Below are 57,671 nucleotides of genomic sequence, written 5' to 3'. Positions count from 1 at the left end.
CAACCAATACCCAAAGAACGGATTGAACGCGGTACGGGTTCAGGTTTCATTTTAAGCGAAAATGGGCAATTATTGACTAATGCTCACGTGGTGGCAGATACAGATACTGTGCAAGTCACTCTCAAAGATGGTCGAACTTTTCAAGGGCGAGTAGTGGGAGTTGATTCAGTTACAGATGTCGCAGTGGTGAAAATCCCTGAAACTAAATTGCCCACAGTTAAATTAGGCAATTCGCAAAATCTAGTCCCAGGACAGTGGGCGATCGCTATTGGCAATCCTTTGGGTTTGGATAATACTGTCACCATCGGCATTATTAGCGCTACTGGTCGTACCAGTGCCCAAGTTGGTGTCCCAGATAAGCGGGTCAGTTTTATTCAAACTGATGCAGCCATTAACCCTGGTAACTCCGGCGGCCCTTTGTTAAATGCCCAAGGTGAAGTTATTGGTATTAACACTGCTATTCGCGCTGATGCTCAAGGATTAGGTTTTGCTATTCCTATTGAAACTGCTATTCGTATTGCTAATGAACTATTTACTAAAGGGCGTGCAGAACATCCTTTTTTAGGGATTGAAATGACAGATTTATCTCCTACCACAACACAAAAGCTGAATCAACAAAAAAAACCCAACATTGAGCAAAGAACAGGTGTGGTGATCTCCGAAATTATAGAGAACTCACCAGCAGAGGAATCTGGGCTGCTTCCCGGAGACGTGATTCAAAAAATCAATGGTAAACCGGCCAAAACAGCCGCTCTAGTCCAGAAGCAGATTGAATCCAGCATCGTTGGCGATATCCTGGAAATTGAAGTTAACCGCAATGGTCAAATTAAAACTTTGAAAGTACGATCAACTTCCTATTCCAACCATGATCACTGAATTTTATGCAGTTGAGGAGAGGAACAACACATACCCGAGTTCTCAAAAAAGTCGGGTTACGAGCAGTACTTATGCCAAACCACAAAAACATATTTTATTATCAGTATTCATATGTAGGTTGCAATACAGCACAGTTATTGATGATGCTGGACAATGAGATAGCGTAGTTGCTGTTTATCCAGATCCTTCACCTTGAAAACTTGATGGTGACTTAACCCCTATTGAGCTAATTTAGCTAGATTTTGGGGTTAAGAATTGTCTTTCTCCCCACACTTGAGCAAATTCTAAGTGTGGGAGTGTTTATTAACTATTAGACAAATGTTCCAACTGCATCCTTTGCTCCATCTGGCGGAGGAAGTATCCTGTCATCATCGCCGATGCTAACAGCCCTGCTAAGTTATCCCTATCCGTCGTAATTTGCACGTTGAAGTTCTCTGCGGGGAGCATTCCCACTAGCCCTTGGACGTTTTGCGAAATTATGTGTTTAATTTCTGGGCTTACGGACTGAGCGACACGGGCTAGAACTTCAGGGGGCTGATGCTGTAAATATTTGAGTAACTGATTAGGATTTTCCTCAAAATGGTCGTTCAGAATCTGATTGGGGTTTTCCTCGGAGTTGTCATTTAAAAAGTCAGGGTCAAACACCATTGGCAAATTTTAGCTTAGTTGCTGATTCTACTCTAAACTATAGTGTCAGGGTAGTGCATTCTCTATTGTCATAGTCTTGGACTTTCATCAATGAAAGCCCTCACCACTACTACAATATAGCAATTCCGTATCAAAAACTTTTTTTAATGTGTTTTTTCAACACCAGGTTTTACCTCTTTTTTCAGTGTGAGGTCTAGTTCTAATTGTTCTTGCTGTTGCCTATCTTGTAATAGTTGGGGCAAATGTTCAATTTGGAAATACTGGTAAAATTTCGGTGTTACTTGTAGCACATACGAGCGAGAGTCATGATCTCGGCGTTTCCGTACAAAACCTAGTTCTACTAGTTCAGGGACATGTTGATATACTCCTGAACCGCGCAGATCAATTAAGTCGCTTTGAAGTATGGGGTTATTTAAAGCAATGGCCGCTAAAGTTCGCAATGCCCCTGTTCCTAGTTCTACAGGAATCAGCTCTTGTACCAAGTCATGAAAATCAGAGCGCAGTTGCAAACTGTAACCGTTGGAGGTTTCTACCACTTCTAAGGCGCTATCTCTGTGAGCATAGTTATCCATCAGTTCCATTATGCCTTCTTCAACTGTGGCACGATCGCACCGGGCATACTCAGCAATTTCACTGATGGACAAGGGCTTACCCTTTAAATAAAGAATCGCTTCTATCTTAGTTGCTGCACTCATTGGTCATTGGGTGAGGTGATTTGACACTCCTTCTCGGTTGCTGAGAATAAATTCAGCGATCGCTAAGTCTTGAGGAGTGGTAACTTTCAAATTTGTTTCTTCTCCGGGAACAATTCTGACTTGAATGCCGCATCTTTCAAATAAAGCAGCATCATCAGTCACTTCCCAACCCTGACGAACACCTTCAACGTGGCACTGTTTCAATAACTTAACATTAAATCCTTGAGGAGTTTGTGCTGCCCACAATTGCCGTCGGTCGGGTGTACTTTTAATGATGCCATGATCATCAACAACTTTGATCGTATCTTTCACGGGTACAGCCGCTATTAAACCAGAACATTGGCGGATAGCTGCGGCACAGGAGTTGAGTAAATCTGGTGTCACTAGACACCGAGCGCCATCGTGAATTAATACCTGCTCTGCCCCAGATGGTAGCGCTTGCAAGCCATTGTAAACCGATTCTTGACGTGTGGAACCACCGATAATAAATTCCACTGGTTTATTTACATTCAGGTTGGCAAGAATCGCCTTTAACTCTGGCCAATCAATGGGTTGAGAAATAATTCCTATCCACTCGATTGCACTAGCCGCGGCCCCAGCTTTAAGAGTCCAAGCAATAATGGGTTGCGATCGCACCTCCAGGAGGAGTTTATTCCGGGTTCCTCCCATTCTTTTGCCGGTTCCCGCCGATGGAATGAGTAAATGCACAAAAAACCTCAACAAATTAATAACTAAGGACCAATGACCAATAACTAATTTCTCATACCTATATTCCCCTAAAATAGGGAGCGAGTACGCGTTAATAAATATTATGCGAGTAGTAGCCCTTGTCCCTGGTGGAATTGGCGACCAAATTTTTTTGTTTCCGACTCTAGACGATTGGAAGCGTTATTACCCTAATGCTCAGTTAGATGTCGTTGTTGAACCCCGGTCAAAGGCTGCCTATCGGGTGAGTAAGTCAGTTAATGATGTACTGACCTTTGATTATAGAGACCGCAACAGTTTAGCAGATTGGATGAATTTCGTGGGCATGATTCGTGACCGCGAGTATGATGTCGTTATCAGTGTGGGACAAACCTGGTTAATGGGTCTTTTACTCTGGCTTACGGGGATTCCTATCCGCATTGGCTATCAAGGACCAGGAGCAGTTTTTCTCACCAATTCTGTGCCTTATCAACCAAATCAGTATGTCGCGGCAGTGTACCACGAGTTGTTGCAAGCCTTCGGCATTAAAACCCCTTGCCCGGAGTTAGCAGTCAATATACCAAAATCAGATATTGAGTGGTCACAAAATGAACAAAATCGCTTGGGGGTAAATGAAACAGGCTACATATTGGTTAATACTGGTTCTAGTGAGATATCTCAACCAGGTTCAGACCAACTTTACCCTGTAAACAATTGGCAGCAAATCATTCAGGAATGTCAAAACAAGCAGCCGGATTTGCCTGTAGTAGTCATTCAAGGATCTGAAAATCAGCAATTTGGGCGGTCGCTATTAGAGAGAATTCCCACTATCAAGGTGACTTTTCCTAATAACGTAGGCAAGTTAGCCGCCATGATTGGTGGAGCAAGTTTAATGTTGTCTCCCGATGATCCGCTACTTCACCTAAGTGTAGCAGTGCAAACCTATACCATTGCCCTATTTGGGCCCACAAGTCCAGCCCAATTGTTGCCAAGAAGCGATAAGTTTCTGGCTATTAAATCACCCACAGGTGTAATAGCTGATATTTCACCGGATTTAGTTTTGGAGAAAATTTGGGGAGGTTAAACCAGTGGTTCCTTCGGTGAGTGCTGAGTGCTGAGATCAAATAACATCTGTTCGATGAACCTCTCCATCTTTGTCTCCTCAAAAGCGAGAACAAGCAAGGGAAAAATGAAGGTTTGACTTCCCTTAGTCAAGAGAATATCTGGGGTGAGGTCAAAACATCATTTGTGGAACTCACGTTAAAATAGCACTTGAGTTGCTTAGTCAAAAACACTCAGCACTAACCACTAGTTAAAGTACTTACACCATCTCTGAGTAGATGACCATCTTCCATACAGATAACACGGTCAGCAATATCTAAAATCCGGTTGTCATGGGTCACAAGTAAAATTGTAGAGCTTTGCTCTTTCGCTAATTTCTGCATAATGTCCACAACGTCACGCCCCGATTGTTTATCGAGTGCAGCCGTGGGTTCATCAGCTAAGACAATTTTAGGCTGACTCACTAACGCACGCGCGATCGCTACCCGTTGTTTTTGTCCACCAGATAAATTATCTGGATAATAATGCAGGCGATGACCCAAACCCACCGCCTCTAGTATCTCTTGTGATTGCTTGAGCATTTGCTGAGAGGAAATTTTGGGTTGCACTTCCAAACCCATCCGTACATTCTGGAGTGCTGTTAAACTACCATGTAAATTATGAGCTTGAAAAATATAACCATTACTGCGTCGGCTTTGTATTAACTCTTCGGAAGTAGCACCACAGAGTTCTCGTCCTAAAACTTGCAAACTACCAGATTGCACAGAACGCAACCCTCCCACTAAAGTTAGGAGTGTAGTTTTACCAGAGCCAGAAGGGCCAGTCATAATCACAATCTCACCAGCATTAATTGTGAGATTGATATTGAATAAAACCTGCTTACTCAGTTGACCACCACCAAAGTAATGATCAAGATTCTGAATAGAAATCACTGGAACCATGGCAAAATTCATTAGTTATTGGTCATTGGTCAACATCCGCTAAAACATATCCGCCGGGTCAGCAGATTGTAATCTTTGAGTAGCTATTATTCCCGAAATACTACACATTACAATTGTCAGTAATAACACAAACACTGGCCTAGCCAAAGTCATATATATCGGTAAATTTGTAGCATTGCGAGCCAAGCGATAAAGTCCCAAAGACACAATAAATCCTGGAATAAAACCCAATAAAGCTAAGATAATTGCTTCTTCAAAAATTACACCTAACAAGTATGAATTGCGATAACCCATTGCTTTGAAGGTGGCATATTCTTTCAAGTGAGCATTCACGTCAGTAGAAAGCACTTGATAAACAATAATCACACCGACAATAAATCCCATAGCTACACCCAAAGTGAAAATAAAACCGATGGGACTTTCTGCTTTCCAGTAGTTTTCCTCAAATTTGATAAATTCCTCCCGTGTCAACACTTTGACATCTTGATTATTCTGCAAGTGCAATTTTAATACTGCCGCTACCTGCTGGGGATCATAACCTGGTTCAACATTAATCAAGCCCAAGCTGATACTTCCTGCTTGTCGTTGGGGAAGTAGCCGTAAAAAATTTTCATTACTGGAAATCAATGTGCCGTCAGCACCAAAGGATGCGCCTAATTTAAATGTGCCACTAATGGTAATAGTCTGTTTATCTATTTCTGTAGATACAGTTTGACCTGCGTCTATTTGCCGAAATACTTCTTGGTATTCACCTCTGGCTCCACGGTCAAAAATAAAGAAATTTGGTAGTTTAATCTGATCTAATTGAGCATTTAACTCTGGTAAATCCAAAACTGGCTCATCAGGAGTTACACCTATGGCTTGTACTGTGGTTTTGCGGCGTGTTTGGGGATTTTTCCAAGTAATTAAACCGATATACATGGCTGTAGCTGATTTTACCCCTGGCACATCAGCAGCTTGAAATAATCGCCGCCGTGAAAAAGTAGACATACTTTGCATGTTGCGGCTTTGAGGACTCATGAAGATAATATCTGCCAGCACAGCCCGATTTAAGGTGGTGTTACTGTCGTATAGAGCATTTTGAAAGCCAAGCTGCATAAACATCAGCACATCTGCAAAAGCAATACCTGCTAAAGCGACAAACAAACGACTTGTGTGATGGCTAAGTTGTAGCCATCCTAAAGGTGTTCGCCGTTGTAGTTCTTTGATTAATTCCATCACAGTTCAATTACCGCCTTAACTTGTAAATTGGTAAATTTAGCGGCTTTCTGGCTGGATGCTTCATCTAGCTGCACATGAGCTTCCACTACTCTGGAGTCAATATTCTCAGCAGGGTCGCTATTAATAATACTTTGCCGTTGCACTTTCCAGCCGACCCAATCTATTGTTCCCAGTAATTCACCTGGTACGGAATTACTTGATATTCGCACGCGTTGTTGAGGTTTTACTTTGTTAACATCGCTTTGATAAATTTCCACAACTGCATACATCTGCTTGGTTTGTCCAATCTCGACAATGCCTTGATTAGATACTATTTCACCTGCTCGCGTATGAATGTGGAATATCACACCATCTTGGGGGGATATGATGTAAGCTTGATCTAAGTTAGCCTTTGCCTGTTTCCCGGCTGCCATGGCGCGGTTCACTTCTGCTTTGGCCCCGGCCACATCTACAGGACGAACTTCGGTAATACGGTCTAAAGTAGCGGCTGCGCCATTAGCTTGTTGCTTTCCAGTTGCTTGAATTCGAGCTAGCACCGTCTTGGCTTCGCTGATTTGTTGGCGACCAGTACCATCAATGCGATTGAGTATGGCCCTAGCTTCACTCAACTGCTGGCTGGTAATATCTACATTCAGGCCTTTACTGTCAAATAATGACTGGGAAATTGCCCCTTGAGAGTACAGCCCCTCATAGCGTTGAAATTCTGCCTGGGCATTTTTGAGTTCTGCTTCTAGTTTTTTAACTGTGGCTTGTTGTGCTGTTTTCTCTGCTTGCCACTGTACCTCTAACCTGGTGACTGTTTCTCTTTGTTGCCTTTCCTCTCCCAGAGTCTGTGCTTGAATCCGCGATACTTCGGCTTTTTGCGCTTCTATTTCGCCCACTTTTGCACCAGCCTGGATTTTTTCTAGATTGATCTTTGCTACTTTTATGGCTGCTTCGGCTTCTTCCAATGCTGCTTGTAAACCATCGCGATTATCTAAAATAGCGATGGACTGCCCTGCTTTAACCTGATCTCCTTCCTTGACCAAGAGGTTTTCTACCCGAATACCTTGACCGGATGACGGTGCAGAAAGTTTAATCACTTTTCCTTTCGGTTCTAATCTCCCCAAAGCAGTGACGGTTTTAATTTCGGGTATGGTCACTTCGGCGGTTGGATCTGTCTGTGTTACTTGTGATTGCCAAAATTTGTAACTTTTTGCCCCGGCGATGGCCAAACTTGTAGCTACTGCCAACATAATCAATTGGCGAGAGCTAGGCTTAAATAATGCAGAAGCTTTAGCTGTGCTATCAGGTACCATAAGCCCCTTATTTACGTATGAGTAAACTATTTAGTTTAGTTGTTATGTAATAAAACTAAACTGTTCATTCTAATAATGTCAAGAGTTCACAAATCTAAATATGAAAAAAAAACACACAGAAAGTAATCAGGTGGAGCGTTCGCTTTCACCAGGAAAAGTTGATGCAATTCTCGCTGGTGCCATGCAAGAGTTTTTAGCACATGGCTATGCTGCGACAACAATGGATAAGGTGACAGCAGCAGCAGGAGTATCGAAAACAACGGTCTACAGCTACTTTCAAGATAAAGAAAGATTATTTATTGCCCTGATTTCGCGATTAGCCCAGGAAAATTATCAGGCAGTATTTAGTCCCCAAAACCCGCACTTCCTGGAAGGAGAGCCTCAAATTGTTTTACGGCGTTTAGCAACCAACTTGTTGGCACGGATGACTGAACAACAGGAAATTCTAAATTTAGTCAGAGTAATTATCGGTGAGTCTGGACGTTTTCCTTTACTGGCCCAAGAGTTTTTGCGTAACATACACAAACCAGGTTTGGAAGTTATCAAGCAATATTTTACGGACCACCCAGAACTACAACTACCTGACCCAGAAGTAGCTGCACGTGTTTTTATGGGAACATTAGTTCATTTCACCATTACTCAGTATATGCTACATGGTCACCAGTTGATACCGATAGAGCGCCATCGCCTCATTGATCAACTCATTAATTTACTCACCAGTAATCAGATTCTCAAAAATCGAACTGTCAATCAGTATTCAGGTACAAAGGAAAAATCTCCCAGGCGCAAGCGTACCGCGTCAGGTAAATTTAAAATGGACTATGGTCACGAGCCAAAACATCTCAGGTCTATCCGACTCACTGACACAGCTTGGCAAAACCTGGCAGAATTGGCAGCCCACAATAATTTGACCAGAAGTGAAGCCATTGAACTTTTTGCCCGTAATGGCACTCTAGATTGATTAGCAATTTAATAATGTATATACATGGGTGAGAATCACAAACACAACATTCTAGCCATGAAACAGGGAATTGATTCCCTGTTTCATTCAACCATGATAAATGTCAAGAAAATATTTCAAAAAAGCTATCTACTAAATCATAACCGAGTATTTGCGCCATAGACTTTAACCGCGATTGACTAGGTAGACCTTGTTGCTTCAGCCAATCACTTAATGTAAAAACTTTATGCATAAGAAATATTTCTAAAGCTTCAGGGTTATATTTGATACCTTGTTTTGCACTAAATTCGTGTGGTACAAGCATGGCTGCATAGCGAGATAATTCCCCAGATTTCCAATTGAGTAAAAATGGCAACCAGGGATATTTGGCATCCAAACGCACAAACCATAGCCTTAATTCAGGAATTTCTGACAATTCACGGGGATCGCCTAGTTCTAAACCATATTGGATATCAAAGTGCAACTGTTGTTCGTAAGATGCGATTGAGCCAAGGGAAGTACCAAAGGCAATCGCATTTTCTCGTAGGAGCGGATCAATCACCTTTAAGGCAGGTGAAATATCCAGATGATTAACGCAATCACTGTCGATTGTAATCGTAATTGTCATTGATTCAGGAACAAATTTCTTGATGGTTAACAGTGGGATCGAGAATCCACAGTACCAGCTTTCAGAGTTTGATGCCACATTTACAAGCTGTTAATTCTTTGTTGTATTTGTGTCAGCCTAATTTTGCAGACATCACACCTGCCTAAAGATGGACATTTGCCATACTTTTAAGTTAAAGTTGTAATGACTTTGTTTAAGATGATTGTGTAGTCAAGGAAATGCTAATCAGCAAAACACAATCATCCCTTTCAACTGTAAATTCTGCGGCAACACAGGTGAGGAGAAAATAACTCGTGTAATATTCTTGCATATCAAAAGAGCCAATTAATCCCCCTAATAGTTAACCAACTTAACTATGCAAAATCAATCCATATCTACAACAAAACCAATTCGTTCCCTAGAAGACGCTCTGGAGCGGTGTCAACTCCTGGGGATGCGCGTTAGCCGTCAGCGTCGCTTTATTCTAGAATTGCTGTGGCAAGCCAAGGAACATCTTTCAGCTAAAGAAATTTATGATCGCCTGATCCAGCAAGGTAAAGATATTGGTCACACTTCTGTATATCAAAATTTAGACGCCTTATCAAGTCAGGGGATCATTGAGTGTATTGAACGCTGTGACGGGCGTTTGTACGGTAATATCAGTGATTCCCATAGTCATGTCAACTGTATTGATACTAATCAACTGCTTGATATTCACATAGAACTACCTCAAGAATTCATTCGTCAGGTTGAAGAAAAGACAGGAGTGCGGATTACTGAATACAGTATCAACTTTTATGGTTATCGTAATCATCAAGAAAAACCCTAATGATGACATATGTCCCACCAAAAATGTCGAGATTTATTAGATGCAATTTAGAGAATTTGTATACAAAATCTCTGTAATATGATAAACCTTGTGAAGTGGGCAGCACATGGCTACGCCACCCAAGCTTTAGACTGAGCGCTCACGTCAATTCCTGCCCACCCAGTATGTACTCGGATGAAACGTGCTACCACTCGAATCTTAGCAAGGAAAAAACCCAAAGGTGATTTTGGAAACCTTCCGCTACGCCAGAAGTTTCCCAGGGGAAGATGTGACAATGAGGGGGGACTAAACTGAGCATTAAAACTGTTTTGTGACAGTGAAAAAACAGTCCTGATGTACTTGTTGAGACTATGAGTGACAGACCCCTAAAATTATTATTGATTGACCAAGACCCCATATTTCGCCTAGGATTAAGGGTGGGATTGTCAGCAATTCCTAACATCGAAGTAATAGCAGAAGCAGAAACAGATACGAAAGCCTTACAGATACTAGCAGAACTTGCTAAACAAGACCCCAACCAAGTAAATTTGGTGGTTTTAGAATTAGGTAATAGTCGCTCCATTGTCAGTCAACAACAAGGATTACAACTTTCTCAACAACTTAAAATCCAATATCCCCAACTACCAATTTTGCTACTCAGTTCTGTTCAAGATCCAGGACTACTGTTAGCTGTCCAAGCTGTTGGTGTTAATGGCTACTGTCCTAAAGGCACTCCCATTCCCCAATTAGTCGCTGCTATGCAACAAGTAGCAGACGGTGTTTCTTATTGGTTACCCACACAGACAAGCCGAGATACAAGTTCCCATCACCCCACTAGCCCATCACCTCGTCTTCCCCTGGCTAGGATGCGTAAAAATTGGTATTTCTCAGGTGTTGGCTACATTGACGAAACTTTAGCTTTAGTTACAGATCAATTACAAACCCCCGGATTACCACTAATAGACCGAGCCGTTCTCGCTGGACAACGACGAGAACTATTAGCAGCACGTTGGCTACTCGCTCGGTTATTAGTTTCACCACAGGAACGACAACAGGAACAGCCACAACCATTAGTTTCCTCTACTCAAAAACAGCTTCTCAGTCCGGATTTAAGTAGTGCCATCATGCCATTAGAATTACAAAAGCAGCCCATTTCCCCCCCTCTACTTAGTCCGCGATCGCTACAATCTGATTTATTCTCCATCTGTGTGAATAAGTTACAATTATCTTTACAAAATATTACAGAAATACCTTTAGAAATTGACATTTTTAGTGAAGATAAAAAACGAGAATTACTCTATTTAATTCTGCAAAAACTAGCTCAAAGACTTGATGAACTGAGTGTCCATAAAATCATAATTGCTCAACTAGAAACCTTAAAAGACACCATTTTATATGATTTATGGCAAGCAGCAATTACAGATTTCTTTGGTAAATTTTCTCAAGTGCAGGTAGATAAACAAAACATAGAAGTTGTTAAATTACTCCTGAAAAATTATCGGGGTGTACAAACAGAAATTATCAATAAAATTCCCCTAGTTGTAGAATTATTTTCTTATTTGGTATTCCAGACAGATTTGCAAATTGATAACAGATCCTATGCCGTCGGTACTGCTGAAGCTCAGTCCCAAGCATTAATAATTTTAGAAAATTTATTGATTCAGGTAGCTAATGCTGTAGTACAACCATTGCTTAACTCTTTAGCAGATGTGGAAGAAATTAAACACAAATATTATGACCGCCGATTAATTTCTACACGAGAAATAGAACGTTTTCGCAATGATTTGTCATGGAAATACCGTTTCAATAAGTACATCAATGAACCGAAAGAAATATTTGAAAGTAGCTATGAGCTATTTGTCTTAGCACCCCGTGGTATTGCCAAAACATCAATTTACGCTCCTCGTAACCAGGAATTAGCAGAACTTTCTGGCATTCCCCTATTAGTCACACTCATACTAGAATTTCGAGATGCCATCGCTCCGCGTTTACAATCCTTATTATCTATTGTCGGTAGCGGTATTGTTTTTCTACTCACCAAAATAGTTGGTCGGGGTTTAGGTTTAATCGGTCGCGGTATCCTCCAAGGAATTGGTAGCATATCGTTAACAGAAAAGAATTTAAAACGCAATAGTGAGCGCCCTAAGTAAACTTGTCTTTCGCTCTTTGGCAAGTTTCTGCAATCATTTATCCGTAGAGATAATATGTAAATCTATTTTTTTATGCCTGATTAAGTTCATTAATCGTTGCGTGAAAGAAACTTTGAGCCATCTTTTCCATGAGGGCTGCTGGCTTTCACCAACAATAATTTGAGTGATGTGATGATCTATGGCAACTTGAGCAATTGTGTTAGCCACGTTTTGACTTTTATAATGTAAAAATTCTCCTCCAAAATCTCGGCATAATTTTTCACATGTATCGATGTGTAAACTTTCTTCTTTAGTCAAGAATCGTTCAGGATTTCCCACAAACACAGCATACAGTCGCGCATTCATATAGTTAGCAATGCGTGCGCCCCGGCGTAATAATTGCACTGAATCAGGATAAGTAGATACACAGACTAAAACTTGTTCGTGAATAGTGCAATGCTGTCTAGCCAAGTTAGCACTGTTTGCTTCTTCCTCAATTGTATCTGCCACTTCTCTTAATGCTAGTTCCCTTAAAGCAATTAAATTACCACGCTGAAAAAAGTTTTTCAAAGATTGCTCAATTTTTTCAGGTGCGTAAATTTTGCCTTCTTGCAAACGCTCCTCTAAAGTTTCTGGGGTAACATCAATAACAATCACAGCATCAGCTTCATCTAGTAGATAATCAGGAATGCGCTCTCGCACTACAACACCTGTAATTCTTGCTACTAAGTCGTTTAAACTTTCCAGGTGTTGAATATTAACAGTGGAATAAACATCAATTCCGGCGGCTAAAATTGCTTCTACATCTTGATAGCGTTTTTCTCGTGGAGAACCGGGAACATTGGTATGAGCGAGTTCATCCACTAGCACCAGTTGCGGAGAACGTTGCAGAATTGCGTCCGTGTCCATTTCTTGTAAGGTTACATTGTGATGGATACACGCTTTTTGGGGAATTAGTTCTATTCCAGCAGCTTTCATAGCTGTCTCTTTGCGTCCATGAGTTTCTAATATACCGATAACTACGTCAATTCCATCTTGTTTGAGTTCATGGGCTTCTTCCAGCATTTTGTAAGTTTTACCGACACCGGGAGCCATACCGATAAAAATCTTATGTTTCCCGCGTCGGGAAGGGAGAATATAAATATTATCAGAGGAATAAAACATAAATTATTGACTTTCTCAATGAGTTAAGTTGCAGCCTCTAAAGCATCTAAAGTTAAATTGAGCCGGAGAATATTAACTCCAGGTTCACCGAGGATACCGAAAAATCTCCCCTCAGTGTTCTGAGATATTAAGGTTTGAATTCGTTGGGTATCTAAATTCTGAACAGCAGCAATGGGTGATATTTGTGCTTGGGCTGACTCCAGGCTAATATGTGGATCTAAACCAGAGGGAGATGTATAAACTAAGTCAGCACTAGGGTGAGTATTGGCTTGTTGCAGTCGTGTGATTTGCCCCTGAATACGTTCTAAAAGTAGAGGGTTACTGGGTGCTAGGTTACTGGATCCTGACTCACCTGTGGGATAAACTTCTAAAGGAGTGCTGTAGTCAATAACACTAGGGCGACTTTGAAAATAGCGATCGCTGGCAAAAGGTTGACCAATTAAGGCTGAACCGACCACCGTGCCTTGATTGTTGGTGATTAAGCTACCATTGGCATGAAAGGGAAAAAATATCTGTCCACAAATCAGGATAAATAATGGATAGGGAAAGGCCGTTAATATGCACAAAGCTAAGGTAGAACCAATGACTTTATTCAATTGGCTCATCAGAATTTCTCCGGTTGAAAAATGACAACGAATAAATACAGGCTTACGCCTATAGTGGCGAGTGCTAAAAGAGCGATGGGGTAAGATGCAGCCCGTGATATTTGGTCAGATGTGACTGCGTATACAGTTTGTAGTAAGAATAGGTTGAGGACAACTGTGAGAAAAAAGGCAAGAAGTAAGTTTTTCATCATAAAAGACAAAGGAGCGGGGAGTAGTCAAGCTAGTCCGACAGCTGTGATCAAAATGTCTATGAGTTTAATGGCAATAAAAGGAGCAATCACTCCGCCAAACCCGTAAATGAATATGTTACGTCGTAATAGTTGATTAGCGGTAAGCGGTCTGAACTTTACCCCAGTTAGTGCTAGGGGGATGAGTGCGGGAATAATTAAGGCGTTATAAATTAAGGCTGATAAAATGGCGGACTGTGTACTTGCTAAATTCATAATGTTAATTGCCCCAAGACCAATACCAGCGAAGATAGCAGGAAGGATGGCGAAGTATTTGGCGATATCGTTGGCAATAGAAAAGGTGGTGAGTGCGCCACGGGTAATCAGCAATTGTTTACCGATAGTAACAATATCAATTAACTTCGTGGGGTCGGAATCTAGGTCTACCATGTTAGCAGCTTCTTTAGCTGCTTGAGTACCTGTGTTCATGGCCACACCTACGTTTGCTTGAGCCAGGGCTGGGGCATCATTGGTGCCATCTCCTGTCATGGCCACAAGTTTTCCTTGGGCTTGTTCAGCTTGAATTACTGCTATTTTGTCTTCGGGTGTAGCTTCCGCAATAAAGTCATCAACTCCTGCTTCTGCAGCAATTACAGATGCAGTAACGCGGTTATCTCCTGTCAACATGATGGTTTTAATTCCCATGCGTCGCATTTGGTCAAACCGCACTCGAATACCCGGTTTAATAATGTCTTTGAGATAAATTACACCGTAAATTTGATTATTTTTGCATACTGCTAAGGGAGTACCACCTAATTGGGAAATTCGTTCAAAAGTATTATCAAGTTCAGGTGTTAAATGTCCATTCCGAGAACGCACAAATCCTTTAATGGCATTTACAGCGCCTTTACGAATTTCTACGCCATTAGATAAGTTAGTCCCGCTCATGCGAGTTTTTGCAGAAAATTCGATACCTTCAGCTTGTCCGGTGTCAAAATCTAATTTTGCCCCTAATCCCTCTGCCAGTTTGACAATGGATTTACCTTCTGGTGTTTCATCAAAAATACTAGATGCCAGGGCAACTTGTGCTACATCTGTAATGGAATGGCCGTTGACCGGGATAAATTCTTCTGCCAAACGATTTCCTAAGGTAATCGTACCTGTTTTGTCTAAAATCAGGGTGTTAATATCCCCGCAGGCTTCCACCGCCCGTCCTGAAGTAGCAATAACATTAAACTGAGCCACTCTATCCATCCCTGCAATGCCAATAGCACTTAATAATCCGCCGATGGTGGTGGGAATTAATGCTACTAGTAAGGCGATGAGTACAGCAATACTTATAGGTGATTTAACGTAGGAAGATATTGTGGGTAGTGTGGCAATTACAACTAAAAATATCTGCGTCATAACTGCCAGCAATACTGTCAAGGCAATTTCATTGGGTGCTTTAGTGCGGGAAGCACCTTCTACTAAACCAATCATCCGATCTAGAAAACCTTGTCCGGGGTCGGCAGTTACCCTAATGATCAGCTCATCGGAAGTGATGCGGGTTCCTCCTGTTACTGAACTAGCAATGTCTGTACCGGGTTCTTTTAATACTGGTGCTGATTCACCTGTAATTGCTGATTCATCAACCGAAGCCACACCTCTAATTACTTCGCCATCGGCAGGTATAACATCACCAGCAGTTACCTTAATTGTGTCACCACGACGTAAGGCTGTGGAACTTACTTGTTGCAGAGAACCATCGGGGAGAATTTTTTTGGCTGTGACATCAGATTTTGCGGATCTCAATGCATCTGCTTGAGCTTTACCTCTACCTTGGGCTACCGCTTCGGCAAAGTTGGCAAAGACAAGGGTTAAGAATAAAATCAGAGTGATTAGTCCGTTGAATAATCGCGGATTTTCCCCTGGTGTTGGGCCAAATAAGTTGGGCGCAATTGTCATCAGTGCCGTGATGATAGTGCCTAACCAAACTACAAACATGACTGGATTTTTAATCATGTTACGTGGGTGCAGTTTGACAAAGGCTTGTTTAAATGCGTTGGTATAAAGTCTGGTTAGTTGGACTTGGGGTTTACGTTTGCGTTTTCTTCGCGGTTTGGTAGTTGTTTCCATTTTGGGGTGGATGAATGAGATTTTTTGTCAGGCCAAGGCGCAAAGTCACACAGAAGAAAAAGTTTCTATCTTTTGGCGGCAAGTTGAAATGCTTCTGCTATGGGGCCCAATATTAGTACGGGGAAAAAGGTGAGAGCACCAAGAATTAAAATCACACTACCTGTAACTCCCGTGAACAGTTTGGTATCGGTTCTGAGGGTCCCGACGGTGATAGGTACTGCTTGTTTGCGTGACATACTATCTGCCAGCAGTAGCAATGCAATTATGGGGATGTAACGCCCTGCTAAAATGCTGGCTGCGGCGCTGAGGTTCCACCACAGGGTGTTATCATTTAAACCTTCCAAACCAGAACCGTTGTTAGCTGCGGCGGAAGCGTATTCGTAAACCACCTGGGAAACGCCATGAAAACCGGGATTACTAATACCTGAAAGAGCATCAGGAAAAGCAAAGACCACCGCCGAAGGAATGAGAATGGCAAAGGGATGAACTAATAAAATGACGCTGGCGAGGAGGATTTCTTTTTTCTCGATTTTGCGTCCCAAAAATTCTGGTGTTCGTCCTACCATTAAGCTGGTGAGGAATACTGCCAAAATTAAGTAAATGAAAAGAAAAGCTGTGCCCGTTCCCTGACCTCCCCAAATGATTTGCAAAAACATATTAAATAAAGTCGCAAAACCGCCTGGAGGCATTAAGGAATCCTGCATTCCGTTCACAGCACCACACATTGTCGCTGTGGTCATCACTGCCCAAAGTGCTGTTTGCCCCCACCCAAATCGGACTTCTTTTCCTTCTAGGTTAGGTTGCTGTTCTCCTAAGAGGCGATTAACTAGAGGGTTACCTTGAAACTCTCCTACTGCGGTAATAACTACTAAAAAGACAAAAATTATCAACACCATGGCAAATACTAGCCATGCTTGCTTACGGTTATTGGTGAACACACCGTAGGCGTAAATCAGTGCCGAGGGAATAGAAATCATCGCCCACGTTTCTAATAAGTTAGAGAAACCGCTGGGATTTTCAAAGGGATGCGCTGAATTACTACCAAAGAAGCCGCCACCATTTTCTCCTAGTTCTTTGATGATTTCGTAGTGAGCGACGGGTCCACGGGCAATTACTTGTGTTTCACCTTCTAAGGTGGTCACCTTTGCTGGCGGTGCTAAGGTTTCTGGTACACCCGCTAACAGCAATAACAGTCCCCCAATGATGCATATAGGTAATAACATTCGGGTAATTGACCTAATCAGGTCACTGTAAAAATTGCCTAACAGCCTGCCAGTTAAACCACGAATAAAGGCTATACTCACTGATAACCCCGTTGCTGCTGAGGTGAACATGACAAAACCCAAAGCAAAGATTTGACTGCCATAGCTTAAGGTGGTTTCACCAGAGTAATGCTGTTGGTTGGTGTTGGTGATAAAAGAAATGGCAGTATGCAGTCCTAAATCCCAACTAGGCGCATTTAATCCTGTAGGATTTAGTGGCAACCATCTTTGCAACATCAAAATTAAATAAACCAAAATTCCCATGACAAGATTGCTATATAGCAATGCCTTGGCATATTGCTTTCCTGTCATGTTCTCCTGGGGACTTACCCCACTAAAGATATAAATTACTCTTTCTAAAGGATTAATTATCGGATCAAGTAGCGTTTGTTCTCCCATGAAAACACGTGCTATGTACTTTCCCAATACGGGAGTTGTGGCAATAACTATTACTAAGGTTAAGGTAATTTGTATCGATCCTTGTAACATGAATTAAACAGCCTCCCGATAAAGTAAATACCACAATGAGAGCTATTGCTATATTCCGATCCACAAGCATTTATTTTAGACCTAGTGACTTTTCAGAAGGAGGTCACAAAAACTTATTTTTATGTGTCGTCACATTTTAACAAAAGAACAGGGTTTTCAGCAGGGGATCCCATGATCATGATTAGTCCTCAAACTTTTACAATTCTTAGAGTGGCAAGTTATACCCCTGAATAGCCAGTTGTATCCTTTGAAAAGTCGGGGATCTGCTTGTTACCTTTTTTTTAATTCAAATACTTATAAGTCATAAATTCCAATCACGACGGAAATGAAAGAAACCTTCTAGAAAATCTTGTAAAGCATTATTACTATCTAACTTGTGCTGACCCCACTCTTTCGCTGTGCTTTCAATAATCTGAGAAAAACTAGGATAAACAAAAGATAAATTTGCTAATTCTTTAACCCGAATTTTTTGAGCTATGGCCAAAGCAATGAAATTAATTAACTCAGCTGCTTCCGCCCCCAATATTGAGCTGCCCAAAATTTCCCCGTTGCGGAGGACAATTAACTTACATACACCTGTGATTTCGTCCTTCAGCTGTGCTGCTGCCACTGATTTATAATATTGCCGCAAAACTAACACTTCATTTCGTCTAAATTGACGTTTTGCCTGGGCTTCTGTCAAACCAACTTCTGCCAAACAGGGGTGAGAATTGAGCCCCCAAGGAATAGGGCGATAATTCACTGAGAATCTGGGAAAAAACAAAGCATTTTTCACCGCGATTCTAGCTTCATAATTAGCCACATTGGTAAAATCATAACCACCAATGACATCACCACAAGCATAAATACGGTGGTTAGTTGTTTGTAATTTATTATTCACAACTAAGCGACGCTGCCGCCATTTTACACCTACATCATGCAAGTTAAGGAATTCAACGTTTGGTTGCTGTCCAGTTGCTAGTAAAATTTCATCAGCTTCAATTGCTTTATCTCCCGCCTGAACCCATTTTTTATTCTCAATTAGTTTGATTTGAGTTACTGGTTTCTCGGTGAGGACACGGACACCATTAGCTTCTAACTGTGCTTGCAGCAGATAGGCTATCTCTGAGTCAGCTAAGGGCAGAATAGATGCAGACTTCATCGCCAAAGTCACACTACAACCCAACTGCGCCAGAGTTTGAGCTACTTCAATACCTTGGGGAACACCACCAATAATTACCCAATTTTTAGGTAAATTTGGTTGCTTGAGAGACTGCCAAATATTAGATAAAGTTAAATAGCCAATGGTTTGTAATCCTTCAATTTCAGGAATGGAGGGAACAGAACCACTGGCTAGTAAATAGCTACGCCCCCGTAAAAAGCGTTGATTTACAGCAAAAGCTAAATGGGGTAAAGATTGAAATTGTCCACTGCCAAAGATCACATCAACACCCAGCGCCGCTAAATTGGCGGGAGAATTTTGTTCTGCAATGTGGGAGACAACTTCCTGAGTGTACAGATGAGCTTGTGGCCACACCACGGATGGTTCACATTTGTCTAATGGCTGGGGAGGTTTAGCTGTAGTATTAGCTGGTATGGTGTGAATACCCAAACCAGCCACATCATTAATTTTATGGAAAATTCTGCCGATTTCGCTGACAGCCTGATGTTGAGCAAATCCATAATTTACTTCAGACTCCACCAAGGCAACAGTAGCTTTGAGTTGGGTTGCAACCAGGGCTGCATAGCGTCCGGCAAAACTGCCACCAATAATTACTAAGTCATAATCAATTGTCATTAGTCATGGGTCATTAGTCATGGGTCAACAGTTATTGAATATAACGCTTTTGACAAACGTTGATTATCAGACTGACAACGAACAGCAACCCGGAAAAAGCCATGGCCTAATTCTTTGAAACTCAGGCAGTCACGAATTAAGATTTGGTGATGCTGGAGTAGTTGTTGCTGTAACTGCAAACTTGACCGTTCTGATTTCACTAGTAAGAAGTTGGCAGCGCTTGCTAAAGGCTGTAAACCTGGAATGGAGGCTAAATCTTGAAAAAGTTGGTTTCTTGCCGGTGCTAGCCATTTCCAGGTCAGCTCTTGAAATTCCTGATCTTGGATAGCCGCAACCGCCGCCGCCGCCGCTAAGGTGTTCACTGGCCAAGGATCGCGCCATGTTTGCCACTGCAAAAGACGCTCAGGGTGTGCGATCGCATATCCTAATCTCAGTCCCGGGAGACTGTAAAATTTCGTTAGCGATCGCAATACTACTAAATTTGGATATTCTTGTACCACCCCAATCAGGCTTTGTTCTTCATCAGGAGGCAGAAAATCCATAAACGCCTCATCCACCACTACCAAGGCGTATTGCTCTAAACAAGGCAAAATGTCCTTTCGGGAGAATAACCTGCCCGTGGGATTGTGAGGGTTATTCAGCAATAATCCAGAATTTGCTCCTGGGGATAAGGAAATAAACTTGTCAATTCTACTTCCCAACCCCCAGTCCCCACTCCTCAAAGAAAGGGGAAACTCCAGAATTTTAGCGTTGTATGCCCTTAGTGTGCGGTAATAATCGCCAAAGGCTGGAGTAATTAACGCTGTTGCCGATAACTTTGCTAAGTCTCTACCTGCTAAAGTAAGTAATTCTGCTGAACCATTCCCCGGCAAAATCCATTCAGTTGGTACTTTATGAAAGCAACCTAGAGCAAGTCTCAGTTCATTGTAATCTGGTTCTGGATAGTGCCTAAGATTACTAAGCTGCGAATGAATAGCCGCGATCGCACTATTTGGTGGCCCCAATGGGCTGATGCTGGCAGAAAAATCCAGAATAGTTTCAGGTGGACAGCCAGCTGCTGCTGCCGCCCAGGCTAAATTTCCCCCGTGAACTGGTTGCCGCATCAATAAAAGGTCCTCTAAAAGGTTATTTATTCTTTTGGTTCTTTTGGGGGTGCAACCTTTTCTCTAAAGAGCTTACCAGCAGAAAAAGCTGGAACCCTGGTGGCAGGAATTTCCATCTTTTCGTTGGTTTTGGGGTTACGACCTTCACGAGCCTTGCGTTCACGTGATTCAAAAGACCCAAATCCCACTAGTGTTACTTTATCGCCAGAAGACACAGCTTCGATAATCGTTTCCAAAGCGGCAGTTAACACAGCATCGGCTTGTTTCTTAGTTACACTTGCCTTTTCAGATACGGCATCAACTAATTCACCTTTGTTCATATCAAACTCCTTGATGTTTACTTTAGATTCTCTACTGTTACACCCTGTGGCCTATTTATTTAATTCTCCAAACAGAGAATTAGAAAAGTCGTCCTTTGGGAGTATTCACACAAAAAAATCGCTGTACATCCCATCGGCTCGACTTTTCAATGAATCATTCTAAAGTGTTGTAGCCTGAAGTGGATAGATGAAACCATGAATTTATATAGATTTCAGGATTTTTTGTTTTTTTTCAGTATTTTTGTAAGATAAATTATACATAAAATTATAAAAATACGCGGAAAATCCCAAAATTCCAAATTCAGAATTCAAAAATCAAATCAGAATCTCAACAAAATTCACTGTTAAAAACTACCTTTCAACAAACAATTGCCGTCTATGCGGGTTTAATTGGTTAGTAATCAGTACAGGCGGTAAGACTAAGAGGGACAGATTTTTGAAGCTTTCCACCACAGCTATACCAGTTAGGGTGCTGAATGTAAAATTTACATCATACTAAAGAATTTTCTGATGACTAGGTAACTGATTTAGCCTATAATTTCCACATTTTCTATAACTTTGTCACCCCGATCAAGGGTAAAAATACTGTTAAGATGATACGATTGCGAAAATTAAAACAACTGGCTGCTTGGGTATTAATTGGCTTATTGACCAGTTGGATAATAAGTTGCAGCTCTGCAAATATTGTTACTAATACACAACAGTCTAGGTCAGGAGAAGCCACGGTTGAATTTTGGACAATGCAACTCCAACCTCAATTTAACGATTACTTCCAAAAGTTAATTGCCAATTTTGAAGCTCAAAATTCCGGTATCAAGGTTAAGTGGGTCGATATACCTTGGTCGGCAATGGAGAACAAAATATTAACAGCTGTTTCAGCAAATACACCACCTGATGTTGTTAACCTTAATCCAGTTTTTGCTTCCCAACTAGCGGGTAGAAATGCCTGGTTAGACTTAGACACAAAAATTTCTAATCAAGAACGTTCCTCCTATTTACCAAACATCTGGAAAGCCAGCACTCTCAATGGTAAGAGTTTTGGCATTCCCTGGTACCTGACTACACGGTTAACTATTTATAACATTGAGTTATTAAAACAGGCAGGTATCAGTCAAGCACCAACTACCTATGCAGAATTGGCAGATATGGCGCAGAAAATTAAAGATAACACGGGTAAATATGCGTTTTTCGTGACTTTCGTCCCGCAAGATTCTGGTGAAGTGTTGGAATCATTTGTGCAAATGGGAGTCACCTTAGTAAATACAGACGGTAAAGCAGCTTTTAATTCTCCCGAAGGTAAAGCAGCATTTCAATACTGGGTGGATTTATATGAAAAAGGGCTACTTCCCAAAGAAGTTTTAACCCAAGGACATCGCCACGCCATTGATTTATACCAATCTGGGCAAACAGCATTTTTAGCTTCGGGGCCAGAGTTTCTGAAAACAATTACTAATAATGCGCCGCAAATTGCGGAAAATTCAGCCATAGCACCCCAAGTTACTGGTGATACTGGCAAAAAAAATGTGGCTGTAATGAATGTAGTCATCCCCCGGGCCAGTAAACACCCGGATGCGGCTGTGAAATTTGCTTTATTTCTCAGCAATGACGAAAATCAGTTAGCCTTTGCCAAAGCTGCGAATGTCTTACCATCTACACTTAAAGCTCTTGGTGATAGTTACTTTCAAAATGTTCCTGATGCGGCCTCTACATTATTAGAAAAAGCCAGGGTTATCAGTGCTAACCAACTGAAACAAGCAGAAATTCTGACTCCAACTTTGAAAGATTCTAAAAGATTGCAAAAAGCAATTTATGAAAATTTACAAGCGGCAATGTTAGGGCAAAAAACCGTAGATAAAGCTTTAGAAGATGCAGCGCAAGAATGGAATATTCGGGTGTAATTAGTAACTCGTAATTCTTAATGCCTGTTTCAGAGGAGGCTCCCTGACGCAATTCCTGGGGCGGTTATCTTTCTGGCTCATGACAAACCATGATGGTATGAGGTGCAGAAGGAAATCAATAAAAAACTTTAGTTCTTGGTCTAAAGCCTAGTTCAAAAAAAAAGATGTGTTTCTACAGGCCCTGAAGGAGAAATACAGCCAAAAAAGGATTTGCATCTATCTTTAGATAGATGCAAATGTTTTTAAAATCAATGTTATTGCCAAAATTAAAATAGGTAAGTATCATGCAAGAGTTAAAATTATGACAAAAAATCTCAAGTTCTATGAAAATTACACACTCTTTGGGCGTAGCTATTTCTACAGTAGCTTTGGGTCTGTTGTCCGGTGCATCTGCCTATGCTGTAGTTAGTAATGTTTCACACGAGCAAGATTTTTTAGGTTCTTTTTCTCAAAACCTGACAACAAACCAAATCATTCTGAATAATTCTGATGGCAATAAAATTGCTAGAGCAAGAACAAAAAGAGTCGGTTCATATAGACGTCGTGGTCGCATTGTCAGAGGTTATTCTCGTAGTCGCCGCAACAGAAGAATAAGAAGATAGAGTAACTCTTGTTTTGTCTCTAGCTAAAACTGGTCAGCCAAAACTTACAATGGCGCAATACTCAAAAAATGTCCGATTAAATAAAGAGAACCACACAAAACAACTTGATTATTTGTGGAAGTGCAAGCTACATTTAAAGCTGATACTAAGTCTGGATAAGTTTGACATATAGATAAGTCTGGACAAATTTCCTTAGCTATTTTCGCTAATTCAATGGGAGCAGCTGAACTATGATCTGGTACTGGCACTAGATACAATTGGTCTTGCGATCGCAGTAAAGCTGAAAAAATCTCGGTATGCTCCTTAGTCGTAAGCATTCCCACAATCCAAGTTATTTTACCAGGAGCTAAACTATCTAAATAATCTCGCAGTGCGTGAGCTGCACCTGGATTATGAGCGCCATCAATTAATAATTTTTGGTTTTTCCACGTCACCCATTGCATTCGCCCAGCCCATTGAGTTTTACCCATACCATTGACAATAGCCTCTAAAGAAATCACCCAACCTAAATTTTGTAGAATTTCTAACGCAGCTAAAGCCAAAGCTGAATTGATTAATTGAATTTGTCCCGGTAGTGCCAAAGGATATTTAATGATTTTGGAATTTTCCCAACTTATATATTCAGCCCATCCAGCAGCGATTTCACGGGCAGGTTGAGGCTGAATATATAGGGATTCTAATTCTTCAGCCCGCCATCGCACAACTTTTTCTGCCTCTGCTGGCAATTGTCCCACCACAAGCGGACATCTATGTTTAATAATACCTGCTTTTTCCCGGGCAATATCCGCAACTGTGGGGCCGAGTTGCTGCCAGTGTTCCCGGCTAATTGATGTAATTACTGTTACTAATGGTTGATTACAAACATTAGTTGCATCCAGGCGCCCTCCCAAACCTACCTCTATCACTGCTATATCAACTTGAGCTTGAGCAAAATACAGCCAAGCAGCTGCCGTAATTACTTCAAACTGAGTGGGACACTCATCTTCAGGGTGAATAGCCTCTTGGACTTGTTGGATTAATTGGCTAAATTCCCCAGAGGAAATTGGCTGTTTATTGATGCAGATACGTTCTGTCCAATCAACTAAATGAGGAGAAGTATAACATCCCGTGCGATAACCAGCCTCAGCCAGTACAGAGTGAAGATAAGCACAAACCGAACCTTTGCCGTTAGTGCCAGTTACGTGAATTATTGGGACTTGGTGGTGAGGGTTACCAAGATTTGCCAATAGTTTGATGATCCGTGACAGTCCCAGATGAACGCCGAAATGCTGAAAGGGTTTGAGTAAAGAATTGATATCCACGAAGAAACGATGAAGATGATGGGGTCTAACCTGTGTGCTAATTAATAAAACCGACCGCCCTGAACAGGGAAACAGCCGGTTTTATGGATGATGTTAATTAAGTTTAAGCTTGTTTATTCAAAAAGTTTTGCACTTGTCTTAAAGCCGCAGCACCAATGTTAAACGCAGCCCAAGCACCAGCAATGGCAATGGGTGCAACAACGATGGCAATACGGTAATCGATATCCATATCTACAACCCCTCTTTTAAGTGAAAATTAAAGTTTTATCAACTGTACTCATTTTTATTTTCAGCTGAATTTGTCAATTTTTCCAATCTCGGCGGCAAAGAATGTGTGACAGTCTGCCAAACTGAGACCAAAATCATGCCACTATGCTGATTACGGCGAGGATTATCGGCTTCGGCTTAATTACCAATACATACTCATATTACAATGTTTTGAAATATTACTGCTGGTGAAACCCAATATCATTACTCTTGCCCGCATGAACCAAAGCTAACTTTTTGTAACGTTGAGCGTGTTCTATCAATTCTGCGGCCTCATTTTCTTCAACTTGCCGTAATACTTTACCCGGGATACCCACCACTAAAGACCGGGGGGGGATATTTTTAGTCACCACTGCGCCAGCACCAATAATGCTACCACGACCCACTCTGACCCCATCTAAAATAATTGCACCAATGCCAATCAAGCAGCCAGTTTCAATGTAGGCTGAATGTACCACAGCGCGATGTCCTACCGTGACATAATCTTCTAAAATAGTCGGTAAACCTGGGTCGCCATGTAAAATTGCCCCATCCTGAATGTTTGTACATTCGCCAATATCAATTTGTTCCACATCTCCCCTAAGGACAGCACCATACCAAATGCTCGCGCCAGGTTTAATTTTGACGGAACCTATGATGACGGCGTTGGCTGCGACGAAGGCTGCTTGAGAAAAATCAGGGGATGGCCAGTAAGAAGCTATAGACACGATAGAATATATATGGTACCCAGGAACACTGGAGAAACTCTAAACTTTGAGGCTGGTTGCACAACCAGGATATCACGGTGTCACGTCTCTAAACAGAGTCAGATGCTAGTGAAGATTGTTCACTTTGAAACTCCGTTTCTTTGCAGCAACGAGCAAGCCTCTAAAATAGAGGAGCCGAAGTGTAATATCCAACTCACTGGTGCTGATGAAGACGAAACTATGCTTGTACCCACTTCATGATGAATCCAGGCTTGCAGTACCCCATATTTGGCTCTGACATTCAGTGTCCTCACTGTCGTCAGACTATTCCAGCGCTGACACTCACAGATAGCTATTTGTGTCCGCGTCATGGTGCTTTTGAGGCTGATCCCAAAACAGGAGAATTAGTACATCTACAGTCGGGTCGTCATTGGCGACGCTGGAATAATGAATGGTATAGACAGCATACCCATCCCGATGGTATTCGCTTTGAAATCCACGAGGCTCTGGATAAGCTGTACACTCAGGGTTACCGGGCAACACGGGTAATTATTGCCAAACGTTATCAGGAATTGATGAGCGGCTATTTAGAACGTAGCACTGCTTGGCGTTCTGGACAGCCGGAAACTGCCTACGCGCGATTGTACGGCTTACCTGTGGATTTTAGTGCTGATGCTTCGGAAGACCCCTGTTGGGATGTAATTAATTTTGATTTGGAAAAAGAGCCTGGTGTCCCTGTACGCTATCCCTATTTCCGATTATTTGAGTAAATCACCAGTCGTTAAACATTGTCGAGCAAAATGTAGAGGCGTTCCATGGAACGTCTCTACAATGGTTCTCAAATGCTTTTTTGAGAATTTATTTAAATTCGCTCAAATCCATTGATGGACTTACTTATGCACCATGCTTCTATTCGCACCGCTAATATTCATCACGCGATCGCTTTTTATGAACAATTAGGGTTTGAGGTTTGTGAACGCTTCACCACAGGCTACACCCTGGCTTGCTGGATGGCAGGGTTGAATGGCAGAATTGAATTAATCCAAATTCCTCAACCAAAACCAGCGCCAGATGCTTTTGCAGATGAACATTATGTGGGCTACTATCATCTGTCTTTTGATTTAACTGAAATCACATCAGATTTACCTGGCTGGTTAATAAATTTACAATCACGTATAAACGCCACCGCAGATTTAGCACCCCTAAAGATACTTTTAGAACCAACACAGCAGCAAATAGGCGATGGCATCTGGGAAGTGGCTTTTATTGCTGATGCTGATGGCTTACCCCTGGAATTTATTCGCTCTTTGCCTAAACATTCGTAACTCGTAATTCCTCAGATTTTAACCCGATCACTTGGAATTTGAGTCTGGTAAACTTTATCCCACCATCTTCTATTTTTAACCCAGGAAACTAATGAGGTGGAGAAAAATCTCATCTCTAATCCCCGTCGGACTGTCAGGCAAAAATAAGTTAATTTAAATATAGATATTGTTTGTCAGTTAAAAAAATACTGCCACCGTAGCAGTACAGCACAAGTAATTATTAATTGCCCATGAACATTCTCAGTAACTTGCTTTCTCAAACAGCAGAGCCTAAACCTGCAAAAAAACAACGCCGAGGTATTGAAATTAAATCGTCGCGTGAAATTGAAATCATGCGCCGATCCGCACAAATTGTAGCCACCATCCTCAAAGAAATTTCTGAGATGGTAGAGCCAGGAATGACTACGGCAGATTTGGATACTTATGCAGAAAAACGGATCCGTGAAATGGATGCTACACCTAGCTTTAAAGGATATCACGGATTCACAGGTTCTATTTGCTCAAGTATTAATAATGAAGTTGTTCATGGCATCCCCAGTCCTAAGAAAGTAATTCGCACTGGGGATGTATTAAAAGTAGATACAGGTGCTTATTATCAAGGTTTTCACGGTGATTCTTGTATCACTATCGCTGTGGGTGAAGTTACCGCAGATGCAGCTAAACTGATTCGCGTAGCTGAAGAAGCTCTTTTTAAAGGTATTGAACAAGTCAAAGAAGGTGCTTATTTGCTTGACATTGCTGGAGCAATAGAAGACCATGTAAAAGCCAATGGTTTTAGTGTAGTAGAAGAATTTACCGGACATGGTGTTGGCCGTAATCTACACGAAGAACCTTCAGTTTTCAACTACCGCACCCGCGAGATGCCAAATGTGAAACTTCGTGCAGGAATGACCTTAGCCATTGAACCAATTTTGAATGCAGGTTCTAAGCACACCAGGATATTATCTGACAGATGGACAGCTGTCACCGTAGATAATTCACTATCAGCCCAGTTTGAGCATACAGTCTTGGTGACCGAAACAGGTTACGAGATTTTGACAGACCGGACAAAGGTGTAGCAAAATTTAACTATTAAACTCCAATCTCCCTCTATAGCCTCACTTAAGAGGGAGCAACTTGTGTTACCTAAATCAGATTTCATCGCCAATTTGTGTAACTGCTAATCTTAAGAGTTATTTGTAATTTTTGATCATCAACTTAACCTCGGCATAGTTAATTTGATAATCAGGCAGTATTTCTTGAGCTTGTTGATAAATAGATGTACTTTTAGGAATATTTTCTAATAAACTAATTGCTTGTTGCCATTTGTATTTTGCTTCCTTGAACTTGGAGCTTAATTGGCGTGAATTTTTAGCAAAAGAGGTAGCTTCTGCTGCCAATTTTCCAGCTAGTTGAAAATCTTCTTGTGCTTTCTTTTCTTTCATAGCTCTTTTATTAATAGCAATACCATTCAGACGGTAGCGAATTAATCTATTAGTTGCTGGAGTATAAACAGATGTTCCTTCAGGAATGCTAGATAGTAACTCTATTGCTTCTTCCCATTTAATTTCTGCCTTTTCCCAGACCATGAGAGAATGGGGCGGGTTTTTCACTAAAGAAGAAGCTTCTAAACCAAGTTTGAGAGCAGCTTTAAAGTTAGCAACTGCAATTTCTTCCTGATTGACACTAAATATTATTTCTTGAAAATATGGAACTTTGTTTTTAACTATCCATCCGCTAAAAATCAAGACTACTAAACTTGACATTATGATTACAGCAGGACGAAATAGTTTTTCTTTTGTTAGCCTTGCTATGATTGTTTCTTTATGATTAATGACTGTTTCTTGTGCCAGATTGACAAAACTTATCAGCGATTGTTCTCCTTGTTCCGTCAAGGTGTGGATTTTGGCAATTAAATGGTCAATGGTTTTCTGTAATTTTTCACATTCGTCGAGAATATCCGTTAATTCGTGAAATTTATTATCACTAGATATAATTAATTCTTGATCATCATCAAACCATTCCAAGCTGAAACCAGATTGACCACAAAAACATGATACACCCAGGAGAATTGTGAACAAATTAGGATTACTCTTAATAGTGTAAAAAATATAATTTAATTTTTCTTTTACCTGCAAAGCTTCTGCTTGAGTATTCCTGATATCCTGGAGTTGCTGCTGTAAAATTTCTGGCCCTGTCAAGGCTAGGTTAATATTTAAACTTTCACTAACTTTTTGCACTTGAGCAGGTAAGTTGGTATGGTTATGATCATAATTTAATTGACCCACTAATTTTGAGTTACCTAAAATATCTGCGGATATAACATGAAGGAGATCACCCCATTCAATCCAAGCATCAATTTTTAACTGTAAGTCATTAATTGATATTTCTGTGTCTGGATTGCTAAATTTCGCTGTGATATATTTTACTCTAGCATTACTATCTGTATTGACTCCATAAATATTAGTCACAAACAAGCTCCCTATTGTGCCAAGACGAGGAAGCGTATAAATTGAAGAATTTTTACCTTTAGTAAATCTAAATTCTTGATTAAGAATTTGTTGCACATTCCGTAATTGCTCCTGAATATGATTTATTGCCACAACTTGCTGCATAATTTCTTGGGAATTGCCAAGACTTAACTTCAAATCAAGAATAAGTTGCAACAGTTCATGAACAATTTTTTCTAGGTTAGACATAAATATCCCTTGGGTATTTGTTCAATGTTCATGGAAAACAATTAAGATAACTATGCAGTAGGTTAATGATTACAGTACCAGTTTAACCGTGCTTATTGAAATTATGTCTGGTGATTGATTGACAAATTTAAGAATATATACAATACAGTATTTACGGTAATCAGACGAAAGTAAACATCTTGGATAAAAATTTCTGCAAAAGACAAAATTGCTCATCAATTAATTTATGAATAAAACTGATTTAGCTTTTACCCCAGCAATAGAATTAGCAAGGTTAATTCGTCATCGGGAAGTGTCGCCGTTAGAGTTGGTGGAATTATATTTAGACCGAATTCAGCAATTGAACCCCCAACTAGGAAGTTACTTTACGGTTACAGCAGAATTAGCCATCGCGGATGCTAAAGCTAAAATGGAAGTAATGACAACCACCTCAGAACTACCACCATTGTTCGGTGTCCCCATTTCCATTAAAGACCTCAATTCTGTAGCAGGTATACCTTGTACCTACGGTAACTCCATGTTGTTACATAATATCCCCAACTATGATGATGGAGTAGTAACTTTAATTAAACAAGCTGGCTTGATCATCCTCGGTAAAACTGCTACTTCAGAATTAGGTTCATTTCCTTACACTGAACCTAGAGGATTCGCCCCAGCTAGAAATCCCTGGAACTTAGAATACACTTGCGGCGGTTCCAGTGGTGGCGCAGCATCGGCTCTAGCAGCCGGACTATGTGCCCTAGCTCAGGGTTCTGATGGGGGCGGTTCTATTCGGGGACCTGCAGCTTGCTGTCATTTAGTTGGAATCAAACCATCACGGGGTAGAGTGACTCATGCACCAGTGGGTAGTCCTGTGGGTGGAATTGCCACTAATGGGCCTATTGGGCGTACTGTGGCTGATGCAGCTGCCCTTTTAGATGTTATGTCTGGCTACTTCACTGGTGATCCTTACTGGTTACCCGACCCTGAACCTTCATTTCTGGCGGCGACCACAGCAAAACTTGGTAACTTGCGAATTGCCTTTAGTACCAATATTTTTCCTTTGGGAGCAGCCGACGCTAACTGTCACCAGGGGGTGATGGAAACAGTCAAATTATTAGCACAACTGGGTCACACAGTAGAAGAGAAATGCCCGGATTTCAGTGCCTTAGTAGCACCTTTTCAAACGGTATGACAAAGTGCGGTAGCCGCTGCCGGAATCCCCGCTGAAGCATTAGATCCAGTTAATCGTTTCCTGTTCTCACGTATAGGTTCCGTAGCTGAATATCTCTGCGCCCTTGCCCAAATGCAAATCGTATCCAGGCGGATTGTAGCCTTTTTCGACACCGTAGATGTGTTGGTATTACCAGTTTATCTGCACTCACCCATCCGCACCGGAGAATGGGCTAGTTTGAGTCCAGAAGAAACATTCCAAAAAATTGTCCGTTGGGTAGCACCTTGTCCTGTTGCTAACGCCACCGGACAACCAGCCATCGCACTTCCCGTAGGTTTTGATAGTAATGGTTTACCCATAAGTGTACAGCTAATTGGCAAACCTGGGGCAGAAAGCACTTTAATTTCCCTAGCCGCCCAACTAGAAGCTGCAAACCCGTGGATTCACCATCGTCCAGCCTTGGCAACATCAGGCCAATGAAGAATAGCCAGTGAGGCTGTGATCTGTCAGGAGTCACCGACGTTCTACGTCGGTGAGTATGTCAAGCCGAGGAAGTTCAGCTTAGTTGGAGTACTTCAGACTTTCTTTAACCAGCTAAACATGGCGCGTAAGTCTTTACCAACTTCCTCAATGGGATGCTCGGCTTCTTGACGACGCATAGCAGTAAATCCTGGTTTACCGGCTTGATTTTCTAATACAAATTCCCGCGCAAATTGCCCAGATTGAATTTCGCTGAGAATCTTTTTCATTTCTGCTTTAGTGTTCTCATTTACAACCCGGGGTCCACGGGTGTAATCACCATACTCAGCTGTGTTAGAAATACTGTCCCGCATTTGCGCTAGTCCACCTTCCACAACCAAGTCCACAATCAATTTTACTTCGTGGAGACACTCAAAATAAGCCAATTCTGGTTGATAACCAGCTTCTACTAAAGTTTCAAATCCAGCTTTAATTAAGGCACTTAAACCGCCGCACAATACTGCTTGTTCGCCAAACAAATCTGTTTCGGTTTCTTCCCGGAAAGTTGTTTCTAAAATACCGGCGCGAGTACCACCGATACCTCGAGCGTATGCCATGGCCCGATCGCGCGCCTGACCACTAGCATTTTGATAAACTGCAAACAGTGCAGGTACGCCTTGTCCTTGTTCATATGTCCGACGCACCAAATGTCCGGGGCCTTTGGGTGCTACCATCACCACATCTACATTAGCAGGTGGTACAACTTGCCCAAAATGAATATTAAACCCGTGAGCAAAGGCAAGAACATTACCTGCTTTTAAATTTGGTTCAATTTCGTTTTTGTAAACTGTCTTTTGGACTTCATCAGGTAATAAAATCATGATGAAATCAGCAGCCTTAGCAGCATCCGCCACAGGTTTCACGGTTAGACCAGCTGCTTCGGCCTTTGCTGCTGACTTACTACCCGGATATAGTCCCACAATCACATTTAAACCACTATCTTTTAAATTAAGAGCGTGGGCATGACCTTGGGAACCATAGCCAATAATGGCAATAGTTTTTCCGGCCAAAAAGTCTAAATTGGCATCTTCGTCATAATACATCCGGGCCATATGCATCTCCTGTCAGCAGCATTCTTATTAAATAGCAGGCTTTCGATTGTACCATAAACTACAGTTTCCCACCCCATGCCGCCGGGATAGCAACAAAGACAACTATCTAGTTCCTTGGTCAATTCCTTGCACTTCTTCAGGACTCTTGGATGTATGGGTAAAACACATGGCCACTGAAAACGCAACCATGCCAAAACAATACAGCACAATGATAAGCTTTTTCTTGAGCTAACAAACAGACCATAAAAAGAATTGCCCAATAACCCCTGTTACATAAATTGCAACCATCCCAACTTTCAGCTTTTCTCCAGCCATACTGAGACTAGTTTTATCGATTTAGGGTAGATTATGCATATTTCAATAAAATCACCACAAAAATCTGCTGTCTTAGTCACTGTCTTACTAGGAGGGGTGATATTTACCAGTTGCGCTTCCTCCGTGCAACCATCATTAAATCAGCCATTGCCTTCAAGGGATAACTTGGCAAATCAAGCACCAGCACCCATAATCAGCGAAATTTCAGCTCAACAACCCCAGCCTGCACCAGTTGAGCGCCCCCGTTCCCAACTGATTAAAAAAGCCGCAATGACGGTAATTGTGGATTCTGTAGGTGAGAGTATTGAATCTGTTTCCCGAATTATTAATCAACAGCAAGGCGATTTAATCGCCTTAAACGAACGTCAGCCCACAGGTGATAATAGGCGACACACTGCGTCCATCACACTGCGAGTTCCACAAAATTTCTTGGAAGTTACCCTCAAAAATTTAGCTAAATTAGGTACTGTTAGTCATCGTCATATTACCGCAGAAGATGTAGGCGATCGCCTAGTAGATTTTCAAGCCAGATTAAATAACCTCCGCAGGACAGAAGCTAATTTGCAAAAAATCATGGATCGGTCAGGTTCTATCAAAGATGTGTTAAATGTTTCTCAGGAACTCAGTAACATCCGACAATCCATAGAACAAATTGATGCCCAATTAAAGAATTTACAAAATCAAGTTGCGTACTCCACCATTACCCTCAACTTAGAAGCAGCAGTATCTAGTAGCAGTCCCCAGCCTGGTATAGCTTCCCAAATTCAAGGAACTTGGAACAACTCTACCAACTCATTGGCTACTTTAATGATGACAGTGTTGAAATTAGGTATTTGGTCTATGGTCTACAGTCCCATATTGTTGGTTATGGCTGCTGGGATCTATAGCTTCATGGGTTGGCGGCGAACTCGTGGGCCTCTGTTAGCAGAGACACTAAAATCAACTTCTGTCGATTAATTAACAAACTTAAAAATTGATATTGGTGGAATCGGTAGAGGCTGTTTAAGTCAGCCTAAGAAAGTTCGTTTATGGACTCTTCAGAAATCCTCGGTCTTCTAAACCGGGGAACCTTAATTAAAACTTTGTACTAATTAACACGAAATAATGAGGCTGATGAATGCCAAGATCAAAAATAGAAAGCTAACAGTATTTAAATTAATATGCCAGAAATACACGAATCCATCGCTCAACACTACCACGAACGCACTAAATACGATCCTGAGACTTTGGCCGCTAAATCTCAAGGTTTAGACTGGGCTAAACAACCAGTACCATTTAAAGAGTACAAAATAGGCTCAACTTTCGACCTCAAACCCCATATTCAACAAACATCAGAAAGATTTGCTAATAATCCTGAGGCTCAATGGTGGCAAAGACTATCTCGCCTACTATTTCGCAGTTATGGACTCACAGCCAGAATGCCATCCATGGGGAGCACTATATATTTACGAGCTGCCCCCAGTGCCGGGGGGTTATATCCAGCAGAAGTTTATGTAGTATCCCGTGGTACGCCATTATTACCACCCGGACTGTATAATTACCAATGTCGCACTCACTCACTGATGCATTATTGGGAAAGTGATGTTTGGCCAGCTTTACAGTCAGCTTGTTTTTGGCATCCAGCCATTGAAAATACCCAATTAGCAATAATCATTACCGGGGTTTTTTATCGTTCAGCATGGCGATATGAAGACAGAGCCTACCGCCGCATCTGCCTAGATGCAGGACATTTGCTAGGCAATATCGAGTTAGCTGCAGCCATGAACGACTATCGCCCCCATTTAATTGGCGGTTTTGTGGATCAAGCAGTCAATGATCTACTTTATATTGATTCCGAACAAGAAGGAACCCTGGCAGTTCTACCTCTAGCAGACTTATTGGATATCCAACAAAATCTACCATTGGGATGTACAGCTTTGCCTTCTGCTTGTGAAACCAACTATCCCCTCATCCCCGATGGTCAACTGCTGAAATATTTTCATATTCATACCCAAATTCCCCCAGATGTCACTGGTAAAGTGAACTTACCAAAAGTTAAGCCACAAAAAACCTGGGAAGATAAATACAATTTTTCTTTCTGTTTAAAAATTCCCACAGCCACCGCCCCCATTGACTGGGGTTTAAAACTCTCAGATTTGGAAAACACCATGTACAAGAGACGTTCCACCCGGGCCTACAGTGGTGAAGCTTTAACCTGCGATGAACTCAAAAGCTTACTTGATTTCACTTATCAACCACAGAATTACCTGCACCAAAGTTTAGATAGTTCCCCAGACTACTTTGATTTAAGTTTAATTGAAACATTTATTGCTGTCAGTTCCGTAAAAGGACTAGAGTCAGGCTGTTACTATTACGCCCCCAAAGCCCAAGAATTAAGACAAATTCGCTTTAAAAACTTCCGCACAGAGTTACACTTTCTCTGCCTGGGACAACATCTAGGTAGGGATGCTGCCGCCGTCCTTTTCCATACAGCTGACCTTAAATCAGCCATAGCTCAGTACGGCGATCGCGTTTACCGTTATTTACACATGGATGCTGGACATTTAGGACAGAGGTTAAATTTAGCCGCAACTCATTTAGGTCTAGGTGTCAGTGGTATTGGTGGCTTCTTTGACGACCAAGTAAACGAAATTTTAGGCATACCTGCCGATGAAGCCGTCATATATGTGACAACCCTCGGAAGACCAAGGTAAAACAACCACCCTCTGTCAAACCGACTTCAGCTATGATACAGGGAATTTATTCCCTGATTTCCTCCACCGGAGGAACTAACTGTGATTAATGCAACTTTTTAAACTGGCAAAATCAATATACACCCCTTGGCCTATCACCAGGGAAATTTGTTCACCTCAACTTCTACGAAGAGACAGAAACACAATTTTCTAACTGAGTCATCAAAGTGTCACGATCCAAATCTTGACCAATCAGCACCAACTGAGTTTTCGGCGTACCTTTCCATTCATCATCCTCTATGGTAAAACGTTTACCGCAAAGGTGGAAAATATGACGACTCCGACTTTCTTCAAACCAGATAATTCCCTTTGCCCGGAAAATATTTGCGGGTAATTGATTATCTAAAAAATTCTGAAACTTTCTAATGGCAAAAGGCTTGTCACTTTGGAAAGATATAGACGTAAAACCATCATTTTCTAAATGGTGGGAATGATGATCATGGTCCTGTTCACATTGTGAGTGGTCATGGTGGTGGTCATCATGATCATGTTTATCTACATGGAAATACTTGTCAGATGTACATAGACCCACGCTGAGAATTAAAGGCAATGGAACTTGTGAGCGCTCGGTGCGGATAATTCTTACACCTTCTTTGACTTCATTAATTTTGCGTTCCAAGTCATTCAAAGCAGCCTCATCAACCAAATCTGCCTTATTGAGTATAATGATGTCACCATAGGCAATTTGACTATATGCCGCCTGAGAATTAAATAAATCCAGGCTATAATTAGCAGCATCTACCACAGTAATAATCGAATCGAGACGAGTTAAATCTCGTAATTCTGTACCCAGAAACGTTAAAGCCACTGGTAACGGGTCTGCCAATCCTGTGGTTTCTACAACCAAATAATCTATATTTGGTTGACGTTCTAAAACTTGATAAACCGCATCTACTAAATCATTATTGATAGTGCAGCAAATACAACCGTTACTCAGAGCCACCATATTTTCTTCGGTGGAAACAATTAGCTCGTTATCAATGCCAATTTCCCCAAATTCATTCACTAAAACAGCAGTTTTTAAACCTTGTTGATTATTGAGGATATGATTTAATAAAGTTGTTTTTCCACTACCAAGAAAACCAGTAATAATCGTCACTGGCAGTCCTTGTTTAGGCGCATCCATTCCTGTAAATTTGGAACTAACTACTGATTGCATAGCGGTGTGATTAAATATCTAAAACTAAGTAATTGGTAATTGGTAATTACGATTACGTCAAGGTTTGATTTTTTGAGTAGGTATGGTTTATTTTCACCTTGGCGTACTAGCATAAGGATGATGGGCTGTTATTGCAGCTGTTTTCCCTTATTATTACCTATCTCCAGATTTGATCATTACTGTGTTATGACCCTAACTCTTTACAACACTCTCACCCGTCGTCAAGAACCTTTGACAACAGTAGAACCAGGCAAAGTGAAAATGTACTCCTGCGGTGTGACGGTGTATGATTACTGCCATTTGGGTCATGCCAGAGCTTGTATGGTTTGGGATGTAGTTCGTCGCTACCTCCAGTTTATGGGTTATGAAGTGCGCTACATCCAAAATTTTACCGATGTTGATGACAAAATTCTCAAGCGAGCGCGGGAAGAACATTCATCGATGGAAGCAGTGGCTGAACGCTATATTAACGCCTATTTCGAGGACATGGATCGCCTGGGAATCAAAAAAGCCGATGAATATCCCCGTGCGACTCACTTCATGAATGGTATTCAACGATTAATTCATGAGTTGGAAAATAAAGGTTTTGCTTATCCAGCAGAGGGGGATGTTTACTACTCAGTGCGCCAGTTTGATGATTATGGCAAGCTTTCTGGGCGTAAGTTAGAAGATATGCAAGCAGGTGCAGGCGATCGCACAAAGTACAGTGCCGGGGGTAATCCCGTACAAACAACAGACCCAGAATATCACAAAAAGAAAGACCCCCTTGATTTTGCCTTATGGAAAGCCGCCAAACCAGGAGAACCGTCTTGGCAATCACCCTGGGGCCCTGGTCGTCCAGGATGGCACATTGAATGCTCGGCAATGGTGCGCCATCGCTTGGGTGAAACAATAGACATTCATGCTGGTGGTGCTGACTTAATTTTCCCCCACCATGAAAATGAAATTGCCCAATCTGAAGCAGTTACCGGTAAGCCCCTAGCTTGTTACTGGCTACATAACGGCATGGTCAAAGTTGATGGTGAAAAAATGTCTAAATCCTTGGGCAACTTTATCACCATTCGCGACTTGCTCAACACTGGCGTTGAGCCAATGGCCCTTCGCTTATTTGTCCTCATGGCCCAATATCGCAAACCAATTGACTTTACCGATGAAGCCATCGCCGCTGCAACCAACGGTTGGCACACCCTCAAAGAAGGTTTACTGTTTGGCTATGAATATGGTGAAAAACTGGGCTGGGAACTACAAAGCGAAAAAAGTTTAAGTTCTGATATCTACATTCAGCGTTTTCAAGCAGCAGTCAATGAAGACTTTAATTTTCCTGGTGGGTTAGCAGTGTTATTTGAATTAGCTAAAGAACTGCGTCGGGAAGGAAATATTATTGTCCATCAAGGAAAATCCCTAACACCCGCAGCTGAACTACAAAAACAGTGGCACACTTTAGTGATGCTGGCAGAGGTTTTTGGTTTAGTAGCCCAGCCAGAATCCACAATGGCCACCACCCAAGGTTTAAGTGATGGCGAAATCGAGAACTTAATTCAACAACGCCAAGCAGCCCGTCAAGCCAAGAACTTTGGCGAAAGCGATCGCATCCGTGATCAACTACAAGGACAAGGTATTACATTAATTGATAGTCGCGATGGTACTCGCTGGCATCGTAACTAAATTATGACTGATGACTGTTGATTATTCACTAATGAGCAATGAGCAAAATGACTAATAAACAGCGTAAGTCCATATCCTTATTTGACCTCTGGCTAATTGTAGGCACTTTCTTTGTAGTGGTCTTACTCTGGCAATTACGTAACTTATTGGTAACTTTAATGATTTCCGTGGTCTTAGCAGCAGCCATCGCGCCTTTAGTTAATGCTGCGGAAAAATTGCGTCTTCCCCGTTGGCTAGGAGTAATACTGGTCTATATCACCCTCATTTCTGGTTTAATTGGCTTAGGTTTAATTATTGGGCCATCTGTTTCTGAGCAAATTCAGCGATTAGCGAGTAGACTGCCAATTTATTTAGATAACTTACTGCAAGCAGCAGAAAATCTCGCTTTGCGATTGGGAATCACTCAAATAGAATTAGTAGAACAATTTTTTGACCTGCAATCCGTAACTAATTGGTTATTTCGTTCCAGTCAACAGCTCCTTGTCCGTTCCTTCGGCTTTACTCGTGGCTTCATTGGCGGGGTAGTCAATTTGATTTTGGCATTGGTGATGTCAGCCTATATGGTAGCTGGAAGTAAAAATTTAATTAAAGGTTTGGTGAGCTTGTTTCCCCAACCCTGGGAACAACGTCTCGCCCACCAGGTTATACCCATTTCTCGCCGTATGGGGGGATATATTCAAGGGCGAGTTTTAGTTTCCGCTATTTTAGGTTTTGTCATCACCATAGGCTTGAGAATTTTAGGACTATCAGAATTTGCCTTAGCCTTGGGGGTAATTGCAGGGTTTACAAACTTAATTCCCTTTGTCGGACCAGTATTAGGAGCAATTCCGGCGTTAATTGTGGCCATTCCTCAAGGTGACTTGACTTTTGTATGGGTACTGCTGTTATTTCTCATGATTCAAAATCTAGAAACCTATCTACTTGATCCCTTGCTAGTAGGTTCTTCAGTGCGAGTCCATCCCTTGTATCAACTTTTAGCCGTACTGGGAGGAACACAAGTTTTAGGCATTGTTGGCGCTGTGATCGTTCCCCCTTGGGTAGCTGGAATAGGTGTGCTGGTGGAAAATCTTTATTTACAGCCAAAATTGTTAAATGAACAACAATCCCCCATTTACAAATTGGCTGTAAGTTCCGATGCTAATCAAGCAATCACAGATTCAGATGACATATCCCCAGCTGTTTCTAAAACCAGCGAAAAATAAATTAATCTTCTTCTTTAAAAAAGTGAAACGATCCCCCCAATTTTTTCAAAAATTAGGGATCTGATTCCAGGAAAATACAACTTGATTAATACGTAATTTTGTACTATAAATAATAATTTAACTCTGAATATGTGGTCTGAACTTTCACTAGCTGTCACTACTTTCGATATTCCAGCTGATTGGATTGGTATTAGAGCCGTCAAAGAAAATTGCTCTACCCGTCGTGTTCGAGATGGTCTACCCCAAATCAATGGCAAAACTTCCACCATGGGGGCAATGCTGGAAGTTTTAGTTAATGGTTGTCTCGGTTATGCAGCGACAAATTCTTTGGAATTGCCATCACTACAAGCAGCAGCCCAAGCAGCTTATCAACAAGCAATAACAGCCGGTCAATGGTGGATATATCCCTTCAAAGAAACTGAACGCCCCAAAGTCGTGGGTGAATACTACTCTCCCCACTTGCAACCATTAGATGCCTTAACTCCCGGAGAAATCAACCACCTGCTAGTACGCATCTGCGAAAAACTCAAGGTTGATCACAAAATCGTTCAAACCACAGCCAGCGCCACCACTACTGAGAGAGAAAGTTGGTTTGTCAGCACCAACGGCTCACAAGTGTATCAAAAAATCATCTCTTTAGGAACTCATTATGGAGCCATAGCTCAAGATGGTGCAATCGTCCAACAACGCAGCAACAACGGATGGCAAGCACATTGCTATCAAGGTGGATGGGAACTATTAAAACAAGACCAATTATGGCACCGGGTGCAGCAAATTGGCGAACAAGCGGTGGAACTTTTAACAGCTCCAGAATGTCCCAACACCTCCACCAATTTAATGTTAGCACCAGATCAAATGATGCTCCAAATTCACGAAAGTGTAGGACATCCTCTAGAAATTGACCGGATTTTGGGAGATGAGCGCAACTACGCCGGCGGTAGCTTTGTCACAATCAGCGACTTTGGTAAACTACCCTACGGTTCCTCCCTCATGAACATTACCTTTGACCCCACTGTACCCGGTCAATTTGCCAGCTACAGTTTTGATGACACAGGGGCAGTAGCAACACGAGAATATGTAATTAAAGAAGGAATACTACAAAGGGGTTTAGGCAGTTTAGAGAGTCAAGCCAGATCAGGTGTGTGCGGTGTAGCTTGTGCCCGTGCTTGCTCCTGGAATCGTCCGCCTATTGACCGCATGGCTAACTTAAATTTAGAGCCAGGAAACACCTCTCTAGAAGAAATGGTTGCCAATATAGAACATGGCGTTTACATGGAATCTAATCGGTCTTGGTCGATAGATGACCGTCGTTATAAATTTCAGTTTGGTTGTGAATACGCCAAATTAATTGAAAATGGTAAACTCACTCAAACCCTACGTAACCCCAACTATCGCGCCACCACCCCAGAATTTTGGCACAGCCTCACCCAAGTAGGCAATGCAGATAACTGGGAAATGTATGGTACAGCTATGTGTGGCAAAGGAGAACCCAATCAAGCTATTTGGGTAGGACACGGTTCACCTGTTTGTCTATTTGCTAATGTTGAGGTCTTTAGTCATTAGCCCTTGGGCTACCCTTAGGGTGACGAACGGTACACAGGGTAAATAATTAGTCATTGCTACCGATTTTTAATGATGAAACTTGCTGAATTGTCTACTTTAGAAACCAACTTTAATCACCTAATAGAAACTCTAATTACCAAAAAAACACCAACTGAAGAGTTTACCATTAGACTTAGCAGCGAACAAAGCCAATTTACTCGTTTCAATCATGCCAAAGTCCGACAAACAGGTTTAGTTGCTGATGGTTCCCTAGAATTGACTTTAATGGCAGATCAACGCAGTGGTTTTCGCGTGTTTCCTTTGACTGGAAACTGGGATATAGATTGGCAAATAGCATACACAGCTTTACTCGAACTCAGGGAAGAACTTACTTTATTACCAATTGACCCCTACTTAGTTTTGCCATCAGGAAACAATACCAGTCGAGAAGTCAATCCGGGTCAACTATTAGCAACAACATCAGTGATACCAACAATATTAGAAATGGTCGCTGAATTAGATTTTACTGGTATGTATGCCGGTGGAGTGGTCATTAAGGGTTATGGTGATTCTCAAGGTCAAAAACACTGGTTTGCAACAGATACCTTTACCTTAGATTACTCACTCTTTAATCATTGTGGACAAGCGGTTAAAGGCATATTTGCAGGTAGTCATTGGGATGAGACAGCTTACATTGCCAAAATTAACGAAGCCAAACAACAACTGCAATTACTTTCTCGTCCAGTTAAACAATTAACCAGGGGAAAGTATAAAACTTATTTTGCACCCCCAGCCCTTGCGGATTTATTGGGTATGCTTTCTTGGTCAGCCGTAAGTGAAGCTGATTTACAACAAGGAAACAGCGCTTTTGCGTTGCTATCCCGCCAAGAAAAACAACTTTCGCCCAAATTTAGTTTAAAGGAAAACTTTCAACAAGGCTTTGTACCACGATTTAATGAATGGGGAGAAATGGTAGCCCCAGAATTACCTGTAATTACACAAGGAATTTTAGTCAATACATTAGTAAATTCTCGCACAGCTAAAGAATATGGCAAAACCTGCAACGGTGCCAACAGTTCCGAAACATTACGTGCCCCGGAAATTAGTCCAGGGAACTTAGATTTTGAGCAAATTTTGCCCAGTTTAGACACAGGACTATATATATCCAATCTGCACTACTTAAACTGGAGCGATAACCCCACCGGCAGAATTACAGGTATGACCCGTTATGCTTGCTTTTGGGTAGAAAACGGTGAAATCATTGCCCCCATCGAAAACTTACGCTTTGACGAAAGCCTCTATCGCTTCTGGGGAGACAACCTCATACAACTCACTAATTTCCAGGAATTTATCCCTGAAGTTGGCACTTATGAACATCGCCAATTAGGAGGTAGTCTAGTTCCAGGAATGTTGGTAGATGATTTCACCTACACCCTTTGACATACTCACCGACCTAGAACGTCGATGCTTTTTGACGGTTCACAGCAACCAGCCACTCCTGATACATTTGCAGCACCTTGGAGGAATCTGAGGTACGGATCATGATAAAACTTTTGTGGGGTGGGCATTTTGCCCGCTCTTGTACCTACTCAGATAATCAACTATTTGTTATGAATAAACTTAGAATCACCCCTTTGTGACGATTCCTGGCGTAATTGTTGCCGCCCATTCGTAATAATACGTAACATATCCTTTAAATCTTGTTCGATACCTTCAAGAACAGTGTCAGCGTATTCATCAGCCCCATTTTCAATATCTTGAGCTTGAGCTATGGCGGTTTGTCGCAATTCATCTAATTCTTGTTGACAAATCAGCCGCTTGTGTTCAATTTCCGCCAGAGTTGCTTGCATTATTGCGTCACACTCTTGCTGAACCTTGATCCGTAACTCTTCAGCTTCTTTTTCCGCCTCTTTGAAAATATCACTTTCAGCTAAAATTTGGGCTCGTTTCCCTTGGGCTACTTCAACAATTCGCTGTCCATATTCCTCAGCTTCCAGCAAAATCTCATCCTTTTGTTGTAGGATGGCAGCGGCTTCATGAAAAACCTCTGGTAACGAAATGCGAATAAAGTCAATTTGTTCTATCAGCTTGTCTTCATTGACCAGAGTCCTTCCGGTCAAAGGTATACGAAACCCATAGAGAATTAAATCCTCTAAACGATTGAGTTCCTCCAAAATATCTACATTTCCCGTTCGGTTGGGATGTTCGTCAAAGGAGGTATAACTTCCGTTGTCGTTGGGTTGGCCATTGGAGAGGTGTGGTTGTAGCATTTGTATATATCTTGGGCAATTTGTTGGGGAACAAGATGGTCAATAGATCCGCCAAACCTTGCAATCTCTTTTACCACACTACTACTTAAAAAACTATACTCATTTGATGTGGCTAAAAAAACTGTTTCTATTTGAGTAGAAATTGTCTTGTTAGTATGAGCCATTTGTAACTCTACTTCAAAGTCCGAAATTGCCCGTAAACCCCGCAATAAAACCTGGGCGTGTCGTTTTTGAGCATAATTCACCGTCAGACCATCAAAACCGTCCACTTCCACATTAGAAAGATGTTGAGTAGTAAGGCGAATTTGGTCTAGTCTTTCCTGTACAGTAAACAGTGGTATTTTTTGAGGATTTCGTAACACAGCTACAATCACCTGCTCAAACAGCCGACTACCACGCTCAATGATATCAAGATGACCTAAAGTAATGGGATCAAAGCTGCCCGGATAAATAGCAATCACAAAATTTTAGATGTATCAAAGCTACTTATGTCAGTATAAGGCATTGAGTAGTGAGTATGATTAATTTCCCCTACCCAATTCCCCAGCTTCCATTCCTTGCCCCTAGTTCCGGTTAAATTTGCTTTAACAATATCAACCGCTCTTTGGTTAGTCAGTAACATAGATAAGGGATTGCCAAATATTTCCTCTAGAAACTTTACTATAAATCTTACCTCGTATTAATATACCCCCAAGGAGGTGATATTGAGTCCTACACCAAATTAACTGCGGCGAGATAGCCCCTAAATTCCATTGATGGGGGTTAGCCCCAGGAGAATTTATTCCCCGTCAAGTCTGTTTTTGGCTTTGAATAATTCATATCGTAAACCTTGCCTACCATGGCTTTAGCCTGGGTAAAAGTCAAGCTCACTAACTATAACCCCCGTAAATTTAGTTAAATAGGTATTTTTCTATGGTATTGGATATTTTAACTGTTCTGCCCTTAGGGTTTGAATTCACTTCTCCAGGCCCAGTGATCGTGGATATAGGTCCAATTAGTCTCCGTTGGTATGGCTTGTTAATTGCCACAGCAGTATTAATCGGTGTTACCCTTTCCCAGTATCTAGCTAAATGCCGTTGTGTTAACCCAGAGTTAATCAGTGATTTATCAATTTGGCTAGTTATTGGCGCTATTCCCGCCGCACGGCTCTATTATGTTTTGTTTCAATGGTCAGAATACTCCCAGCATCCAGAGCGAATCATTGCTATTTGGCAAGGCGGAATTGCTATTCATGGAGCGATTATTGGTGGTATTCTAGCAGCTTTAATTTTTGCCAAAGTCAAGCAAATATCTTTTTGGCAACTAGCTGATTTAGTTGCACCTGCGCTGATTTTAGGGCAAGCAATTGGACGTTGGGGAAATTTCTTTAACTCCGAAGCTTTTGGTCGTCCCACTAATTTACCTTGGCGGCTATATATTCCACCAGAAAACCGTCCTCCAGCCTTGGCTAATTTTGAATACTTCCATCCCACATTCCTGTACGAATCAGTGTGGAATTTACTTGTATTTACCTTGCTAATGATTTTATTTTGGCGGGATTTATCTGGTAAGCCCCGGTTGCCCCTAGGCACCATATTTTTAGTATATCTAGTAGCTTATAGCTTAGGTCGCTTGCAGATTGAAAGCTTTCGCATTGATAGCTTAATGCTTGGGCCATTGCGCGCTGCACAAGTTGTTAGCTTAATCAGTATTTTTGTGGGATTAGCGCTTTTGACATGGCTATACATACTTAAACGCCCTTTACCCGATGTAGTTCCTCCATCAACAGCCGATGCAGAAATGAGAGGAAATTAACTGGTTTTGAATACCCAACCGGAAAAAAATGCCCTAGAGAATACTCTAGGGCTTAACCAGGGTGCATCTACCATTCATTTCTACTAGCAATAAAGGCTTGATCCGGAAAGTAACTGGAAAAATCCCCCTAGAGACTTTTCCAGAATTTATATTTCTAGAAAACTACTTAAATTACAACCCAAATTCTGTATGAAACATGGTCAAAATATTCTGCCTGCAACAGTTTATATTGTAGGAGCAGGCCCCGGAGATCCTGATTTACTAACAGTTAAAGCCCAAAAATTACTAACTGTTGCAGATGTAATTTTATTTGCTGACTCCTTAATCCCACCAGAAATTGTGGATTTATGTCGCCAAGATGCAGAAATTATTCCCACTGCCAATAAAACTTTAGAAGAAATTCTAACACTGATGGTTGCAAGAGTGCGATCGCACAAATCTGTGGTTCGTCTTCATTCTGGGGATCCCAGTCTTTACAGTGCTGTCCATGAGCAAATGCAACTTTTAGCAGATGCAAATATTCCCTTTGAGCTTATCCCTGGTATTAGCGCCTTTCAAGCCGCAGCTGCGAAACTGAAAATAGAATTGACTGTCCCCGGCTTAGTGCAAACCATTATTCTCACCCGCATCAGCGGGCGGACAAAAGTCCCAGCTAAAGAAGAATTAGCTACCCTCGCCGCACATCAGGCTAGTCTTTGTCTTTATCTCAGTGCGCGTCACATTGACAACGCCCAAGAACAACTTTTAGAACACTACCCACCAGAAACCCCCGTAGCCATTTGCCATCGCATCGGATGGCCTGATGAAAAAATCATCGTTGTTCCCCTGAACCAAATGGCACAATCTACTCATCAACAAAACTTAGTTCGCACCACACTATACGTCATTAGTCCAGCACTTTTACCAGCACAAGGGCGATCGCGTTTATATCATCCAGAACACAATCATATATTTCGTTCATCTCATCATTAGTGAATCCCGCAGTTAGGGCAGTTTTTTTGTGGAAATATATTCCCTAGGGCCTGTTTAACTCAGCCTGAGATAATTCGTTTATGAAATCCTGAGAAATACCCGGTTTACAAAACCGGGGAAGCTTAATAATTGCTGATTACAAATTACTGAGGATTACAACGAATCTCCAACATAAAGCCATCCGGGTCATAAAAGTATACGCCTTTACCAGTAGGGCGACTGACCGGGCCATGGGCAATGGCTATGTTATTTTCTTTGAGTACAGCTACAGCTGTGTCAAATAAGCGTGGGTCTATATCAAAGGCTAAATGGTATGCTCTGGTAAAAGTTTTTTCAGGATTTTGGTCTGGTGGTGATAGTTCTGGTTCCCAAAACAAGTCTAGAACCGTACCATCGGGAGTTACGAAGTTAGCAACTTTCCCTGTATTGACAAGTTCTACTAAAGTGGCTGGTACTTCAGAACCTGTAAGTTCATGCAAACCTAAAACATTACCGTAAAAGTGACGTGAAGCCTGCATATCCTGAACATTGAGAGCAATATGATGAACACCACGCAAATTTCCGGCTACAAGACTGGTTTTGGCAGTAGTGGTAGGTTGCATAGGATAAACTGCTCCTGTTGATTTGAGTTAACGCCGATATTCGTCCCCACAGTCACCAATTATTTGATATAAATCCCGTGACTGACCGCATATAGAATTAATGCTATCCCTATCTTCTTTATCTAATGTAAAACTAAATATTTTGCCATTGTCCTCTATATGTTGAGATATACTCAGTCTTGCCCCTACTATTACACCCCCCACAGTTGGTTGGTCTAAGATGTAACGCACTGCGACATTAGAAATACTTACCCCGTAGCGGTCAGCAATTTGCTTAAGTATAGAAAGCAACTCCTGAAACAATCGCCAACTACCCCAAGCATCCACCATGTTTTTATATTTTTTTAAACTTACCGTAGCTAATTCATTAGCTCGCGGTTCCGGTTTACCTAAATATTTCTCTGATAACAAACCACCGCACACCGAACCGTAAGTAAACAGCTTTATATCATGGTGTTGACAAAAAGGCACCATATTTACTAAGGGACGGAGATCCACTAAAGAAAATTGTACTTGATTAGAAACTATCTTAATTCCCGCATCAATAATAATTTTCAAGTGTTCTGTATCAAAATTAGTCAAAGCTAAATGCTTTATCTTGCCTTCTGTTTGCAGTTCTGCCATATACTTTAGGGCATCTAGATAATTTTTATCCCGATATTCCCACCAATGAAACTGCATTAAATCCAAGGATGGTACATTCATCCTTTTTAAAGAAATATTAATATTTTCCTCCACCAGTTGTTTAGTCATTTTTCCCGGACGAGGAACCCATTTGGTAAAAGCTTGGATATTATTTAAAGCTTCTTCACCACGGGTCTCAGTGACTTGACGACGAAACTCACCAATAAAATCTTCTGCCGGTCCATAATGGTCTGCTAAATCCCAAGTGGTAAAACCTGCATCTACATATTGAAACATATTCTCAATAGCACCTTGAGTATTGATGCGCCCGTGTCCACCAGAAACTTGCCACATACCATTGAGTATCCGGCAAATATTTAAATCTGGAGTGAATTGCAGTCGGCTTTGTGCTGATAAGGTCATATTCTTTTTTTAAGCTTTTTTATAGGGAACAGGGAACAGGGAACAGGGAATTAGGTTAACATCAGAAGTGTTGAATCCTGCAATAAAAATTTACAATTTTTGCGTTTTACCCAGATAAAGTTCATTGTCTATTAAGAATAGAGTCATTAATTGCTCAAATTTTGTATCACAGATGTACAACTTGGACAGTCAACAGTCAACAGTCAACAGTGAACATAAATAAATACAAATTAAATATATTCCCCACATTCCCCCACCTCCTTGAAAAATCCGGTAGCTGGTGTTTACAAATTACGACTTATTTGTTTGAATCAGTTCAACTTTATATCCATCTGGATCTTCCACAAAAGCAATTACCGTGGAACCGTGTTTCATAGGTCCTGGTTCCCGCGTTACCTTCCCCCCCAGCTTTTTAATTTCTTCGCAAGTACTGTAAATATCATCAACACCAAGGGCAATATGACCGTAAGCATTGCCCAAATTGTATTTTTCTACGCCCCAGTTATAAGTTAATTCTATAACAGTATTTTCACTTTCATCACCATAGCCGATGAAAGCCAAAGTAAATTCTCCCCCTGGATAATCCTTTTTCCGCAATAATTTCATTCCCAGGATGTCGCAGTAAAACTTTAAAGACTCATCTAGGTTCCCTACCCGCAGCATTGTGTGTAGTAATCGCATATTCACCTTTGGTTTCATTATCTCCTTCATATAGTATCAGCAATTTACAAACCCCACAGATAGCAAAATCCCTCAGATACTTGACCCACATAAAGAACCATCTTAAAATCAATAAAACTTCATTAATTAGTAGTTACCATATCTCCCCAGTTTAATAAAATTAACCTTACAGCTAAAAATTTTCAATTAATACAATTAGGTACTTTACCCACATAACAAACCAAGTTAAAATTCCCACAGGCTAATTCATTGGTAAGTTAAGTTATCCCCCTGTAGCTAGCCTTGCTGTTGTTGTTCAAAACTGTCATGAACCGAGCCGTCCCAGAAATAAGAATTACCCTAGGGAGAAGCTCTCCTTTAAAAGAGCCATTAGAAATCATCACCCCTGGGGTGGGAAATCTTCTTTAATCTGAGTGAATTTAGCCCCAGAAACACATAAACTAACGATTGGGTTATCGATAAACCCATAGGGTTATCGCTAAACTGTGAGGTCTTGACCTTTGAATACCATAGATACAAAGAGCGAAACACCAATGACTAAATTTCTGGACACTGCCATTGAGGCCGTTGTTGCCCGTGAAATTCTCGACTCACGAGGTAGACCAACAGTAGAAGCAGAAGTACATTTAGCCAACAACGTCATAGGCCTAGCCCAGGTTCCTAGTGGTGCATCAACGGGTACTTTTGAAGCCCATGAACTTCGGGATGGAGACAAAACCCGCTATGGAGGTAAAGGTGTACTCAAGGCGGTACAGAATGTCAATGAAGTAATTGCACCAAAGTTATTAGGTTTTGATGCCCTCAACCAGGAACTGTTAGACCGGACAATGATTGCTCTGGATGGTTCTGGAAATAAATCTAACTTGGGTGCTAATGCAATTTTGTCGGTTTCTTTAGCAGCTGCTAAAGCCGGTGCGGCTGCTTTGGATGTTCCCTTATATCGCTATTTGGGCGGACCTTTGGCGAATTTATTGCCAGTACCCTTAATGAATGTCATTAACGGAGGCGCACACGCCGCCAATAACGTGGATTTTCAAGAGTTTATGATTGTTCCCGTGGGAGCACCTTCTTTTAAAGAAGCCTTGCGTTGGGGTGCGGAGGTCTTCGGAACCTTGAGCAAGGTGTTAGACGAAAAGGGTTTATTAACTGGCGTTGGAGATGAAGGTGGTTTTGCCCCTAACCTAGAGTCCAATCAAGTAGCCTTGGAATTACTTGTAGCTGCTATTCAACAAGCCGGTTACAAGCCTGGTGAACAGGTAGCTCTAGCCCTAGATGTAGCTGCAAGTGAGTTTTACCAAGATGGGCAGTATGTTTATGATGGTAAACCCCACACCCCCAGTGAATTTATTGATTACCTCAGTCAGTTAGTTGACCAATATCCCATTGTGTCTATTGAAGATGGCTTGCATGAGGAGGATTGGCAAAGCTGGGAACTGCTCACCGAAAAGCTGGGTTCTTCTGTGCAGTTGGTGGGGGATGATTTGTTTGTTACTAATGCTACTCGCCTACAAAGAGGCATTGAGCAAAAAGCAGGTAACTCTATTTTAATTAAGCTAAATCAAATTGGTTCACTAACAGAAACTCTAGAAACCATTAACTTGGCAACTCGTAATGGTTTTAGGTCAGTCATTAGCCATAGGTCTGGAGAAACAGAAGATACTACCATTGCTGATTTGGCTGTAGCCACCCGGGCTGGTCAAATTAAAACAGGTTCCTTGTGTCGTAGTGAACGAGTGGCAAAGTATAATCGACTACTGCGTATTGAACATGAGTTAGGCCATCGCGCTGTTTATGCTGCCACAGTGGGGTTAGGTCCTAAGTAAGAGGTAGGATTGGGGAAGGGAGTTAGCTTTCCCTGCTCCCCAATGCCCCATTAAGGATAAAAACCTAATTTAGGCAATCCCAAGGTTTCATCCCAAGCCATCATCAAGTTCAAGCACTGTATTGCTTGGCCTGCTTGTCCCTTAATCAGGTTGTCAATTGCTGACATGACAATTACTCGCCCTGTACGGGGGTCAACTTCCACCCCTATGTAACAAAGATTGCTACCACACGCCCATTTAGTTTGGGGATAAATGCCACTTTCGCAAATTTTCACCCAGGGAGCATTGCGATAAAAAGCGTTATAAATGGTAATTAAATCATCTCGCACTAATCCAGGATCCCGGAGTGTGGCATATACTGTAGATAAAATTCCCCGCACCATTGGCACAAGATGGGGGGTAAATTGCACCGTCACTTCATGACCTGCTAAATCACTACAAATTTGCTCAATTTCTGGGGTGTGACGGTGACGCACAACACCGTAGGCCCCTAGGGAGTTATCAGCCTCAGCCAACAATAAGTTCACTTTCCCCTGTCGTCCACCACCGGATGTTCCAGATTTGGCATCAATAATAGCGCTGGCTGGGACAATTAAGCCTTGTTTGAGCAAGGGTGAAAGCGCTAACAGGCTGGCGGTGGGGTAACACCCAGGACAGCCAATTAACTGGGCTTCGGCAATGCGATCGCGGTACAATTCCGGTAATCCATATACTGCTGTAGCGGCAATGTGGCCATCGCTTCTTTTAATGCCATACCAGTCTGTATATGTTGTTAAGTTGTTGAATCGATAATCTGCGCTTAAATCCAGGACTTTACATCCTTTTGCACATAATTTTGGGGCAATTTCCCAAGCCAGACCATTGGGTAGAGAAAGGAAAACCACTTCACAACGGTGAGCAATAACCTCTGGATCCACTGGTTCTACTTGCAGCTCAACTAAATGAGCTAAGTGCGGATACAGTTCACCAAAGGATTTACCTGCACTACCATCACCGCCTAAATAAACTAGTTCCACTTCTGGATGTTCCAACAGTAATCTTACTAGTTGTACTCCCCCATAGCCTGACGCGCCAACAATTCCCACAGGTACGCGTCTAAAATTACTCATAATTATCAAATCCTTATGCGTTTTCAGTTAATTTGGTTGTCAATTATCAAATATCAGGCCAAAAATACCAGGGGCACAATACACTAGTCATCCCACAGGTACTTCAAAAGCGATTTTTTGTTTTTATCATCGGTTGTGGCTAGATTCTACACTGCCCTTGGTCATTGGTGATTGATTATTGGTCAAATCAAAAAATTGCTCATCCTCTGTTAAACGAGCTACAATTTAAAATAAGAAATTGTTAAAAAAATTTACTTTTTGGTAGCTAGTAATTTTCTGTGTCAAAGCCTAAGCCTACGGGACAGTCTCACTCTACCCCCTTAAATGGGGAAAACCCCACGGATGTCACCCCTGACAAAAAAGAAAAAATTGATAGTGGTGTCTCCTTACCTCCTAACTTTAAATTTGATTCCATTGATGCTGCTTTGGCAGACTTGAAAGCAGGCCGAGCCGTTGTGGTGGTAGATGATGAAAATAGAGAAAACGAAGGGGACTTGATTTGTGCTGCCCAATTTGCCACACCGGATATGATTAATTTCATGGCGGTGCAAGCTAGAGGGTTAATTTGTCTAGCCATGACAGGCCATCGCTTGGATGAATTAGATTTACCATTAATGGTGACTAACATCACAGATACCAACCAAACTGCTTTTACTGTTAGTATTGATGCTAGCCCAGAACTAGGTGTAACCACTGGTATTTCAGCCGAAGACCGCGCCCGTACCATCCAAGTTACCTTGAACCCAGGGACAAAACCCACAGATTTACGTCGTCCTGGTCACATTTTTCCCATTCGGGCTAAGGCGGGAGGTGTACTAAAACGGGCAGGACATACAGAAGCATCTGTTGATTTATCTCGACTAGCAGGGCTATACCCAGCCGGGGTGATTTGTGAAATTCAAAACCCTGATGGTTCAATGGCGCGTTTGCCCGAATTAATTGACTATGCAAAAAATCACAACCTCAAAATTGTCAGCATTGCCGATTTAATTAGTTATCGCCTACAACATGACCGCTTAATTTATCGTGAAGTCGTTACTAAACTACCCAGCCAGTTCGGTCAGTTTGATATCTATGCCTATCGTCACACCGTAGATAATACAGAACACGTAGCCATTGTCAAGGGTAACCCAGATAATTTTAAAGATGAACCTGTAATGGTGCGGATGCACTCAGAATGCTTAACAGGTGACGCTTTGGGTTCCTTGCGTTGTGACTGTCGAATGCAGTTAGTAGCCGCATTAAAAATGATTGAAAGCGCTGGTCAAGGTGTAGTAGTTTATCTCCGCCAAGAAGGGCGGGGAATAGGGTTAATTAATAAACTCAAAGCCTATTCCTTGCAAGACATGGGACTGGATACAGTAGAAGCAAATGAGCGCCTGGGTTTTCCCGCCGACCTGCGGGATTATGGTATGGGGGCGCAAATGCTTATGGACTTAGGGATTAAAAAAATTCGCCTCATCACCAACAACCCCCGCAAAATCGCCGGAGTTAAAGGTTACGGTTTAGAAGTAGTTGACCGCTTGCCATTGTTAATTGAAGCTAACGATTACAACTCTTACTACCTAGCCACTAAAGCCCAAAAGCTAGGTCATATGCTGTTACAAACTTATTTAATCACAGTGGCAATTCACTGGCAAGATGACCCGCAATCAGTTGCCCAACGCTATGAACGTTTAGAGAACTTGCGGCTTTTAGCAAAAAATAATCATTTACTTTTACAAGAAGAAGCCCGCCCCCTGGGGTTAGCCTTGTTTACTCACCCATCTTTAACAGTACACTTAGGGTTTGACCAAGCAAACGTCGCTGCTAGTGATTGGTATCAGCAACATGACCATCCTTACCTGCAAGCAATTTTTCCCATACTTGACCATTTGGTAACTTCGCCTTATGTGCAAAAGTTAGAATTTCTAATTTCTTCTGGTAGCGACCCCCTGATTAACCTCCAAGTGCAACTAGATAGACAGATTTTTTCCTTTGACACCCTACCCTCCACTCTACGCCATGGCTTGGCAACTCAGCAAATTTACAGCTTCATCAGGGAAAAAGATTTTAATTCCTAGACTGATAAGTGGGAGTCAATTCGCGATAGCCATGGAGCAAGCGCAAAAATTTATCTTCATCAAAACTGATAGGGTCAGCTCTTTGTCCAGAACGATCCACAGCTGCATGGGTGGTAATGCGATAGTCTGGGACTTGACTTTGAGCAATTAACCAGGCCAGGGAATTATATTGAACTTCTGTATAACCGCTATGAGACTTGAGAAGATTCTTACCCCAAGCATCACGGGGTGTTTCCAAAGAAACGTGATAAGCAAAATTATTCACAGAAGCAGCCAAATCAGGATTAGTTTTCACAGTTTCCGGACCGTTGGGACCATCAAAAACCGAATTACCAGCACCAAAAGCCCGTTTATCTGGGGGAACTAAATAAATAATTGTGCCATCCCTCCCAACTATGGCGTGATAACTCACTTGTAGACTCTCATCTTCGTGGGGTGTTTGAAAAAAATTAACAGCACTAGAAGCAGAATTACTGGTTTCATGGAGAACAATAATAGCTTGATTGTTCACCGGCAAGCCGTTAACATCCTGAGAATATCGCTCTCCATAATTAGTGGGGTCCACAGCCGCAATTTCATAGTTGGGTTTATACCTACTAAAAGCCTCAGTAGTTCTGTATCTTTGAGAATTTTCATTATTTGTAACTGGAGCAGTCTGTAAATCTACTGTTGATTTATTTTCTACTAAAATATTTGCTGATTGTAATTTTGCTTGTGGATATTGACTCCAGTCAGTAGTTATGCTGTTAACATTGGCAGGAGGGGTAATTGTGTTACTGGTTTTGTCTGTAATTTTCCCTAGAGATAATACAAACACCATAGCAGTTAACATCAGAGAAATTACCAACACCTTACTTGCCCAATCTTTAAACCTCATTGTGACAATATTGCGAGAATATTTAAAATTCAAGTAAAATTATACCAAAAAAGTTACTATCCCCCCACTGCTGTCTAGAACCCAAATTCAAATATTAGCTAAAACTACTAGCTAAAAGCTGTAGCTTTTGTTGCTAATTTTCCCACACCAGAAAAATGTGCGTTGTTTAAGTCATAGGTTTATTTTTGTTACTCCTTCCACTTCCTTCATTACGTCATTAATGGGAACTAATCTGCCAACCGTTGTATAACAGCCACCGTTAAATATCGGTGTTGTTGTAGAACGTTCTCGAAAGCGGTTAATATTTTTGACAAACCACTCCCGTGTTAACGGCATTGGTAGCTCATACAAAGTTTTTTTTACTATAAAGTAGTAAAATATAAAATGTGCTTCTGTATACATAAAGCATCCCGGAGTTTGCCTTTCTCGGTTACTGTAGGTCTCAAAGAAAAAATTTCCAGTTTTGTGGTAGCGATCGCCTTTAATTTCTATCAAAATTTCTTGATTTTCAGTTCTCCAAATTAAATCAATATCGCGTTTTTGAAACAATGGATTACTTTCAACATTAACTATTTCAATAGTTTCGGGTAGGGTTTTTAACCAGTTACTAATATCATTGGTAGCTATGCTAGCTACTTTCAACCCATCATTCATGCTATAAGACATAATTTACTATTCCATAAATAACTTGGTTCCATATTAAACAACTTTCCTAACTTCAAAAAACCTGTATAAAAATGTACAGTTTGCCATTCCCCTGTGCCAAAAACCAAGCCTAGGTAAAAATTTAGACCTTTTAAGAGAATTGCCATTAATTCAGTTCCCTACACAGTGGACATGCTTATTATTCAAAATTCCCGTCACCTTTAGGAATTATCCTTATTTTCAGAGGCTGATAATTTTTCCCAGATTTTTTTATACTCTTTTTTAATTTCATCTGCTAATATGTGGGGAGTTAAAATTTCGCCACCTCCCCCATACTTCAAAATCCTCTGACGAAACTAAAACCAACAATCTATAGTTGCCTCAATATCACAGTATTTTCCTTGAGGATCTCGGTAAATAACTTTTTCATCCTTGCCACAGGGTTGATAATTAGATAATTCCCCCCTTGTGCGATGGCGAGTTTTTAATGTAAGAAAATCCCAGGATAGCCAATGAGTAGTGGATGCAGAACCAACATCAACCCTAAGAAGTTCTGGAACATCCGACTCTGTTAACTTACCGATGCCTTGAATTTGACTACCTTGATCTGAAAAACCCATACCAGAAAGCAAATATGCAGCCATCCCTAAGGCTTGTCGCTGTCCAGTAGACAGCAGTAGGGGAAAGTTTGATTCAACTAATTTATAAGGGCTGTGAGTACTGCTATCCATCTTAATCCCGCAGTCTCTGAGTTTGTCAATGGTGCCGGTGAGTCTTTGCTTAACATCAGCATCAGCACATTTACCACGCTGTTCCAGAAACATTGACAGCAATTCCACATTAACCACCGAAAAATATCAACAATTACCAGACCAATTTTATCTACCAACAAAAGTATTTTATGGAGCAAGAAGTCTTGTTGCCACAGCATAAATTTACCACATTACATTCAATTGTTGTAGAACTAGCAGCTGCGGATGTGGGGGATATTCCTCCTACTTTATCTCGTGCATTACACGCCGTAGTTTTCAATTGGTTAACAATAGCAAATCCATCCATAGCTCAAGCCATTCATGCCAGTCAAAATTCACCATTAGCCATTTCCAGATTGTTAGGAAACCGCCGTCGAAGCGGGGTGCGTTTAGGGGATTATTTCTATTTTCGCATTTGCTTATTAGATGGAAGTTTAATTGAACCTTTAATCCAGGGTTTTGAACAGTTAGAAAACCAAACTTTATCACTAGCTAATTTTCCCTTTGTTATTCGTAATATGTACACACTTCCAGGGACACATGAATTAGCCGGTGCAGCCGATTATGTATTGTTATCTAATCCTCCCCAGGTTTTCAATGATATTGAATTACATTTTTTATCACCTACTAGCTTTAAACAAGACAAAAATGTACAGACTTTTCCCTTACCGGAATTAGTCTTTAACTCTCTACTGCGACGGTGGAATATTTTTGCGCCGGAACAATATCATTTTGCTAATTGTCAATGGAATGCTTTAGTGACAGCTTATGAACTGAAAACCCATGCACTGAAAATGGAAGGAGGTCCAGAAATTGGAGCGCAAGGTTGGGTAAATTACCGATTTAGTAGCTATGAAACTGCCAGAGTTGCAACTGTTTTAGCCAATTTCGCCTTTTTTGCCGGTGTGGGACGAAAAACCACCATGGGAATGGGACAAACCCAACTAGTAACTCCAACTCACAAAAATCAAACTTTCAAGAAACCTCATTCAAAGCAACACTGAGGTTCATATTAAATGAACGAACAATCCTATCTCCCCCTAGCTTATCTAAATGCTTGGGAATATTGCCACCGTCGTTTTTTTCTGGAATACCAACTTGGGGAAAATGCTGACAATGAACATATCATCATTGGTCGCCATCTGCACCGCCATGTTGATAACGAAGGTAAGACCTTAGAAGGTGATAAGGTGGTTTATCAACATCAGTGGGTGTGGTCCCATCGCCTGATGATTAACGGTGTCATTGATGCGGTGGAAGAAAAACATAACCAACTAATTCCTGTGGAATTCAAAAAGGGACCCATGGGCAACTATCTCAACGACCATTTTCAACTTTGTGGTGCTGCTTTGTCCCTGGAAGAACGCACTGGAAACATTATTCCCTATGGAGAGATTTTTTACCATGCTAACCGTCGCCGGCAACGGGTAAATTTTACACCTGCATTGCGACAAGCTACAGAACAAGCAATTCAAGCTGCACGGGCTACCATTACAGGGAAAATACCTCCACCCATAGACCATCCCAAAAAGTGTGTACATTGCAGCTTGCAGAAAATTTGTTTACCCAAAGAAATCAAAAAATTACGTCTTGAGGTTTAAATTATGTCCATTCTGTATGTAACTCAGCCCGATGCTGTTCTCAGTAAAGCTGCTGAAGCCTTTAAGGTAGCCTTAAAACAAGAAGATGGTGGTTGGGAGAAAAAGTCCGTTCCCGCTCAAACCGTAGAACAAGTAGTATTAATGGGCAATCCACAAATAACTGGTGATGCCCTGGTGTATGCTTTAGAGCTAGGAATGCCCGTACATTACCTTTCCGGTTTTGGCAAATACCTAGGTTCAGCACTTCCAGATTACTTCTTACTCATAACTCCTTACTCATCAATGAAACCCCCTCGCGGGATTGAAACAAACATTAGTAGGGACGTATTGCAATACGTCCCTACACAACTCTCAAATCAATGAAACCCCCTCGCGGGATTGAAACATAGTAGTCAACAAGCTAATACTTTTGTTGTTAGTGCTTT

Annotated in this window: 54 protein-coding genes and 1 pseudogene (1 of these 55 running past the window's edge); 25 read left to right on the top strand and 30 right to left on the bottom strand. The window is 41.5% G+C overall.

The features are described from left to right. Positions 1-876, top strand: the 3' portion of a protein-coding gene (locus tag NWP25_RS18235; protein ID WP_280657597.1) for an HhoA/HhoB/HtrA family serine endopeptidase. Its footprint begins 336 nt before the window's first position; the window shows 876 of its 1,212 coding nt (coding positions 337-1,212); its start codon lies beyond the left edge, outside the window; it ends in the stop codon at positions 874-876. A gap of 303 nt (positions 877-1,179) precedes the next feature. Here NWP25_RS18235 and NWP25_RS18230 read toward each other — a convergent pair whose 3' ends face one another. The 3 genes from NWP25_RS18230 to ispD form a co-directional block, all read right to left on the bottom strand. Then, positions 1,180-1,524 carry a DUF760 domain-containing protein gene (locus tag NWP25_RS18230; RefSeq protein WP_280652033.1) on the bottom strand — a complete coding sequence of 115 codons (345 nt, stop codon included), beginning with the start codon at positions 1,522-1,524 and terminating at the stop codon, positions 1,180-1,182. Positions 1,525-1,667: 143 nt separating this feature from the next. Then, the gene (gene scpB / locus NWP25_RS18225) at positions 1,668-2,219 is read right to left on the bottom strand and encodes an SMC-Scp complex subunit ScpB (protein WP_280652034.1); all 552 of its coding nucleotides are present in this window, start codon (positions 2,217-2,219) and stop codon (positions 1,668-1,670) included. A 3-nt stretch (positions 2,220-2,222) separates the two neighbouring features. Next, positions 2,223-2,927, bottom strand: a complete 705-nt coding sequence (gene ispD, locus NWP25_RS18220; RefSeq protein WP_280652035.1) for a 2-C-methyl-D-erythritol 4-phosphate cytidylyltransferase — start codon at positions 2,925-2,927, stop codon at positions 2,223-2,225. Positions 2,928-3,030: 103 nt separating this feature from the next. On the opposite strand from ispD, the gene NWP25_RS18215 reads away from it, so the two are divergent. After that, positions 3,031-3,987: a glycosyltransferase family 9 protein gene (locus NWP25_RS18215; RefSeq protein WP_280652036.1), complete on the top strand. Its 957-nt coding sequence runs from the start codon at positions 3,031-3,033 to the stop codon at positions 3,985-3,987. A 217-nt stretch (positions 3,988-4,204) separates the two neighbouring features. On the opposite strand, the gene NWP25_RS18210 is transcribed toward NWP25_RS18215, so the two are convergent. From NWP25_RS18210 to NWP25_RS18200, 3 genes are read right to left on the bottom strand one after another with little or no spacing between them, the layout of a single operon-like run. Further along, positions 4,205-4,918 (bottom strand): DevA family ABC transporter ATP-binding protein, encoded by a 714-nt coding sequence (locus NWP25_RS18210; RefSeq protein WP_280652037.1) that lies wholly within the window; start codon positions 4,916-4,918, stop codon positions 4,205-4,207. Positions 4,919-4,945: 27 nt separating this feature from the next. Then, positions 4,946-6,124, bottom strand: a complete 1,179-nt coding sequence (devC, locus tag NWP25_RS18205; protein ID WP_374912544.1) for an ABC transporter permease DevC — start codon at positions 6,122-6,124, stop codon at positions 4,946-4,948. Next, on the bottom strand, positions 6,124-7,425 hold the full coding sequence (locus NWP25_RS18200) for an HlyD family efflux transporter periplasmic adaptor subunit (RefSeq protein WP_280699932.1): 1,302 nt from the start codon (positions 7,423-7,425) through the stop codon (positions 6,124-6,126). Before NWP25_RS18200 ends, devC begins: the two co-directional genes overlap by 1 nt. 100 nt (positions 7,426-7,525) lie before the next feature. Here NWP25_RS18200 and NWP25_RS18195 point away from each other — a divergent pair, with 100 nt between their 5' ends. Further along, on the top strand, positions 7,526-8,386 hold the full coding sequence (locus NWP25_RS18195) for a TetR/AcrR family transcriptional regulator (protein WP_280652040.1): 861 nt from the start codon (positions 7,526-7,528) through the stop codon (positions 8,384-8,386). A 103-nt stretch (positions 8,387-8,489) separates the two neighbouring features. Here NWP25_RS18195 and NWP25_RS18190 read toward each other — a convergent pair whose 3' ends face one another. Then, positions 8,490-8,993 carry a CRR6 family NdhI maturation factor gene (locus NWP25_RS18190; protein WP_280652041.1) on the bottom strand — a complete coding sequence of 168 codons (504 nt, stop codon included), beginning with the start codon at positions 8,991-8,993 and terminating at the stop codon, positions 8,490-8,492. Between the two features lie 355 nt (positions 8,994-9,348). Here NWP25_RS18190 and NWP25_RS18185 point away from each other — a divergent pair, with 355 nt between their 5' ends. Then, entirely contained in the window at positions 9,349-9,801 is a 453-nt protein-coding gene (locus tag NWP25_RS18185) for a Fur family transcriptional regulator (protein ID WP_280652042.1), read from the top strand. A 350-nt stretch (positions 9,802-10,151) separates the two neighbouring features. Then, positions 10,152-11,930, top strand: coding sequence for a DUF3685 domain-containing protein (locus NWP25_RS18180; RefSeq protein WP_280652043.1), 1,779 nt, complete (start codon positions 10,152-10,154; stop codon positions 11,928-11,930). A 33-nt stretch (positions 11,931-11,963) separates the two neighbouring features. Here the strand turns inward: NWP25_RS18180 and NWP25_RS18175 are convergent, their stop codons facing one another. From NWP25_RS18175 to NWP25_RS18140, 8 genes are all read right to left on the bottom strand, one after another. Then, positions 11,964-13,073, bottom strand: coding sequence for a sensor protein KdpD (locus tag NWP25_RS18175; RefSeq protein ID WP_280652044.1), 1,110 nt, complete (start codon positions 13,071-13,073; stop codon positions 11,964-11,966). Positions 13,074-13,096: 23 nt separating this feature from the next. Continuing rightward, on the bottom strand, positions 13,097-13,678 hold the full coding sequence (gene kdpC / locus NWP25_RS18170; RefSeq protein WP_280652045.1) for a K(+)-transporting ATPase subunit C: 582 nt from the start codon (positions 13,676-13,678) through the stop codon (positions 13,097-13,099). Next, the gene (locus tag NWP25_RS18165; RefSeq protein WP_280657601.1) at positions 13,678-13,869 is read right to left on the bottom strand and encodes a potassium-transporting ATPase subunit F; all 192 of its coding nucleotides are present in this window, start codon (positions 13,867-13,869) and stop codon (positions 13,678-13,680) included. Before NWP25_RS18165 ends, kdpC begins: the two co-directional genes overlap by 1 nt. A 24-nt stretch (positions 13,870-13,893) precedes the next feature. Next, a complete protein-coding gene (gene kdpB, locus NWP25_RS18160; RefSeq protein WP_280652047.1) occupies positions 13,894-15,963 on the bottom strand; it encodes a potassium-transporting ATPase subunit KdpB in 2,070 nt (689 codons plus the stop codon). A gap of 65 nt (positions 15,964-16,028) precedes the next feature. Then, positions 16,029-17,714, bottom strand: coding sequence for a potassium-transporting ATPase subunit KdpA (kdpA, locus tag NWP25_RS18155; RefSeq protein WP_280652048.1), 1,686 nt, complete (start codon positions 17,712-17,714; stop codon positions 16,029-16,031). A 301-nt stretch (positions 17,715-18,015) separates the two neighbouring features. Next, positions 18,016-19,491 (bottom strand): dihydrolipoyl dehydrogenase family protein, encoded by a 1,476-nt coding sequence (locus NWP25_RS18150; protein ID WP_280652049.1) that lies wholly within the window; start codon positions 19,489-19,491, stop codon positions 18,016-18,018. A gap of 17 nt (positions 19,492-19,508) precedes the next feature. Continuing rightward, entirely contained in the window at positions 19,509-20,594 is a 1,086-nt protein-coding gene (gene cobD, locus NWP25_RS18145) for a threonine-phosphate decarboxylase CobD (protein ID WP_280652050.1), read from the bottom strand. A gap of 26 nt (positions 20,595-20,620) precedes the next feature. After that, the gene (locus NWP25_RS18140; protein ID WP_200989291.1) at positions 20,621-20,914 is read right to left on the bottom strand and encodes an HU family DNA-binding protein; all 294 of its coding nucleotides are present in this window, start codon (positions 20,912-20,914) and stop codon (positions 20,621-20,623) included. A 593-nt stretch (positions 20,915-21,507) separates the two neighbouring features. Between NWP25_RS18140 and NWP25_RS18135 the strand changes: the two genes are divergently transcribed. Both NWP25_RS18135 and NWP25_RS18130 read left to right on the top strand, forming a co-directional pair. Beyond that, positions 21,508-22,812, top strand: coding sequence for an ABC transporter substrate-binding protein (locus tag NWP25_RS18135; protein WP_280652051.1), 1,305 nt, complete (start codon positions 21,508-21,510; stop codon positions 22,810-22,812). 323 nt (positions 22,813-23,135) lie between these two features. Then, on the top strand, positions 23,136-23,414 hold the full coding sequence (locus NWP25_RS18130; RefSeq protein WP_280652052.1) for a hypothetical protein: 279 nt from the start codon (positions 23,136-23,138) through the stop codon (positions 23,412-23,414). Positions 23,415-23,458: 44 nt separating this feature from the next. Here the strand turns inward: NWP25_RS18130 and NWP25_RS18125 are convergent, their stop codons facing one another. The 3 genes from NWP25_RS18125 to NWP25_RS18115 form a co-directional block, all read right to left on the bottom strand. Then, positions 23,459-24,715 carry a bifunctional folylpolyglutamate synthase/dihydrofolate synthase gene (locus NWP25_RS18125; RefSeq protein WP_280652053.1) on the bottom strand — a complete coding sequence of 419 codons (1,257 nt, stop codon included), beginning with the start codon at positions 24,713-24,715 and terminating at the stop codon, positions 23,459-23,461. A 103-nt stretch (positions 24,716-24,818) separates the two neighbouring features. Continuing rightward, on the bottom strand, positions 24,819-24,944 hold the full coding sequence (locus NWP25_RS18120) for a photosystem II protein Y (RefSeq protein ID WP_280652054.1): 126 nt from the start codon (positions 24,942-24,944) through the stop codon (positions 24,819-24,821). Between the two features lie 217 nt (positions 24,945-25,161). Beyond that, entirely contained in the window at positions 25,162-25,689 is a 528-nt protein-coding gene (locus tag NWP25_RS18115) for a gamma carbonic anhydrase family protein (protein ID WP_280652055.1), read from the bottom strand. Positions 25,690-25,791: 102 nt separating this feature from the next. Here NWP25_RS18115 and NWP25_RS18110 point away from each other — a divergent pair, with 102 nt between their 5' ends. The 4 genes from NWP25_RS18110 (at position 25,792) to map (ending at position 28,051) form a co-directional block, all read left to right on the top strand. Further along, on the top strand, positions 25,792-25,929 hold the full coding sequence (locus NWP25_RS18110; RefSeq protein ID WP_280657602.1) for a hypothetical protein: 138 nt from the start codon (positions 25,792-25,794) through the stop codon (positions 25,927-25,929). Continuing rightward, entirely contained in the window at positions 25,929-26,438 is a 510-nt protein-coding gene (locus tag NWP25_RS18105) for a TIGR02652 family protein (RefSeq protein WP_438827610.1), read from the top strand. Before NWP25_RS18110 ends, NWP25_RS18105 begins: the two co-directional genes overlap by 1 nt. A 126-nt stretch (positions 26,439-26,564) precedes the next feature. Then, positions 26,565-26,993: a VOC family protein gene (locus tag NWP25_RS18100; RefSeq protein WP_280652060.1), complete on the top strand. Its 429-nt coding sequence runs from the start codon at positions 26,565-26,567 to the stop codon at positions 26,991-26,993. Between the two features lie 230 nt (positions 26,994-27,223). Further along, positions 27,224-28,051 carry a type I methionyl aminopeptidase gene (gene map, locus NWP25_RS18095; RefSeq protein WP_280652057.1) on the top strand — a complete coding sequence of 276 codons (828 nt, stop codon included), beginning with the start codon at positions 27,224-27,226 and terminating at the stop codon, positions 28,049-28,051. 114 nt (positions 28,052-28,165) lie between these two features. On the opposite strand, the gene NWP25_RS18090 is transcribed toward map, so the two are convergent. Beyond that, positions 28,166-29,671, bottom strand: coding sequence for a hypothetical protein (locus tag NWP25_RS18090; protein WP_280699930.1), 1,506 nt, complete (start codon positions 29,669-29,671; stop codon positions 28,166-28,168). A 226-nt stretch (positions 29,672-29,897) separates the two neighbouring features. On the opposite strand from NWP25_RS18090, the pseudogene NWP25_RS18085 reads away from it, so the two are divergent. Beyond that, positions 29,898-31,304, top strand: a pseudogene (locus NWP25_RS18085) (amidase). A 95-nt stretch (positions 31,305-31,399) separates the two neighbouring features. Here NWP25_RS18085 and ilvC read toward each other — a convergent pair. Then, positions 31,400-32,395: a ketol-acid reductoisomerase gene (gene ilvC, locus NWP25_RS18080; protein WP_280651362.1), complete on the bottom strand. Its 996-nt coding sequence runs from the start codon at positions 32,393-32,395 to the stop codon at positions 31,400-31,402. A 348-nt stretch (positions 32,396-32,743) separates the two neighbouring features. On the opposite strand from ilvC, the gene NWP25_RS18075 reads away from it, so the two are divergent. Beyond that, positions 32,744-33,667, top strand: coding sequence for a DUF4349 domain-containing protein (locus NWP25_RS18075; protein WP_280651363.1), 924 nt, complete (start codon positions 32,744-32,746; stop codon positions 33,665-33,667). 203 nt (positions 33,668-33,870) lie between these two features. After that, a complete protein-coding gene (locus tag NWP25_RS18070; RefSeq protein ID WP_280651364.1) occupies positions 33,871-35,403 on the top strand; it encodes a SagB/ThcOx family dehydrogenase in 1,533 nt (510 codons plus the stop codon). 163 nt (positions 35,404-35,566) lie between these two features. Here NWP25_RS18070 and NWP25_RS18065 read toward each other — a convergent pair whose 3' ends face one another. Next, positions 35,567-36,601, bottom strand: coding sequence for a CobW family GTP-binding protein (locus NWP25_RS18065; protein WP_280651365.1), 1,035 nt, complete (start codon positions 36,599-36,601; stop codon positions 35,567-35,569). Positions 36,602-36,787: 186 nt separating this feature from the next. On the opposite strand from NWP25_RS18065, the gene cysS reads away from it, so the two are divergent. The 4 genes from cysS to NWP25_RS18045 all read left to right on the top strand — a co-directional run bounded on the left by cysS (position 36,788) and on the right by NWP25_RS18045 (position 42,450). Continuing rightward, on the top strand, positions 36,788-38,266 hold the full coding sequence (gene cysS, locus NWP25_RS18060; protein ID WP_280699928.1) for a cysteine--tRNA ligase: 1,479 nt from the start codon (positions 36,788-36,790) through the stop codon (positions 38,264-38,266). Between the two features lie 47 nt (positions 38,267-38,313). Beyond that, on the top strand, positions 38,314-39,468 hold the full coding sequence (locus NWP25_RS18055; RefSeq protein ID WP_280651367.1) for an AI-2E family transporter: 1,155 nt from the start codon (positions 38,314-38,316) through the stop codon (positions 39,466-39,468). Positions 39,469-39,597: 129 nt separating this feature from the next. Next, positions 39,598-41,031: a TldD/PmbA family protein gene (locus NWP25_RS18050; RefSeq protein ID WP_280651368.1), complete on the top strand. Its 1,434-nt coding sequence runs from the start codon at positions 39,598-39,600 to the stop codon at positions 41,029-41,031. Between the two features lie 72 nt (positions 41,032-41,103). Then, entirely contained in the window at positions 41,104-42,450 is a 1,347-nt protein-coding gene (locus NWP25_RS18045) for a TldD/PmbA family protein (protein ID WP_280657634.1), read from the top strand. Positions 42,451-42,611: 161 nt separating this feature from the next. Here the strand turns inward: NWP25_RS18045 and NWP25_RS18040 are convergent, their stop codons facing one another. Together NWP25_RS18040 and coaD are read right to left on the bottom strand one after the other, a co-directional pair. Next, complete coding sequence (locus NWP25_RS18040) at positions 42,612-43,280, bottom strand: DivIVA domain-containing protein (RefSeq protein WP_280651369.1); 669 nt, start codon at positions 43,278-43,280, stop codon at positions 42,612-42,614. Continuing rightward, positions 43,190-43,741, bottom strand: coding sequence for a pantetheine-phosphate adenylyltransferase (coaD, locus tag NWP25_RS18035; RefSeq protein WP_280651370.1), 552 nt, complete (start codon positions 43,739-43,741; stop codon positions 43,190-43,192). The genes NWP25_RS18040 and coaD overlap by 91 nt, the downstream gene beginning before the upstream one ends. Positions 43,742-44,192: 451 nt before the next feature. Between coaD and lgt the strand changes: the two genes are divergently transcribed. Continuing rightward, the gene (gene lgt, locus NWP25_RS18030) at positions 44,193-45,074 is read left to right on the top strand and encodes a prolipoprotein diacylglyceryl transferase (RefSeq protein ID WP_280651371.1); all 882 of its coding nucleotides are present in this window, start codon (positions 44,193-44,195) and stop codon (positions 45,072-45,074) included. A 189-nt stretch (positions 45,075-45,263) separates the two neighbouring features. After that, on the top strand, positions 45,264-46,046 hold the full coding sequence (cobM, locus tag NWP25_RS18025; RefSeq protein WP_280651372.1) for a precorrin-4 C(11)-methyltransferase: 783 nt from the start codon (positions 45,264-45,266) through the stop codon (positions 46,044-46,046). Between the two features lie 143 nt (positions 46,047-46,189). On the opposite strand, the gene NWP25_RS18020 is transcribed toward cobM, so the two are convergent. The 3 genes from NWP25_RS18020 to gloA all read right to left on the bottom strand — a co-directional run bounded on the left by NWP25_RS18020 (position 46,190) and on the right by gloA (position 48,376). Further along, on the bottom strand, positions 46,190-46,648 hold the full coding sequence (locus tag NWP25_RS18020; RefSeq protein WP_280657609.1) for a VOC family protein: 459 nt from the start codon (positions 46,646-46,648) through the stop codon (positions 46,190-46,192). A gap of 27 nt (positions 46,649-46,675) precedes the next feature. After that, positions 46,676-47,695 (bottom strand): aldo/keto reductase, encoded by a 1,020-nt coding sequence (locus NWP25_RS18015; RefSeq protein WP_280651374.1) that lies wholly within the window; start codon positions 47,693-47,695, stop codon positions 46,676-46,678. A gap of 291 nt (positions 47,696-47,986) precedes the next feature. Next, positions 47,987-48,376 carry a lactoylglutathione lyase gene (gene gloA / locus NWP25_RS18010; protein WP_280699957.1) on the bottom strand — a complete coding sequence of 130 codons (390 nt, stop codon included), beginning with the start codon at positions 48,374-48,376 and terminating at the stop codon, positions 47,987-47,989. A gap of 533 nt (positions 48,377-48,909) precedes the next feature. Here gloA and eno point away from each other — a divergent pair. Continuing rightward, positions 48,910-50,199, top strand: a complete 1,290-nt coding sequence (eno, locus tag NWP25_RS18005) for a phosphopyruvate hydratase (protein ID WP_280651375.1) — start codon at positions 48,910-48,912, stop codon at positions 50,197-50,199. Positions 50,200-50,249: 50 nt separating this feature from the next. Here the strand turns inward: eno and argC are convergent, their stop codons facing one another. Continuing rightward, the gene (gene argC / locus NWP25_RS18000) at positions 50,250-51,308 is read right to left on the bottom strand and encodes an N-acetyl-gamma-glutamyl-phosphate reductase (RefSeq protein WP_280651376.1); all 1,059 of its coding nucleotides are present in this window, start codon (positions 51,306-51,308) and stop codon (positions 50,250-50,252) included. A 278-nt stretch (positions 51,309-51,586) separates the two neighbouring features. Here argC and ribBA point away from each other — a divergent pair, with 278 nt between their 5' ends. Continuing rightward, positions 51,587-53,371, top strand: a complete 1,785-nt coding sequence (gene ribBA, locus NWP25_RS17995; RefSeq protein WP_280699926.1) for a bifunctional 3,4-dihydroxy-2-butanone-4-phosphate synthase/GTP cyclohydrolase II — start codon at positions 51,587-51,589, stop codon at positions 53,369-53,371. On the opposite strand, the gene NWP25_RS17990 is transcribed toward ribBA, so the two are convergent. From NWP25_RS17990 to NWP25_RS17980, 3 genes are all read right to left on the bottom strand, one after another. Then, positions 53,361-54,248: a peptidoglycan recognition protein family protein gene (locus NWP25_RS17990; RefSeq protein ID WP_280657611.1), complete on the bottom strand. Its 888-nt coding sequence runs from the start codon at positions 54,246-54,248 to the stop codon at positions 53,361-53,363. The genes ribBA and NWP25_RS17990 overlap by 11 nt on opposite strands. A 171-nt stretch (positions 54,249-54,419) precedes the next feature. Further along, positions 54,420-54,914 carry a hypothetical protein gene (locus NWP25_RS17985; RefSeq protein WP_280651379.1) on the bottom strand — a complete coding sequence of 165 codons (495 nt, stop codon included), beginning with the start codon at positions 54,912-54,914 and terminating at the stop codon, positions 54,420-54,422. Between the two features lie 335 nt (positions 54,915-55,249). Next, positions 55,250-55,717, bottom strand: coding sequence for a hypothetical protein (locus tag NWP25_RS17980; protein WP_280651380.1), 468 nt, complete (start codon positions 55,715-55,717; stop codon positions 55,250-55,252). A gap of 77 nt (positions 55,718-55,794) precedes the next feature. Between NWP25_RS17980 and cas6 the strand changes: the two genes are divergently transcribed. The 3 genes from cas6 to NWP25_RS17965 are packed head-to-tail and all read left to right on the top strand — an operon-like array spanning position 55,795 to position 57,609. Then, positions 55,795-56,649, top strand: coding sequence for a CRISPR-associated endoribonuclease Cas6 (gene cas6 / locus NWP25_RS17975; protein ID WP_280651381.1), 855 nt, complete (start codon positions 55,795-55,797; stop codon positions 56,647-56,649). 12 nt (positions 56,650-56,661) lie between these two features. Then, positions 56,662-57,246 (top strand): CRISPR-associated protein Cas4, encoded by a 585-nt coding sequence (gene cas4 / locus NWP25_RS17970; RefSeq protein WP_280699924.1) that lies wholly within the window; start codon positions 56,662-56,664, stop codon positions 57,244-57,246. A 3-nt stretch (positions 57,247-57,249) separates the two neighbouring features. Then, positions 57,250-57,609, top strand: a complete 360-nt coding sequence (locus NWP25_RS17965; RefSeq protein ID WP_280699922.1) for a CRISPR-associated endonuclease Cas1 — start codon at positions 57,250-57,252, stop codon at positions 57,607-57,609. The last annotated feature ends 62 nt before the right edge of the window (positions 57,610-57,671 follow it).

Origin of the sequence: Umezakia ovalisporum Ak1311 (assembly GCF_029891685.1) — a bacterium.
Classification (GTDB): domain Bacteria; phylum Cyanobacteriota; class Cyanobacteriia; order Cyanobacteriales; family Nostocaceae; genus Umezakia; species Umezakia ovalisporum.
Note: the sequence above shows the minus strand (reverse complement) of the source record. Positions and strands in the feature narration are given on the sequence as shown.

What these genes read in the sequence shown, in the direction of transcription:
- cobM (WP_280651372.1), top strand. Translation starts at nt 45,264, where the DNA reads ATGAAACATGGTCAAAATATTCTGCCTGCAACAGTTTATATTGTAGGA.
- kdpA (WP_280652048.1), bottom strand. Translation starts at nt 17,714, where the DNA reads ATGTTACAAGGATCGATACAAATTACCTTAACCTTAGTAATAGTTATT.
- NWP25_RS18055 (WP_280651367.1), top strand. Translation starts at nt 38,314, where the DNA reads ATGACTAATAAACAGCGTAAGTCCATATCCTTATTTGACCTCTGGCTA.
- NWP25_RS18210 (WP_280652037.1), bottom strand. Translation starts at nt 4,918, where the DNA reads ATGAATTTTGCCATGGTTCCAGTGATTTCTATTCAGAATCTTGATCAT.
- NWP25_RS18100 (WP_280652060.1), top strand. Translation starts at nt 26,565, where the DNA reads ATGCACCATGCTTCTATTCGCACCGCTAATATTCATCACGCGATCGCT.
- NWP25_RS18130 (WP_280652052.1), top strand. Translation starts at nt 23,136, where the DNA reads ATGAAAATTACACACTCTTTGGGCGTAGCTATTTCTACAGTAGCTTTG.
- gloA (WP_280699957.1), bottom strand. Translation starts at nt 48,376, where the DNA reads ATGCGATTACTACACACAATGCTGCGGGTAGGGAACCTAGATGAGTCT.
- NWP25_RS17965 (WP_280699922.1), top strand. Translation starts at nt 57,250, where the DNA reads ATGTCCATTCTGTATGTAACTCAGCCCGATGCTGTTCTCAGTAAAGCT.
- NWP25_RS18065 (WP_280651365.1), bottom strand. Translation starts at nt 36,601, where the DNA reads ATGCAATCAGTAGTTAGTTCCAAATTTACAGGAATGGATGCGCCTAAA.
- eno (WP_280651375.1), top strand. Translation starts at nt 48,910, where the DNA reads ATGACTAAATTTCTGGACACTGCCATTGAGGCCGTTGTTGCCCGTGAA.
- kdpC (WP_280652045.1), bottom strand. Translation starts at nt 13,678, where the DNA reads ATGAGCCAATTGAATAAAGTCATTGGTTCTACCTTAGCTTTGTGCATA.
- NWP25_RS18185 (WP_280652042.1), top strand. Translation starts at nt 9,349, where the DNA reads ATGCAAAATCAATCCATATCTACAACAAAACCAATTCGTTCCCTAGAA.
- lgt (WP_280651371.1), top strand. Translation starts at nt 44,193, where the DNA reads ATGGTATTGGATATTTTAACTGTTCTGCCCTTAGGGTTTGAATTCACT.
- NWP25_RS18190 (WP_280652041.1), bottom strand. Translation starts at nt 8,993, where the DNA reads ATGACAATTACGATTACAATCGACAGTGATTGCGTTAATCATCTGGAT.
- cas6 (WP_280651381.1), top strand. Translation starts at nt 55,795, where the DNA reads ATGGAGCAAGAAGTCTTGTTGCCACAGCATAAATTTACCACATTACAT.
- NWP25_RS18175 (WP_280652044.1), bottom strand. Translation starts at nt 13,073, where the DNA reads ATGTTTTATTCCTCTGATAATATTTATATTCTCCCTTCCCGACGCGGG.
- NWP25_RS17990 (WP_280657611.1), bottom strand. Translation starts at nt 54,248, where the DNA reads ATGAGGTTTAAAGATTGGGCAAGTAAGGTGTTGGTAATTTCTCTGATG.
- cobD (WP_280652050.1), bottom strand. Translation starts at nt 20,594, where the DNA reads ATGCGGCAACCAGTTCACGGGGGAAATTTAGCCTGGGCGGCAGCAGCA.
- NWP25_RS18090 (WP_280699930.1), bottom strand. Translation starts at nt 29,671, where the DNA reads ATGTCTAACCTAGAAAAAATTGTTCATGAACTGTTGCAACTTATTCTT.
- NWP25_RS18180 (WP_280652043.1), top strand. Translation starts at nt 10,152, where the DNA reads ATGAGTGACAGACCCCTAAAATTATTATTGATTGACCAAGACCCCATA.
- map (WP_280652057.1), top strand. Translation starts at nt 27,224, where the DNA reads ATGAACATTCTCAGTAACTTGCTTTCTCAAACAGCAGAGCCTAAACCT.
- ilvC (WP_280651362.1), bottom strand. Translation starts at nt 32,395, where the DNA reads ATGGCCCGGATGTATTATGACGAAGATGCCAATTTAGACTTTTTGGCC.
- NWP25_RS18200 (WP_280699932.1), bottom strand. Translation starts at nt 7,425, where the DNA reads ATGGTACCTGATAGCACAGCTAAAGCTTCTGCATTATTTAAGCCTAGC.
- NWP25_RS18120 (WP_280652054.1), bottom strand. Translation starts at nt 24,944, where the DNA reads ATGGATATCGATTACCGTATTGCCATCGTTGTTGCACCCATTGCCATT.
- kdpB (WP_280652047.1), bottom strand. Translation starts at nt 15,963, where the DNA reads ATGGAAACAACTACCAAACCGCGAAGAAAACGCAAACGTAAACCCCAA.
- NWP25_RS18165 (WP_280657601.1), bottom strand. Translation starts at nt 13,869, where the DNA reads ATGATGAAAAACTTACTTCTTGCCTTTTTTCTCACAGTTGTCCTCAAC.
- NWP25_RS18135 (WP_280652051.1), top strand. Translation starts at nt 21,508, where the DNA reads ATGATACGATTGCGAAAATTAAAACAACTGGCTGCTTGGGTATTAATT.
- scpB (WP_280652034.1), bottom strand. Translation starts at nt 2,219, where the DNA reads ATGAGTGCAGCAACTAAGATAGAAGCGATTCTTTATTTAAAGGGTAAG.
- NWP25_RS17980 (WP_280651380.1), bottom strand. Translation starts at nt 55,717, where the DNA reads ATGTTTCTGGAACAGCGTGGTAAATGTGCTGATGCTGATGTTAAGCAA.
- cysS (WP_280699928.1), top strand. Translation starts at nt 36,788, where the DNA reads ATGACCCTAACTCTTTACAACACTCTCACCCGTCGTCAAGAACCTTTG.
- NWP25_RS18150 (WP_280652049.1), bottom strand. Translation starts at nt 19,491, where the DNA reads ATGACAATTGATTATGACTTAGTAATTATTGGTGGCAGTTTTGCCGGA.
- NWP25_RS18075 (WP_280651363.1), top strand. Translation starts at nt 32,744, where the DNA reads ATGCATATTTCAATAAAATCACCACAAAAATCTGCTGTCTTAGTCACT.
- NWP25_RS18195 (WP_280652040.1), top strand. Translation starts at nt 7,526, where the DNA reads ATGAAAAAAAAACACACAGAAAGTAATCAGGTGGAGCGTTCGCTTTCA.
- NWP25_RS17985 (WP_280651379.1), bottom strand. Translation starts at nt 54,914, where the DNA reads ATGTCTTATAGCATGAATGATGGGTTGAAAGTAGCTAGCATAGCTACC.
- NWP25_RS18045 (WP_280657634.1), top strand. Translation starts at nt 41,104, where the DNA reads ATGAAACTTGCTGAATTGTCTACTTTAGAAACCAACTTTAATCACCTA.
- NWP25_RS18020 (WP_280657609.1), bottom strand. Translation starts at nt 46,648, where the DNA reads ATGCAACCTACCACTACTGCCAAAACCAGTCTTGTAGCCGGAAATTTG.
- cas4 (WP_280699924.1), top strand. Translation starts at nt 56,662, where the DNA reads ATGAACGAACAATCCTATCTCCCCCTAGCTTATCTAAATGCTTGGGAA.
- argC (WP_280651376.1), bottom strand. Translation starts at nt 51,308, where the DNA reads ATGAGTAATTTTAGACGCGTACCTGTGGGAATTGTTGGCGCGTCAGGC.
- NWP25_RS18040 (WP_280651369.1), bottom strand. Translation starts at nt 43,280, where the DNA reads ATGCTACAACCACACCTCTCCAATGGCCAACCCAACGACAACGGAAGT.
- devC (WP_374912544.1), bottom strand. Translation starts at nt 6,124, where the DNA reads ATGGAATTAATCAAAGAACTACAACGGCGAACACCTTTAGGATGGCTA.
- NWP25_RS18050 (WP_280651368.1), top strand. Translation starts at nt 39,598, where the DNA reads ATGTGGTCTGAACTTTCACTAGCTGTCACTACTTTCGATATTCCAGCT.
- NWP25_RS18230 (WP_280652033.1), bottom strand. Translation starts at nt 1,524, where the DNA reads ATGGTGTTTGACCCTGACTTTTTAAATGACAACTCCGAGGAAAACCCC.
- NWP25_RS18070 (WP_280651364.1), top strand. Translation starts at nt 33,871, where the DNA reads ATGCCAGAAATACACGAATCCATCGCTCAACACTACCACGAACGCACT.
- NWP25_RS18015 (WP_280651374.1), bottom strand. Translation starts at nt 47,695, where the DNA reads ATGACCTTATCAGCACAAAGCCGACTGCAATTCACTCCAGATTTAAAT.
- NWP25_RS18105 (WP_438827610.1), top strand. Translation starts at nt 25,929, where the DNA reads ATGAATCCAGGCTTGCAGTACCCCATATTTGGCTCTGACATTCAGTGT.
- NWP25_RS18215 (WP_280652036.1), top strand. Translation starts at nt 3,031, where the DNA reads ATGCGAGTAGTAGCCCTTGTCCCTGGTGGAATTGGCGACCAAATTTTT.
- NWP25_RS18110 (WP_280657602.1), top strand. Translation starts at nt 25,792, where the DNA reads ATGCTAGTGAAGATTGTTCACTTTGAAACTCCGTTTCTTTGCAGCAAC.
- NWP25_RS18140 (WP_200989291.1), bottom strand. Translation starts at nt 20,914, where the DNA reads ATGAACAAAGGTGAATTAGTTGATGCCGTATCTGAAAAGGCAAGTGTA.